This window comes from Thalassospira sp. UBA848 (assembly GCF_002295455.1).
Lineage (GTDB): Bacteria > Pseudomonadota > Alphaproteobacteria > Rhodospirillales > Thalassospiraceae > Thalassospira.
In genome coordinates this window covers 18,505-76,175 of the sequence record NZ_DBGS01000138.1, presented here as the reverse complement: position 1 = coordinate 76,175, position 57,671 = coordinate 18,505, and the positions used below count along the sequence as shown (strand labels likewise).

Below are 57,671 nucleotides of genomic sequence, written 5' to 3'. Positions count from 1 at the left end.
CTGGACATGGAGCAAGGTGGCGAGATCGCTGCGAACCTCGAACGGCTCTATACGCACTGCATGATCCGCTTGATGGATGTGGATCGCAAAAACGATCCCAATGCCGCAGCAGAGGTTATTAAACTTCTCACACCACTTCGAGATTCTTGGGCTGAGCTTTCTGAAAAAAGCGAAGGCGAATTGCGTCAGGCAGTGATGACGGCCCAAAAGGATCGTCCTGCCCTTCCCAATGAAGCGACACAATCATCTGCAAGTGCAAAGGATGAAGCTGAAAAACCGGCACCGGCAAAATCCGGGCTGTCAATTTCGGCCTAGGCCAAGACGCCTTACTTATTCGACTGACAGAATTAGGCCTCCGGCATCGCCGGGGGCCTTTTTTGCATTTCCCCTGTTTCCTTCCTGCCAGAATGCCACTGGATCAATTTTTCCCTGCTACACACCTGTTTCTGACCGAGGCAAAATATGCCTCCAGAACCGAGGCGCCCTAACGTACTGAAAATATGTAGAAAACGTTAATCTCAAAACTGGCCCGTCACTTGCAACTGTTCTGACACTGCTTCCATAAGGACCAAGGTCATGAACAGCTCTGCGATTACAAACAGCGTGATGCCAACAGTCTCCGTACCCGGCACAAACCCGAGCGAACGCAAGGGGTCCGGCTTTAGTGACATCATGGCATCGGTCACAGACAACTGGTCTGAGCAAAGCCATCAGGTCAAATACGATGCGGCAAAATCTGCCCAGAACGATATCGACGACCATCGCGCTGAAATGAGTGCGCGCAGATCCGCGCGTGAAGATCAGGATCTTGACGATGCGCCAACCGCCGATCGTCGAGAAGACGATCCGGTCCGTGCTTCGCGTGAAGATCATGAAGACCACGCCAGAATTGACGACCCCAAATCCGATGAACCGCATGACTCCGACGCGGATCGTGTTGACGACGACGCATCTGATGATATGCGAAGCGCGGACAACGCTGATCGCGGCAATGACGAAGGTGACGCTTCGGATCAAGGCGATACCCCTTCGTCCGATGAAACCAAGTCGGCCACCTCCGAAGAGGAAGCCGGAACCAATGCGGATAAAACCGACAACGCAGCCGTCACCCCTGGCATGGTTGATCCAAACCAGCCTGCACAGGCAGCTCCACTCCCTGGCTCGCCCGAGGCACTTGAGTTAGCCAAGGCAAAGGCAGCTGATGTGAAGACGAATGCCGCGAGCGGTGTAACATCTGGCCAGAACCCGGCACAGGCTGGTGGTCAGAATGTTGCTGCCAATGGCACCACTACAGCAGACAAGACAACTGACGGGCTATTGAACTCAACAGCCCTGTCGCAGCCCGCAGCAGCAGGATCGGCCAAGATTGCCCTTAATGGCGCAGATACCGGCACCGGTGATGAACTAACATCTGACAAATTCCTGTCGCGTGTCGTTGATGCGATGAGCGGCGAGGGAAAAGGTAAAAGCGATGCCAACGGCACCGTAAATGCCACGACCTCTGCTCAAACCAACAATGGCGGTCAACAGGCCGCGACAACCAACCCGGCACAAACTGCCCAGGCAGCACAGCAGGCAATGGCAGCAGCGGCAAATGCCCAGAACCCGCAAAACAGTGCAACCGCACAGCAGAATGCAGTGACAAACGGTGCGGTCACCGCGACCGGCGGCACTGAAGCCACCGCCACGGCAAATGGACAGCCCGGCAGCACAAATACCCTGCATCAGACCAACACCGGCGGCCAAACCGCACAAACCGCGCGTCAGGCTCCGTCACAGCAGGTACAGCAACAGGTTGCCGTTTCAATCCGAAACGCTGCCAGCGAGGGCGTTGACAAGATCTCGGTCCAACTTCGCCCCGAGCATCTGGGCCGCGTGGATGTCAAAATGGAAATCGGTCAGGACGGCCGCATCCAGGGCGTCATTCAAGCCGACACACGCGAGACCCTCGACATGTTGCGTCAAGACTCCCGTGCTCTTCAACAAGCATTGAAAGACGCGGGACTGAACGCAGACAGTCAAAGCTTCACCTTCGAGCACAGAAATGAAGGTGGCCAGAGTCAGGACGGCAACGGCCAATCTCGTATGACCGCCGATCAGGGCAGCAGCCCCGATGATGGCGATGTCATGAGTGGAACCGAACTCGCCGAACATGTCGCCATTGGCTATGGGATCAATCCCAACGGCCTTGTCGATATCCGGATCTAGGAAAGGTAGAGGGACAATCCCATGACCATTTCATCCCTGACAAATGTTGGTCTGGCGCAGTCAAACAACAATGCCGCGTCAAGTAGCTCTGCCAATCAGCTGGCCCAGAACTTTGATACGTTTCTGACCCTTCTGACGACACAGCTCAAAAACCAGGACCCGACCTCGCCCATGGAAAGTGACAAGTTCACCGACCAGCTGAGCCAGTTCGCCCAGGTTGAGCAAGGCATTCAGAGCAACAAGAACCTCGAAGACCTGCTCGCCATGCAGGGCCAGCAACGCCAGCTTTCTGCACTGTCCTATGTCGGTGCCGAGATCGAAGCAGTTGGTGACACCAACTGGCGCGAAGAGGGCGAAGAGCTCACTTACAAATACAACGTTTCACCGGAAGTTCCGCGTCTGCAGTTGCAGATTCAGGATCAGAGCGGTGCGACCATCTACTCTGAAGAACTTACCGATGTTTCCGGCCTTCAGACCTTTACCTGGGATGGCAAGAACAACAACGGGGTCGAACAGGATCCTGGTGCCTATACCCTCGTGGTCAGCCCGATGGCAGCCAACGGAGACAGCTTCCTTGATGAAGACGGTGATCCGGCATCTGTGGCAATCGGTATCGTCGGCACAGTTGACAGTGTCGATATTGATGACAGCGACATTTACCTCCGCATGGGCGATGTCTCTGTACCGTTCTCGACCCTGACCAACGTGAAGTTGGGCGCGAACAGCACAGACACCACCAACGATAACACAGATACCGGAGATAATTCCGGGACTGAAGAGCAGGAAGAAGCCGCCTAGGGCATTCATCCGGATTTGATTAACAGCCTGTCGAAACAGGAGAAGAAAAATGAGCCTTTTTGGTGCAATGATTTCCGGTGTTTCCGGCCTGAATGCGCAGTCTCAGAACCTGGGCGTCATCTCGGACAACATCTCGAACCTTAATACAATCGGTTACAAGGGAACCATTGGTCGTTTCTCGACCCTGGTGACCGAAGCCGCAACCGACACCCGCTATACACCGGGTGGCGTACGCTTCCATCCGACCGCCCTGATCAGCAAGCAGGGCTTGCTGCAGGCAACCTCGTCGACCACGGCAGCGGCAATTTCCGGCGATGGCTTCTTCATCGTTCGCGGCACCGCATCGCCGGGAACCAATGACGAGCTGTTCTTCACTCGCGCTGGCGACTTCAAGCCGGATGATGACGGCTATCTAAAGAACACTGCCGGCTACTATGTGCAGGGTTGGGCAACCGACCGTGACGGTGGCCTGCTTGATGGGGATGGCAACGCCACGACATCAAACAGCTCGGCTGTGACCGACCTTCAGGTTCTTGATATCAACTCGATCCTGACGGCGGCCGCATCAACGACCAACATCGAATTTGGTGCGAACCTGAACTCCGACGAAACGGCAGTTACCGGCGGCACGGCCACATCGACGACCACCGGCATCGACTATGATACGACCGACCTGACAACGCTTGCCGGCATCAACAACGGTGACCAGTTCTCGATCACCCATGATGGCACGACCACCAACATCACGATTAACACTGGTGATACGCTCGAAGACCTGGCTGCTGCGATCAGTGCAGTAACTGGCATTGACGCAACCACCACCACAACGGGCACCAACGATACCCTGACCTTGACTGGTGCGTTTGCCGATCAGGATGTCGTTATTGCCAACGTCACGGGCACACCATTGAGTGCGACGGGCATCAACTTTGCCGGCGTTCCGGGAACCCTGTCAGCGACTTACACTGCAGGTGATCTTGCGACCGGCACTGTTGCCGAAGACAACACCATGCCGGTAACCATTTATGACTCCCTTGGTTCGGCGCATACCGTCAACCTGCAGGTTGTCAAACTCGGTCAGAACCGGTGGGGATTTGAACTTACCGGCAACACAACGACCGGTGAGCTTGACCCGACCGACCACCCGAATGGCCTGATCCAGGCTGGTACGATCACCTTTGATGGTTCCGGCAACCTTCAGAGCTTTAATGGTGTGCAAGCAACAATCGGTGCGGTAAACGTCGGGTCAACTGGTAGCTTGGTTGACACTGACATCTCTGCAGAGTGGAGCAATGGTTCCGATACCAGCGAATTCACCCTTGATTTCGGTACCATCGGGCTCGGTAACGGTATCACTCAGTTCGCGGCTGGTTCCGATGCTAACGGTAACCTTGTCGAATACACCACCCACTTCATCAACCAGAATGGTGCGCAGGCAGGCACCATGGTGAACTATGCGTTCACCGAAGATGGCTTCCTGCAAGTCGAGTTTGCAAACGGTGTGAAACGCCCGGTTTACAAACTGGCCATCGCAACCTTCGAGGCGCCTGATGAAATGGAAAACCACACAGGTAACGTTTACCGCCAGACGCGTGAGTCGGGCGATTATCTGCTCCGTGAGCCGGGCCTGAATGGTGCCGGTAACGTTGTGGCTTCGGCACTGGAAGGCTCGAACGTCGATCTCGGTGAGGAATTCACCAACATGATCGTCACCCAGCGTGCTTACTCGGCGAACACCAAAACCATCACCACGACCGATGAAATGCTCGATGAGCTGATTCGGATCAAACGGTAATTGACATCTGTTTCAGGGCGTTAGCCCGCCTTGAAACACATAGCACCAAAACAGACTCGCCCGGCCACTGTGCCGGGCTTCTTTTTACCCGACTGACTCACTACATTAAGGGCAGAGAAAAGCGGATATTAAATATCCAAATGATTCAAATCACTGGTGAATTTGAATCCATCAACTGGGCAAAAATTGCCGGTTGTTAACCTGTTCTTCAGCATGGAGAACTATTCGTTGTTGATGCTGGTCGCATTCCGCATGGATCGATCCGCACAGGGACAGTGGTAAATTTTCGTTTCGGAGCAGTCGAACGTGGGCGGCTTGTTGCAAACACTAAAAAGTCTTGGACCAACGCGCCTGATGGCTATCAGCGGCGTGGGCGTGTTGCTGCTTGTCTTCTTTGCATTCTTGATCATGCGCGTTTCCGCCCCGAACATGGAACTGCTCTATCGCGATCTGGACCCGGGCGATGCCAGCCAGATTGTCAATCGCCTGGAAGATCAACAAGTCCAGTACCAGCTGCTGAATAACGGCACTGAAATCCTTGTCCCGGCCGACCAGGTCAACCGCATGCGCCTGAGCATGGCGGAAAGCGGCCTGCCGACTGGTGGTTCTGTCGGTTACGAAGTATTCGATAATTCCGATGGTTTCGGCGCGACGAGTTTTGAGCAGAACATTAACCACGTCCGCGCCCTTGAAGGCGAACTGGCCAGAACGATTGCCGCGATCCAGTCGATCCAGCAGGCACGTGTTCATCTGGTTCTGCCCAAACGCCAAATGTTCTCGCGCGAAACGCAGGACGCCAGTGCCTCGATTGCCGTAAAAATGGCAGGCGGTGAACTGAAACCCGAACAAGTCGTTGCAATTCAGCACCTTGTCGCTGCCGCTGTGCCACAACTTGACCCCGGCAAGGTATCGATCATTGATGAACGTGGACGTTTGCTTGCCCGCGGTGACGGCGAACAGCAGTCTTCGACCTTCCTGACGCAGACCGCTGACGAAATGCGCATTCGCACGGAAAGCCGCCTGCGCAATACCATCGAAGATTTGCTGTCGCGTTCCCTTGGCTATGGCGAGGTTCGCGCCGAAGTCTCGGTCGAAATGGACTTCAACAAGGTTACAACGGCTGACGAGCGCTTTAACCCTGACGAGCGCGTGATCCGTTCAAGCCAGACGATCGAAGAAAATGCCACCAATTCCGAGACCGAGGGCACCGATCCGGTAACGCTGCAAAACAACCTGCCAGATGCAAACTTTGACGCTGCCAACGGAGCTGGGACCCAAAGTCAGGAAAACCGCACTGAAGAAACCGTCAACTACGAGATTTCCAAAACCACCACCACACAGGTCAAGGAAATCGGCGAAATTTCGCGTGTGACGGTGGCGGTACTCGTTGATGGCACCTACACCACCGACGAAAATGGCGAGCGCCTGTATCAGGAACGCTCCCCGGAAGACCTCGAGAAGATCGCAGCTCTTGTTCGTAGCGCCATCGGCTATGACCCCCAGCGCAGCGATCAGGTCGAAGTCATCAACATGCAGTTCGCCGATACCGACGATCTGTTCCCGGATGAAGAAATCGAGACATTCCTTGGCCTCGACAAGGCTGAAATCTTCCGCATCGCCGAGATGCTGGTCTTGGCAATCGTCGCCATCCTTGTCATCCTGCTGGTGGTCCGCCCGCTGCTGACCCGTGCGTTCGAAACCCTGCCCAGTGCGGCCGACATGGCACAGCGGCAGCTTCTTGCCGAGGACATGAGCGCAGAGGGCACACCGGCCCTTGAAGGTCCGGCGCCTGTTCCGATGGCACCTGGTGGTGCCGACGACGGCGAGGAACTGATCAACCTGTCGCAGGTTGAAGGCCGCGTGAAAGCATCCTCGGTCAAGAAAATCGGCGAGATCGTGGAGAAACACCCGGAAGAAGCTCTCTCGATTATTCGCAACTGGCTGTATCAGGAAAGCTGATGCTCCTGACAGTGATCGGCTCACTGACAGCCGCAGGGCTTCCTCCCTTTTGTTGCACAAGGCGTTTTAGCAGTTCGATATGACGGCCATTGAAAAGTTCACATTCTCATTAAGCTTCGACGATGCCGACAACGTAATCCGTTCGGCAGGCGGCGAGGATGAGCATTACGAACTGGGCAAGAAAAAGAAGAAAAAGAAAGAAGACGAAGCCCCGCCACCCCCGCCCCCGGTCTATACCGAGGAACAGGGTACCCAAATGGTGGCAGATGCTGAAAAGCGCGGTCACGAACAGGGTTTTGCCGAGGGTCACAAACAGGGATTTGACGAAGCACACCAGCAAATCATGGCCTCGCTTGAAAAGGCCGTTGGCGACGTGGAATCTGAAATTGCCGAAAAGCTGGCCCAGATTGACGAGCAGCAAAAGCGCGCCAATGCCAAGATCAACGAAGATGCCATTCACGTTGCCCTTGGTGTCATTCGCAAGCTGGCCCCTGCCTGGTCGAAGCAGTATCAGTTGACCGAGATCGAAGACATTGTCCGGCAATGTCTGGCCAATCTGTTTGATGTCCCCAAAGTCATGATCAAGGTTCATCCTGAACTTGAAAAAGATGTCGGGGCGGCGACAGAACGCATTGCCGTTTCGCGTGGTTTTTCCGGCAAGATCGTCGTTGTTGGGGAACCCGATGTCGCGATGGGCGATTGTCAGGTTTCGTGGGGCGACGGGACAGCAGTGCGCGACAGTTCACGTATCTGGTCCGAGATCAACGAGATCATCGACAATGCCCTGGCCCTGCATGCCAGTGACCATGGTCTGACAGAAAGCGATATGGGCGATCCCGAAGTTCAGGAAAGCCGTATTCCAAAAGACGATCCGGCATCTTCCACACTGGCAGATGAAGGGGCAGATGCAGGCACCGTACCCACCGACCCAACGGAGATTCCAAACAAGTCGGACATGGACCGGGAGGCGACGCCAAATTCCCCGCAGCCGACAGAAGCCCCCAAGCCTGCCAGCCACCAGACATCTGGTTCAGAGCCACCGGAAAGCTTGCGCAGTCCAGATGCCAATCCCGCTGAACCGGCCCAAGGCAGTCCGACAGAAGCGGTGAAACACGTCACACCGGACATGTCATCCCCTGCCGGACCAGCCGCACACAGGGCTGCACCCCAAGAAGGCGATGGCACCGACGCGCGGAATATGCAAACATCGCAAGACGATACGATGGCAAATCCGGCACCCGCGGGTGACACGGCGCAAAGACCGGAAACAATCACCGAAGGTCAGGCCGATGACAAGCCTGACACACAAAATAACCATACGACGGCAACCGCGCAAAATCCTGCGAAGCCCGTCAATGCTGGCCCCGAAAACGGACAGCCGCGCACGCAGGAAAACCCGACGACCACAGCCGGCGAGACGGCTGCTGTGAAGCAACCGACCAAAGACGCAGGAGACGAAAATGGCTGATGATGACGATCTCGAACTCTCGGAACTCGATGACGATCAAATTGAACTTGAGGGCGAAGGAACCGAACTTCTCGCCGCGGCCGAAGCTGGCAGCGAGCAGATGAAGACTTCCAAGGATCTTGAAGCCGTGTACGATATTCCCGTTCAGGTTTCAGCAGTCCTCGGAAAAGCAACCATGCAGGTCAGTCAATTGCTGAAACTTGGTCGTGGTGCTGTCGTAGAGCTTGACCGCAAAGTTGGTGAAGCTATTGATATCTATGTGAACAACCGTCTCGTCGCGCGTGGCGAGGTCGTGGTGGTGGAAGACCGGCTTGGTGTTACCATGACGGAAATCATCAAATCCGAGAAAAGCTAACGTAAGAGAGGATATCCGACTATGGCCGAAGGGGGGACTAAAACGTCGTTTGACATTGCGACAGTCGGGGGACTGGCCATTGGCTTTTCGTTGGTGATTGCAGCAATCATCTTTGGTGGATCGCCGGGTGCCTTTATCGATATCCCCTCTGTCCTGATTGTTATCGGCGGTACAGCAGCTATTACGGCTGTTAGCTTTGCGTTGGGCGAGTTTCTTGGATCGGGCAAGATCCTTATGCGCACGATTTTCCATAAATCGCGCAATCCCGCGGATGCGGCCCTTCAGATCCTCCAGCTGGCCGAAATTGCCCGTAAGGGTGGCGTGCTGTCACTGCAGGGACATCTCGATAGCCTGCAAAGCGAGGAATACCTCTGGAAAGGTTTGTCGCTGGTCGTTGACGGCACCCCGCCCGAGGAAGTCGAAGCCATCATGCGCAAAGACATGAATGCGACCATCGGCCGCCACCAAAAAGGTGCGAACATTATGAAAAAGGCCGGTGACGTTGCACCGGCGATGGGCCTGATCGGGACGCTGATCGGTCTGGTGCAGATGCTTGGCAACCTTGACGACCCGTCCTCGATTGGTCCGTCGATGGCTGTTGCGCTTTTGACGACCTTCTATGGCGCGGTTCTGGCCAACATGGTCTTTATGCCACTTGCGGGTAAACTTGAACGTAATTCCAACGACGAAGAGCTTTTGAATTCGGTCTATATGGTTGGTGCGGTTTCCATTGGCCGGCAGGAAAACCCCCGCCGTCTGGAAATGCTGATCAACTCGATCCTGCCGCCGTCAAAACGCGTCAGCTACTTCGATTGATCGAATGTGTGAATACCGACCCTTTCGCCCCCGACACACCGGGTGCAAAGGGTCCCCAAACTGATCGGAAAGAGATGAGACGATGCAGGTACTGATCGTTGGTGGACTGGGCGGACAGATAGGCGCAGCCAGCAAGATCGCAATGGCGCGCGGCGCTTCGGTCCAGTTGGCCGAAAGCGTGACGACCGCGCTTAACATCCTGCGAACGGGCAACCGGATTGATCTGGTCATGGCTGACATCACGCTTGATGTCGCCGCCCTGATTGACGCCATGGGTGCCGAGCGCATCACCGTGCCGGTCGTGGCTTGCGGCATCGGTAATGATGTCAATGGTGCGGTTAACGCCATCAAAGCGGGTGCACAGGAATTCATTCCCCTGCCGCCCGAAGCGGATCTGATTGCCGCGATCTTCGAAGCAGTGACCGAGGAAAGCCACGCCCTGATCCATCGCGATGCCCGCATGGCGGAAACACTGCGACTGGCAAATCAGGTCGCCAATAGCTCGGCTTCTATCCTGATCACGGGTGAAAGCGGTACCGGTAAGGAAATCATTTCGCGTTACGTGCACCGCAAGTCCAATCGCGCGGACAAGCCGTTTGTCGCCGTGAACTGCGCGGCAATCCCCGATAATCTTCTTGAATCCGAACTGTTCGGCCACGAAAAAGGTGCCTTCACCGGGGCACAGGCGCGCCGCATCGGTAAATTTGAAGAAGCCAATGGCGGCACCCTTTTGCTTGATGAAATCAGCGAAATGGATGTCCGTCTTCAGGCCAAGCTCCTACGTGCCATTCAGGAAAAGGAAATTGACCGGCTGGGCGGTAAAAGCCCCGTGAAGGTCGATGTCCGCATTCTGGCGACCTCGAACCGAAATCTTGAGGCCGAAGTCAATGCCGGCAACTTCCGCGAGGATTTGTATTTCCGCCTGAATGTCGTCAACCTTGACATCCCATCCCTGCGCGAACGTCCCGATGATATTCCGGTACTGGCCGAGTTCTTTGTCAAAAAGTATTCCGAGGCCAATGATGTTCCGATCCGACCGATCAGCCCGCTGGCGATCCAGCGTCTGCTATCCCATCACTGGCGGGGTAATGTGCGCGAGCTGGAAAACACCATGCACCGCGCCGTGCTGATTGCTGGTCCCGACGAGATCGGGCCAGAGGCCATCATGCTTTCGGGATCAGGCAGTAGCGAACCGGCCCCTGCCGCGCCTGCACCACAGGCCCCTTCACCCGCCCCGACGGCACCTGCCGCACCGGCACGGGCAAGCTCGGCCTATGCAAACGCCAATGCAGCCTATGGCGCCGCATCATCCGCTTACCAACCCAACGCACCAACATCACCGCCTGCACCCTCTGCCCCAGCAGAAAATGCACCTGCTTCGGATCAAGACACCGGCAGTTCTGAAACCACATCAGATGAAGGTGCAGGGAACGGGTCCGTCACGTCGGCCCTGGTTGGGCGCACGGTGGCCGATGTCGAACGTGATCTGATTATTGATACGCTCAAGCATTGCTTTGGGAACCGAACCCACGCGGCCAACATTCTTGGCATTTCCATTCGGACCCTGCGCAACAAGTTGCGCCAGTATAGCGACGAAGGACTTGCTGTACCGGCCCCGGGTGACGGTCACGACTGAACATGAAATCTCGGCGCGCTGTCCCCATCTTCAAGGCAGGTAAAGGCGCAACGAACATCGAGCAAGCAACAGGATAACAAGCAAAGAAAATGGCCGAAGGTCAAGACATCACACCGACTGGTTCCGGCGGCTCTGAGGGCCCCGGCGGCGGTGCGCCGGGCGGGTTAAATCTCGGCGCCTTGCAGTCGCGTGTCGCTTCGGCCATGAAACGTGGCGATATCGCCATGGCACTGGGCTTTATCATGATCCTTGTGGTCATGATGTTCCCGATGCCGCCGTGGCTGCTTGATTTCATGCTGGCCCTTTCGATCAGCTTCTCTGTGCTGATCCTGATGACATCGCTGTTCATCCAGAAACCGCTTGAATTCAACTCTTTCCCGACGATCTTGCTGGTGGCGACGTCACTCAGGCTTGCGCTGAACATTGCGACAACCCGCCTGATACTTGGCTATGGGCACGAAGGCACGCATGCCGCCGGCGCGGTCATTGAGGCGTTTGGCAGCTTCCTGATTTCGGGCAATTTCGTCATCGGGATTATTGTCTTTGCCATCCTTGTGATCATCAACTTTGTCGTCATCACCAAGGGTTCCGGCCGTATCGCCGAGGTCGCGGCACGCTTTACCCTTGATGCGATGCCCGGCAAACAGATGGCGATTGACGCCGACCTGTCATCGGGTCTGATCAATGAAGAACAGGCCAAGGCCCGCCGTAAGGAACTCGAAGATGAAAGTTCCTTCTTCGGGTCGATGGATGGTGCATCCAAGTTTGTTCGTGGCGATGCTGTTGCCGGCATTCTGATTACGTTTATCAACGTGATCGGTGGCATCATCATCGGCACCGCCCAGATGGGCCTTTCCCTTGCCGAGGCAACCGAGACCTACACGATCCTGACCGTTGGCGACGGTCTGGTTTCACAGATCCCTGCCCTGATCGTTTCGACCGCTGCGGGTCTTCTGGTCACCAAGGGGGGCCTTGACGGCGCAACCGAAAAGGCCGTTTTCGGACAGGTCAGTAACTATCCGGCCGCCCTTGGCGTTGCTGCTGCCCTGATGGGTGGCATGTCGCTTTTGCCGGGCATTCCGATGCTGTGGTTCCTGATGATCGCGGCTGGACTGGGTTATTTGGCCTATTACATGGGCAACCGCCAGAAGGCCGCCGTCGCGCAGGAACAGATGAAGGAATCCCAGGCCGCAGCAGAAGCCGCAGGCCCGCCGCCCGAAGAACCCATCGCCAACGCGTTGCGCATGGATTATGTGCGCCTTGAACTGGGCTATGGGCTGCTTTCACTCATCAGTACGGAACGTGGCCAGAAACTGACCGACCAGATCAAGGCACTGCGCCGCCAGCTTGCAGGCGACATGGGCTTTGTCATGCCGTCGGTGCGTATTCAGGACAACATGCAGTTGCCAGCCAATACATACGTTCTGCGCGTCAAGGAGATCGAGGCAGGGCGTGGGGACCTTCGCCCGAACATGTTGCTGGTAATGGACCCGCGCGGCGAGGAAATCACCCTGTCTGGCGAAAAAACCATGGAGCCGACCTTTAACCTGCCGGCCATGTGGATCGAACAGGGCATGAAGGAAGAGGCGATGTTCCGTGGCTATACGGTGGTGGATCCGCAAACCGTAATCACGACGCACATCACCGAAGTGATCAAGGATCACATGCCAGAACTGCTGTCCTACGCCGAAACGCAGAAGCTGCTGGATGAACTTGATGAAGACCAGAAAAAGCTGGTCGAGGATATCGTCCCCGGTCAGGTTTCGGTTGGCGGTGTTCAGCGCGTGCTTCAGAACCTTCTGACGGAGCGTGTATCCATCCGCGATCTGCCCACAATCCTTGAAGGCATCGCAGAATCCACGGCATTTACCCGTAACCCGACCTTCATGACCGAACATGTGCGTTCACGTCTTGCGCGCCAACTGTCGGATGTGAATACCAATCAGGACGGAGTCATTCCGCTTGTGACCATGTCCCCGCAATGGGAACAGGTCTTTGCCGAAAGCCTTGTCGGTTCGGGCGAGGAAAAACAGCTTTCCATTCCGCCAAGCCAATTGCAGGAATTCATCAACAAGGTCCGCACCACTTTCGAGCGCCTTGGCATGATGGGGGAAAGCCCGGTCCTTTTGACCAGCCCTGGCATTCGCCCCTATGTGCGATCCATCGTCGAGCGCTTCCGCCCGAGCACGGTGGTGATGTCGCAAAACGAAATCCACCCCAAGGCACAGCTTAAAACGCTGGGGCAGGTCTGATGCATGAGGTTTCCTTCACCGCCCTGATTGCGGACAAAGCCAGGCAGGGGGACCGGAATGCGTCTTAAGACCTTCACCGCCCCCACCATGACCGAGGCGATGGCGCTCGTTAAAGAGCATATGGGCACTGATGCCATCATCGTTTCGACACAGGATATCCCGGGCAGTGGCGTGCGCCTGACAGCCGCCCTTGATCGCGATCCCGACTTTGACGATGACGGCGGACCGGCCCCCGCGCTTCAGGAACAGCTTGATACGGTCGAGGCCGCGCTGACGCGGCACAATTTGCCGGAACGGTTGCGCATTCGCCTGTGTGACCTGATGGCACGCGAAACAGCCGCCGCATCCGAGCAACAATTGCTGGCAGGTGCGCTTGATGAAATTTTTGATTTCTCGCCACTGCCCGAAAAGAACACGCCGCGTGCCTTGGCCTTTGTCGGACCACCCGGATCGGGCAAAACACTGGCGGTTGCCAAAACTGCTGCCCGTGCGGTGATGAAGAAACGCAAAGTCGCTGTTCTTTCAACCGATTACAAACGTGCCGGCGGAATTGCCCAGCTTGAAGCCTTCACCAGAATTCTCAAGATCGACCTGCTGCAGGCCAAATCACCAGATGAGCTCAAGGCGCGCTTTGGCGAAATTCGCGATGCGGACGTCATCCTGATCGATACGGCAAGCTGCAACCCCTACCTTGAAAGCGAAATTGGCACGCTTTGTGAATTCATGAAAGCGGTACCGAGTGAACCGGTACTGGTGAACCCCGCGGGAATTGATGCCTATGAGTCCGCTGATATAGCCAATGCCTTTGCCGATGGCGGCGCAACACGCGTGATGATCTCGCGACTTGATGTTGCTGCACGCCTTGGCGGTGCGCTATATGGAGCGGATTCAGGAAATCTTTCCCTTTGCAATGTCAGTATGACAGCCCAGGTTGCGGACGGCCTGACCGCCCTTAGTCCCCTTGCCTTGGCAAAACTTCTGATACCGTCCCATCGCGCTGACACCGCGAAACCGAGCTTCTCCGAGGTCGTGAAATGACTACCAAGTCTGATGCTTCACCCAAATCTGCCCCGCGGGCCAGAGGCCGCAATGTTCTTGCTGTCGCGTCTGGTAAAGGCGGCGTGGGCAAGACCTGGTTTTCCATCACCCTGACCCATGCCCTGGTGCTGGAAGGCCACAAGACCCTGTTGTTTGACGGTGACCTTGGTCTGGCGAATATCGACATCCAGCTTGGGCTGATGCCGAAATATGATCTGGGTGGCGTGATTTCCGGTCGGATCCGCCTTAAGGATGCGGTCACCCATTTCCCGGATGGCGATTTCGATATTATTGCCGGGCGCAGTGGATCGGGCAGCCTTGCCAACCTGCCTGCCACCCGTTTGCAGGCGCTTTCAGACGATTTGCTCCAAACCGGCAAGGAATATGATAAAGTATTGATCGACCTTGGCGCAGGTGTTGATCAGGGCGTGCGTCAGATGACGGGGCTTGCCAACACGGTGATCGTGATTACCAATGGTGATCCGACGTCTTTGACCGATGCCTATGCCTTTATCAAAGTCACCCATATGGCCCGACCGAAAACCGATATCCGGGTCGTGGTCAATATGGCCAGAGACAAGAAAGAAGGTCAGGCGATCTATAACAAGCTTCTCAAGGCCTGCGAGGGCTTTTTGAAAATATCGCCGCCATTGCTTGGTGTTGTGCGCGCAGATTCCAAAGTATCGGAATGCATCCGCAATCAAACGCCGCTTTTGACCCGTCATCCGAATTGCGATGCAGCCCACGACATAGAGGCAATCGCCCGAACCCTTCTCGAGGAGTAGGTTTGTCATGACGCTCCCGCCACAAGCAATATCGCCCGGCCCGGCCGTCGGTGGACATGCTTCGGCGGGAAGCTCGGCCGGGCAAGCCAATCAGGGGGCCGTTCCAGCCCAAATCAATGCGACCGTCACGGGTGCGACCTCCCAACAGGTTGCTGCGGCACTTGCCAAGCTTCCTGTCGAAACCCTGATGCAGGCCTCGGTTCAGTCACAATCAGGTACGCAGCTTACCCTTGCCACGGCCCTTGGTGCCGTCACGGTCAAGGTACCTACGCCTCTGCCGGGTAATCTTGGCGATCTTCTGTGGACCCGCATTCCGACAACCAACCCGGGCGGCGGACAACCCTCATCCGGGGGCAATCCGGCAGAAGGCATGCGTCTGCAACTTTTGCCCCAAACGCTGACACCGGGGGGCTCCGGGGTCACCGGCGGGCTTGCCAGTGGAAACATTGCCGGAAGCACGCTGACACCCGGACAGACATTTAGCGCAGTTACCACATCCATCCTCAACATGCCCAATGGCACTCAATTACCCGCCGGAAGCCAGACAAAGGTGATCTTCCTTGGTCAAGGTACGGTAACAGCGCAACAAGCCGCCAATGTCATGGCATCAGCAACCAATTCAGGTACCGCTGGCATGGCGACGGGTGCGTCGGGCGGGGCTGCTGCCGGGATGGCACCCACCATTGCCGCGCAAACAGCAGGTGGACAGGCAACAGCAGGTACGTTGATGCTGACAGGGACGGTCCTGCCAGCCAATAGCGCCGAGGCACGCATGCTGCCGCAGGGCTTTACTGCTCTTCGTACCTCGGCCGGGATTGTCGGCATCAAACTGCCGGTCCATGCACCAACCGGCGCGACATTGTCCTTCAACGTGGATCCTTCTGGCGCGGCGAAACCGTCCGTCTCCGCCCCCATGACAGAGGCGCAACTGATCGCGCGGGGCCAAACTGCGGCCCTGACCCATGATTGGGACAGCCTGCACGAGGCGGTCAGTGTGCTTCAACAACATGATCCGGGTGCCGCACTTAGTTTGCTAAACAACATACCGCAGGCTGGGCCGAAACTGACAACGACCATGATGTTCTTCTTTGCGGCCATGACAGGACAGGGCGGAAATTTGCGCAGCTGGATCGGCGACCGTGCGGCAAACAGCCTGGCCTCGCTGGCTGATGCAGATGGCGGCGGACTTAAACGACTTGAAGGTGACTTTGGTCAGCTACGTGCCATGGCGACCGAAGACAGGCCTGATGGCTGGCGCGTCATGGCAATGCCGTTCAATATGGGCGACAAGATCGAACAGCTTCAAATGGGTTGGCGTCATGGCAACCATGAGAACGACCCGGACAAGCCCGATGATCAGGGAACACGTTTTCTGCTTGATCTGTCGTTCAGTGTGGTGGGCCACACCCAGCTTGATGGACTGGTGAAAGGTGACGAAAGCAAATTTGATCTGATTGTGCGCACCGAAAACCCGCTGCAATCCCATAACCGCGATGACATTCGCGGCATCTTCCGCGAGGCCCTGCAAATTGCCGGGTATAAAGGACATATTCAGTTTCAGGACGGATCGCGATTTGTTGAAATCGCCCCGGTGCCCGATGATGACGGACCGAATTCCCACCACGGAATAGAGGCTTAAGTTCCTGGCATTTTGAAATGAATGCTTTTCCTGTCCGGGGCGCGGTCGTATCCTTGATCCATCATTTATGACAACGGTTGGAAGAAATGCTTGAGATTTATCAGCGCCGTAATCTGATCCTGACCGAACCGAACCCCGGTCCACGCATTGATTACGTCGTTACCTTGCAAAGCAACCTGACCGGTGACAAGGATGTTTTCCCGGCACGTCTGACGCTTCGTTATGTGCCGGACCGATTGATCCTGAAGACCAACAGTCTGGCGGAATACTACGCCGAAATCGCCAATATCGATTTCGAGAATTTCGAAGCTGCTGCCGTTCTGTTGATGGATGATTTCAACAACGAACTGGTCCCGCGCTGGATCAGCCTTCGCCTGCACAAACAGACCGCTGACAATGATCAGGTCTTCCACCACGAAACAGCCCTTGAAGACCGCCAGCCGAAATGGGGCAACCCGCGCCTTCTGGATCGTCTGGAACGTTACTGATCACCCACGTTTCTTAGCGGAACGGATTACCATGTACCCATTGCGTCAGCGAATAGCGTAAACCCGCCGTGGTCGGGGCCACGCGGTGCAGCACAAAGCTGGGAAAGAAGATCGCGGTGCCCCGTTCCATCGGCGCATCAACGAAATGTCCCGCCGGGTTAAGCTGCAACTGCCCGCCTTCATACTGATCAGGTTCGGAAAGCTGTATGACCATGGTCAGTTTGCGGCGTCTGGCCACGTCGGACGCGCCAACATCACTGTGCCAGTCATAATGTCCGCGCAGATCACCGGCATAGCATGCGATCTGGGCGTCCTCGGCAAACTCGGTCAGGGAAAAGTCAAAGACATTGCGGTTTACATCCGCAACAAGATCTATGATCCGGCGGCAAACAGCGGGTTCCTGTTCTTCATTGAACCAGGTGATCTTGGAACGGCGGATGTGGGTTGCCGTTTGTCCCTGCACAAGGCCACCTTCGTCCATCTCATGGGCAAAACCATTGATCAGACGGTCACAGGTGGCCGGATCCAGCGCATCCGGGACAATTGCAAACATTTCTTCCGGGAACATTTACGACACTCTCCATGCCGCAAGGGCCCGGTATTGAATGCCCCGGCCCCAAGACAATTCTTTGCGGTAAGTTGCTATAAGACCAATCAAAGGGTGATTCCAGCAAATTCGGTACATGCCATCATTGCATCTTTGGCGAAGGGTCAATCGATCTTGATCACCCGCCCACCTGCTGCTTCGCCATCTTCTGGATCATGGGTGACCATCAGGGTTGGCAAGCTGTTCTTGCGGCAGAGATCAAACACAAACGATCTGATCTGTGACCTTAGACCGCTATCAAGTTTGGAAAATGGCTCATCCAGCAGCAAGGCACACGGTTCAGACAGCAGAACCCGCATCAAGGCCACACGCGCGCGTTGCCCGCCTGAAAGTGTTGCCGGATCGCGATCATAAAACCCGTCCATCTCTGCACTGGAAAGCGCGGCCTCAACCCGTGCACGGCGGTTTTCCCGGCCCTTGATATGTGATGGCAGCGCAAAAGCCAGATTGCCACCAACCGAAAGATGCGGGAACAACAGATCATCCTGAAACAGAATACCAACATGACGTTCCTGCGGGGTCAACCCCGCAAGAGGTGTGCCATCCAGAACCACCTCGCCGGTGACATCAAATGTATCTGGCAAGGTGCCGCAGATATGTCCAAGCAAACTGGATTTACCCGATCCACTTGGCCCCATAAGGGTCACGATTTCACCAGGCGCAATCGTCAGATCGACGGCCACCAGTTCACGCCCATCAAGACGCACGCGGACATCGCGTAACTCCAGACCATTTTTAAGCGTTTCAGGCATTCATCATCCCTTGTTCTGCGCCCCCATGCCGCGCCGGTTGCGGAACAAAACCGCTGGTATCAGCAAGGCAAGGGCAAAGCCAACAAATGGCAGGACCATTTGCAACAAGCCATAAATGCCGATCATTCGGCGATCCCCGCCAGATGCCAGTGCAACCGCTTCTGTCGTGACCGTGGCAAACCGCCCTGCCCCGATCAACAATGTTGGCAAGTATTGCCCCACTGTCACCGCAAGGCCGACTGCGGCGGCGGTTAGAACTGCACGTGTCAAAAGCGGCAAACGCACCTGCCAGAATGCCCGTGCTGGCGACGCCCCAAGACAAAGGGCGGTTTGCCCATAGCGCGGATCAAGGGCACGGAATGGCTCTGACAGGGACAGAAACACATAGGGCGCAACAAATACCAAATGCCCCAGCACAACCGACAGCAATGTGCGTTCAAGACCAAGCAGCGTAAAGAAGACCTGCAATCCGAACATAAAACTGATCTGTGGCACCAGAAGCGGCAGGTAAATCAACAGCATGGCACGGCGTCCGGCGGCCTTGCCCGTGCGGACCTCGTTCTCAAGGCAGCCCAGAACCAGCGTGACCGCAACCAAAACTGCCGGAATGCCGATCAAAAGTGTCGTTGTCAGGCTGCTACCAATTGCATCCAACTCGCGCGCCCAAAGACGCAAACTGAACCCGCGCGGCAACAGATCGGGAAATGCCCAGAACCCGGCAACACTCCAGACCAGAAGCACCACAAGACCCAGCACCACCGCACCGGCTGCCACCAGCGCCATAAGTGCAGATGCCCCCCTGACGGCGCTGTCTTTCCTGAAACGATGCCCGTCCTCTGCCCATTGATGCCCCATGGCCCCGATGATCCGTTCGCCCGCAATCCAGACCACCATTGCCGCGATCACGATCAAAAGCTGCAAGACAGCAGCACTGGATGCCATGAAACGTAGGCCAAGATCCGGATCAGACAACCATCCCAGAATTCGAACGGCCAGCGGGGCCGGCGTCGTCGGTGCCAGAATGATCGCCACATCGACAACCGATGTCGAATAGGCGAGCACGGCCAGAACCGGCAGGCGTATTTGCGGATAGACGCGCGGCAAGGTTGCCTTGAACCACCCGGCGGTTTTTCCATATCCAAGGGTTGCTGTGACCTGTGCCGTGCGGTCGGTATCAGCTTGCGGCAGGGCCGAAAGCGTCATCAAAAACAAGAACGGGATTTCCTTGGCCACCAGCCCGGCAATCAGCGCCATTCCCCAAGGGTCATGGATAATCGCAATATCGGGCGGGCGGTCCCATCCGGCAAATTGTGCCACCAGTCTTACGATCCAGCCCGATGGTGCTATCAGGAATGCCAGCCCAAAGGCCGCCGTCGCATGCGGAACGGACAGGATCGGCGACAAGACCCGTTGCATGGCGCGAAATATGCGCGTGCCCTGCCAGGCTGCACAAAAAAGCATGACAATCGCAACTGAGATCGCGGTCGCAATCAAGCCATTCACGAATGACAGCCGGATGGATGCGCCAAGACCGGGCTGCGCAAACAGCGCCTGCCACGGATCAAGGGATGGCGTCGTACCGCCAAGAGCAGGCAATATCCCGAATGCAGGCAAAACTGTGCCAATCAGCCCGGCAGAAACCGGGCCGATCATCAGAACGATTGTCAGGATCGGAACAAAACGCAGCATGCGTTATTATTGCACAACGCCGTAACGTTTTTGCCATTCGGTTTCGACCAGCGACATCCAGCTTGGATGCGGTTCCGGCAGAACCGTACCGCGTTCGGACGGGGCAAGCGATGCAATGCCAAGATCAAGATTGGCAAAGGCTTCCTGCATGTCTTTGGGCAGTTTATCCATCGCCAGAACCGTATCCGCGCCCCAATATTGCGGGTCCTGCTTGCGAAGCTGGGCTTCGGGTGACATCAGGAAATCGGCCAGTACAACTGCGCCTGCCTTGGCAGATGCGTTATAGGGAATGGCGACAAAGTTGGTGTTGCCAAGCGTGCCATTCTCAAACACATAGGACCGGACGGTATCAGGAAGCTCGAACGCTTCAATTGCCGAGGACACTTCGCCGGAACTGAATGAAAACGCGATATCGACTTCGTTATCCGCCAGAAGCGTACGCATCGATGCCCCATTCTGCGGGTAGGCCTGACCATCGCGCCACAACAGCGGCTGCAAGTCTTCAAGATAGCCCCAAAGCGGTGCCAACGTTGCCTGCGCATCGGTTTCGTCAGCTGGCTGCTGCAGAACACTCGGGTCTTCAACCAGTTCAGTCAGGATCTGTTTAAGGAACGTCGATCCCATATAGTTCGGCGGCTGCGGGTAGGTAAATCGGCCCGGATGTTTGACCAGCCATTCCAGAAGTTCCTGGGCTGATTTCGGCACCTCATCAAGCTTGGCCGTATCGTAATAGAAACTGACCTGAGCCATGCCCCACGGTGCTTCAAGCCCGTCGGTCGGCACGGTGAAATCGTTGACCACTGTCGGTTTGCCTTCGACATCGACATAGGCGAAATTCGGTGTCTGTTCTACCCATGGCCCGAACAAAAGGTCATTGCGCTTCATCGCCGCAAAGTTTTCACCGTTAATCCAGATCATATCAACCGCCCCGCCATCATCGACACCGGCGGTCTTTTCCGACAAAACGCGGGTAACGGCATCGGCGGTATCGGTCAGTTTGACCTGAACCACTTCAACGCCATAGCGTTCGCGCACCTGTTCACCGGCCCAGGCGATGTAATCATTAATGCGTGGCTCCCCGCCCCAAGCATGCCAATAAACGGTCTGGCCACGGGCCTGATCAAGAACAGATTGCCAGTTGCCCACATCCGGGGCCGGGTCGGCAAAAGCCGGGGTCGACAATGATGTCGCAGCAATGCCGGTTGCCAACGCCAAAGCAGAAACGAAAGTGCGCATTCTTGACCGCATCTCGGACAATCCTTTTACCTGATGACCCGCAGCCTCGACGGAAATGAGCGCGGGCTGCTTATTTGATTTTGCTATCCTCACTTTTTCAACAGACCGCACATAAAATCAATTCACGCTTGCGTTAGAGCCTGATCAAATTCACTTTGTCTGCAATCAGTTGACCACCTTCGGGACCTTAAAGGACACTTGCGATGTTTGAATGGATGAGTGATCCCAACATGTGGATCGGGCTTGCCACCCTCACGGCGCTCGAAATTGTTTTGGGGATCGACAACATCGTTTTTCTGTCGGTGATCGTCTCCAAACTTCCGCAGGACCAACAGGCCCCGGCGCGGCGCATCGGTCTTTTGGCCGCAATGGGTATGCGCCTTGCTCTTCTGGCCGGGATCGCATGGGTAATGCAATTGACCGCGCCGATGTTTTCCGCCTTCGGACAGGAAATCAGTGGACGCGACCTGATCCTGATTGTTGGCGGGCTTTTCCTGATCGCCAAGGCATCGAAGGAAATCCATCACACGATTGACGAACCCGAAGAACACGGACCAGGCAAGATCATGTCGAGCTTTGCCATGACCATCCTTCAGATCATGTTACTTGATATCATTTTCTCGCTTGATAGCGTCATAACAGCTGTCGGGCTGGTTGATCACATATCGATCATGGTGATTGCGGTGATTGTGTCTGTTCTGGTGATGCTGGCAGCAGCCAAAACCATTGGCGACTTTGTCGAACAAAATCCCTCTGTCAAAATGCTGGCATTGTCGTTTCTGATCTTGGTCGGGTTTGTCTTGTTGCTTGACGGCGTCGAAATTCATGTACCGAAAGGCTACATCTATTTTGCAATGGCATTCAGCCTGTCGGTCGAGACGCTTAACCTGATGAACCGCAAACGCAAATTAAGGCGCCGCGCACAAGAGAACTAAGTCATGAAAAAAGTTTCGCCTCCTCAATGCCTGCAAAATGCGTTTGCCGAACGCAACCTTGGTGACGTTGAGGTATTTCAGTTCCCCGAAGGCACCCGCACGGCGTCCGATGCGGCAAACGCCATTGGCTGTGACATCAGCGACATTGGAAAATCGCTGGTCTTCATGACCGAGTTATCGCGCCCGGTTCTGATTGTTATGAACGGTGCCGATCAGGTAGACCTGAACAAGGTGAGCAGCTTGTTGGGCTTGTCGATCCGCAAGGCAGATGCCAGCGAAGTCAGGGAGCATACAGGCTATGCCATCGGCGGCGTTCCGCCATTTGGTCATGCCAACCCGGTCGAAACACTGATTGATGAAAAGCTTCTTGGCAAGCAAACCGTCTGGTTTGCTGCAGGCACGCCCAGCACGGTATTTTCAATGACACCTGATGAACTGCGCAATGCGACGGGGATCGAAACCGGGATCGCGATCTCGGCGTAACGGGTAAAACGTTAAATCAGTCCGTCATCGCGCGTCGCTGAACGCATCCCGATTTCATCAAGCTCGTCCTGTTCTTTCTTGTCTTCTTCCGCGCGCTCGGCCTCAACGCGATTGCGTTCGGCAATTTCGGCAGTCTTGAGTTCCTTGAAGGCATCTGCGACTTCATCGCGGAAGACATCGATCTTCTCTTCTTGCTCGGCAATCATCTTGGCAATTGCTTCGCGTTCGGCGATAACCGCATTGGCAAAGCCGCCATAGGCAAAGCCAGCAAGTTCGGGGTTTTCCGCCGCAACCTTCTGCTCAGCGATGACCGCTTGCTCAAGGGCTTCTTTCTCGGCTTCAAGATTGCCCAGAACACCAAGCATTTCACCGAGCTCACGCTGCTTTTCATCAAGCGCCCATTTGCGCATTCGAACCAGTGTCTTGAAATCCTTGGCCATGGGTCAGCCCCTAGCGTCCGCAATCATTCCGATGCCCCGCCCGGCGCGTCATTGCCGTCCTGCCGCAAAGCCCGCTTGGCTTCGTTCAGGTCCTTGCCGTTCTCATGTTTCGAACGACTGTGCACCTTCGGGCCACGATTGATCTTGGGCCCGGTTGAAGGCGGCGGGGCCGGTCGTGCGGCTGGCATTTCTGCAGCTGCTGCCGGTTGTTGCGGGCTGGCCGCAGCGGGTTGCTGCGCAGCCTGTTCCGTTTGCGCTGCCGGCTGGCCGTTTGCCGGGGTTTGTTCTTCAGGTTGTTCCGCCAGAAGGTCAAGGCGGCGGGCAAGTTCGACATAGCCTTCATTAAGGCGGGTACATTCGGTTTTGCGCTGCTTGAGAAATTCCTCGATCAGCGGAAAATAATCAATAGCCTCGTCAACCTTGGGGTCCGTTCCCTTGCGATAGGCACCAAGCCGGATCAGTTCCGCCATATCCTCGTAAGTGGCCAAAAGCTGGCGGGCGCGGGAAACGATCTGGTTTTCTTGCTCGTTATTACAGCCGGGCATGGTACGCGACACACTGCGGAGAATATTGATCGCGGGATAACGTCCCTGTTCCGCAATCGCACGGTCCAGCACCACGTGGCCATCCAGAATACCACGCACCGCATCAGAAATCGGTTCGTTATGGTCATCGCCATCGACCAGAACCGTGAACAACCCGGTGATGGACCCCTGCCCCGGCCCACCTGGCCCGGCCCGTTCCAGTAGGCGCGGCAATTCGGCAAACACGGTAGGCGTATAGCCCTTTGAAGCCGGCGGTTCGCCAACAGACAGACTGATTTCACGTTGCGCCATGGCAAAGCGTGTCACGGAATCCATCATGCACAGCACATCACGCCCCACATCACGGAAATATTCCGAAAGCGCCATCGTCATATAGGCAGCCTGACGACGCATCAGGGGCGGCTCGTCCGAGGTTGCTACGACAACCACTGACCGGCGCAGGCCTTCTTCGCCCAGATCATCCTCGATGAATTCGCGCGCTTCGCGGCCACGCTCGCCGATCAAGCCGACCACGGAGACATCTGATGTCGTATGGCGCGTCATCATTGACAGCAAACTGGATTTACCAACGCCCGACCCGGCAAAGATGCCCATACGTTGCCCGCGGCAACAGGTCAGAAACGTATTCATTGCCCGAATGCCAAGATCGATCTTGCCGGCGACACGCTGCCTGGAATGGGCAGATGGCGGCATATTGCGGATCGGATAAGGCCGATTGCCCTCGGACAGCGGACCCTTGCCATCAACCGGTTCCCCGAACGCGTTGACCACACGTCCAAGCCAGCTTTCATCAGGATAGACCTGTGGCTGGGTATCGCCAAGTTCCACTTCGCACCCGATGCCGATCCCGTCAAGAATGCCAAACGGCATCAGCAATGCACGTTCATTGCGAAAACCGACGACTTCGCAAATCACCGCTTTGCCGTCGCGCCGCTTTACCTTGCATCGGTCGCCAACTGACAGCGCGCCTTCCACCCCTCCGATCTCGACCAGCAGGCCCAAAACAGCCGTGACACGTCCAACGACGCGATAGTCAGGAATGCGGCGAAGTTCTGCGACAATGTTGCGGCCAATCTGAAACACGGGCGGTTCTTTTCAGCGAAATCAGTGGAAACAATTATTCTAACACGGAAATCTGGTTCGCCACACGATCATGGGGGTGGCAAATTGCACCGCGTCGTACCAAATATATTGTCATAACCGGTATTAAAAAGCCGTGTAGACGGAAAAACCGAATTTTTTTCGTTGCATAAGGCTTTTGCGATTAACCCCGCAAACCGTTGGGAAAACTCGCATTCCGACCCCGAGTCGCCACGTTGAATGAAAAAAAGTTAACAAGTTGCGACTCGCCTGCTTGCCACGAGTCGCAAAGCAACGTATCGTTAACGGAATGGGGAAAAAATTTCCTAATACGCGACAATCGTTGGGGCGCTTGTCGACTAACCGGATCAACACGGAATTATTGCGGAACACGGTAACGGAGCAGAAACATGCGGGTGCTGCTTGTTGAGGATGACAATACCTATGCTGACAGCATTGAGTTGATGCTGAAGTCTGAAGGCATGGTAATTGACACCACCGACCTTGGGGAAGACGGTCTCGAGATCGGCAAGCTTTATGATTATGACATCATTCTTCTGGACCTTATGCTGCCAGACATAGACGGCTACGAGGTCCTGAGACGTTTGCGCGACGCACGCGTCGAAACACCGGTCCTGATCCTGTCGGGTCTGACCGAAACCGAAGACAAGGTCAAAGGCCTTGGCTTTGGCGCTGATGACTATCTGACCAAGCCTTTCGAAAAGACCGAGCTTCTGGCACGCGTACAGGCAATTGTTCGCCGCTCGCGCGGTCATGCCCAGTCGATGATTTCGACCGGCAAGCTGAACGTTAACCTGGATGCACGCACCGTCGATGTCGATGGCAAACCACTGCATCTGACCGGCAAGGAATATGGCATTCTTGAATTGCTGTCGCTGCGCAAGGGCACGACACTGACCAAGGAAATGTTCCTCAACCACCTTTATGGCGGGATGGACGAGCCGGAACTCAAGATCATTGACGTCTTTGTCTGCAAACTGCGCAAGAAAATCCAGTCTGCGACCAAGGGCGACAACTATATCCATACGGTTTGGGGCCGGGGCTATGTCCTGCGCGATCCCGACACCAACAGCGCTGCGGCCTGATATCAGGGATTTTGGTTTCAGGCCTGCCTGACGCCGCTCCTGCAGTGCCCGCTATATCAAAAAAAACGCCCCGGACTGCACCGGGGCGTTTTTTTGTTGTCCGGATCACGGCAGATAGACAAGCGGATCAATCAGGCCGCTGACCTGTAACCAGTCAATTAGCTCAAAGACCGGGATCACCATCAGAAAGACAAGACCGTCGCGCAATGTCCGCACAAGAAGCTTGGGGCGGACTTCCAGCACGTCTGCATCCTTCCACGCGCCCAAACGCGGACCAAACCGTGGCACACGTGCCTTGTAATCCTCAAACGGGGTGCCAAACAATTCGCCAAGGGCATGTTCTTCTTTCAGGATTACCGGCAAAAAGATCACCAACGCCCCCGCCCCGAACAATAACGCGATCAGGAAACTTCCGGTTTGCGCGCCGATGCCCGCTGCGCCAATAAAACTGAACATATAAAGCGGGTTGCGACTGATCGAATATGGTCCGACATCCGTCAATTGGCTGGCTTTGCGCCCCCCGATATAAAGCGTGCACCAGGCCCGCCCGAATATCGCAATCAGGATCAGGGCAATTCCGCCGATCTCGACCACTTCGTGGGTGAACATCTCTACCTGTGCCAGGGACTGCATCAGGGGCAACATCATCAACACAACCAATGTAACGGCCGCGATGACAAGTTTGCGCCGCCGCTGCACACGACCAAGGTTATAGCGCTGGGCAGATTGGGGGCGTGATGGATTTGGGGTCATTGGCTTTCCCGACTTTCCGTTCAACAGAACAGTCGGCAAAGAACCAACTGTCAGCTACTTCTTGTCGTCCGGTTTCCCAAAGCGGGACCGATCAAAGGTCGAGGACGGCCGCGTGGTTCCACTGGAACCGGTGGAATTGCTGCTGCCTGCCCCTGGCCGTTGGGGTGCTCCACCCGCACCGGTCCCGGTGCCAAGTGGCCGACGATAGGTCGAACCCGCAGTGCCCGTCGTACCAGTGGTCCCTGTTGAGCCCGGACGCGTGGTCGAACCTGTAGCAGTCGAACCTGACGGTCTGCTGAACGTGCTTCCTGTATTTCCCGTGCCACTCGCCGGGCGGGTCGTTGTCGCCGGACGTGTTGTCGCGGTGCCAGTCGTTCCGGCTGCCGGACGGGCTGTTGTGCCTGTTGCTGCACCTGCACCAGTTTGCATGTGTTTTGGCTTCGGAAAGGCCAGACCACCTGGCGCGGCAGCACCCGCTGCGCCAGCGGAAGCAGCCCCGGCCTGCGCCTTTTCCAGTGCTGCCAGATCAACATCCGGCGCCCCCGGACGGTTCAGCTGATAGATTCCGCGTTGGCGGGCAAGCGGTTTGAACTTGTCGGAGATACCCAGAACCGTCTCCGCCCCGCCAAGGAACAGGAAACCGTCATCAGGCATCAGGGCTGAAATACGGGCCAGGACATCACTTTTGGTCGGTTGATCGAAATAGATCAACACGTTGCGGCAATACACGACGTCAAACTGTCCAAGTGGGCGGAAATCTTCCAGAAGGTTGAATTCCTTGTACTGGACCTTGGACCGGATATCGGCCGAGATTTGCCACTGGTCTTCCTTCTTCTGGAAATACTTGACCAGCAAACCGATCGGAAGGCCCCTTTGGACTTCGAACTGGGAATAAAGACCTGCGCGCGCCTTCGTCAGAATTTCGCGCGAAATATCAGTCCCGACGATATCGATCCGCCAGCCGGCAAGCTGCGACTTGAATTCATCAAGGATCATCGCCAGCGAATAGGGTTCCTGCCCGGACGATGCCGCCGCACACCAGATGCGCAGGTGTTTCTTCGACGCACGCGCCTTGATCATGTGTGGCAAAACAACGTGGCGGAACTGATCAAACGGTTTGGTATCGCGGAAGAAGAAGCTTTCGTTGGTCGTCATGGCATCAACGACTTCTTCGACCAGATTACGGTCGCCACCACGAAGCAGGCCTATAAGCTCGGTAAGGTCTTTCAGACCCCGCTTGCGCGCAATCGGCATCAGCCGGCTTTCGAGCAGATAAGTCTTATCCTGACTCAGAACGAGCCCGGACTTGGACTTAATCAGTCTGCTTATAAACTCGAAGTCTTCCGGCTTCATCATTGTGGGTTAACGACCCCCCGCAAATTTTTTGATATAGGCCGCAATTCCACCCACCGGCAGAACCGCAGAACAGATACCGGCATGTGCTGCCGCACCCGGCATTCCCCATACAACACTGCTTTGCTCGTCCTGGGCGACGACCATACCCCCTGCATTGACCACGTCACGACCGCCAAGCATACCATCCTGCCCCATTCCGGTAAGAATTGCAGTCAGTATATTTCCTCCGTAACTTGCGACCAGACTGCGCAACATCGGATCAACCGACGGGCGACAAAAGTTTTCTGGCGGGTTCTGGTTCAACATCAGATGACGTCCACCACCACGTCCTTCTACGGTCATGTGGTAATCACCGGGCGCAAGGTAAACCTGTCCGCCAACAATTGGCATCTTGTTCTGCGCTTCCTGACATTTCAGGCCCGTCAGTCTGGTAATATGTTCTGCAAGGATCGTGGTAAAGGTTGCAGGCATGTGCTGGGTGATGAAAATCGGCTGTCGTACGCCATTAAGGCCACGCAGAACCTCAAACAACGCCTGAGGCCCGCCTGTCGAACTGCCGATGGCAATCGCTTCGACATTGATGCGCTTTTCGGGCAGCAACGAAATACCACCACGTGCTGATGGGCGCTTTGCCGGGGCAGGTGCACTTCCCGAGCGCGCCTGAGGTGCACGGGCAGCTTTCTGTGGTGCGGGTGCTGCCTGCCGCTTGGGCGGGGGTGCGGTTCTTGCCGCCGGAGCCTTGGTCGCAGGACGTGCTGCCGTTTTCGGCGCGCTCTTTGGCTGACCACCTGCAGCAATCGCCGCATCACGAATAAGCCTTCCGGGATCGCGCGATGGCGCTGCCGGCCGCCCGGCAGCAGCCCCCGTTGCCGGGGTTTTTGCGGCTGACGTATCTGGCTGGGATGCTGGCGCAGCACTTGGTGCGGGTTGCTGCGGTTGGGGTGTCTGGCGCATTTGCGCAGGTTGATGGCGCTGTTGCTGCATTGGCCGTGGGCGCAACTCTGCCGTAAATCGTTTACGCTGAATACGGCCCTGTTTTTGCAGTTGCTGATGCTCGACCGACATTTCAGCGCGAAACGCATGCGCCTTGCCTTCAGAAGCCGCATCATCGGAAGCGCCCCCGTCCGGTTCCGGGGATGCCGGTTTGGCTTCGGGCTCGGCTTCCTCGGCACGTTGGGCCGCCTCGGCAGCAGCGGCTTCATCGACCTCAAGCATCTTGCGACGCTGTTCAGCCCAGGCCTTTACCTTGTCGAGAAGCTCTTCACGGAAGCCTTCACCAACATTCAGGTCTTTCGACGAACTTGGTTTGGGAATGTAATCCACAGCACCAAGCGTCATTGCCTGAAAGCTGATATCGGCATTTCGCTTGGTCAGGGTGGAGGCCATGATCACGCGAACTGTTGGATCGATTTCCAGCAGTTTCGGCAAGGCCGTCAAACCGTCCATGACCGGCATTTCAATGTCCAGAACAACGACTTCAATGCCGCCGCGTTCCATGACTGCCAGTGCTTCTTCGCCATTATTGACCGATCCGACGACGTCTATTTCTGCGTCTTCGGCCATCATACGTGTCACAAGTCCGCGCACGATGGCGGAATCATCCACGATCAATACTTTGTATGGCGAATGGGTAGGCGTCTCTTCCACGTAGTAGCGTCCCCGCGTGATTAAGGAGATCCGTTATTGAAGGCGTGCAGGTTCGCGCTGATCCGTCGGCCTAGATCAGGCCGACCTGCTCAAACTTGGCCTGAATGATCTCGCTATCGAACGGCTTCATGATGTATTCGTTCGCGCCAGCAGTAATGGCTTCCTGAATGTGCTCAAGATCGTTTTCGGTCGTACAGAACACAACTACAGGATCATCACCCCCCGGGGATGCGCGAAGTTCACGCAGGAATTCAATACCGCTTTTGACTGGCATATTCCAGTCAAGCAGAACCGCGTCGGGCATGGACTCAAGGCACCGGTCAAGCGCCTCCTGACCATCCACTGCCTCCACAACCGCGAACCCGATCTCTTCGAGGATGCGGCGTGCTACCATTCGGATGACTTTCGAATCATCGACGACGAGACAACTCTTCATCGACTTCCTTCTCGTTTATTTAGGTCGTTAAGCCACAATGGCAGGAACCGGGCACATTGCGTGCCCGGCATGGAAATTCAGTTTAACCGGCTTGCTTGATGGACGATGTAAAATCAAGCAGCCGCGTTACATCAAGAATTACCAGAAGCTTCTTGTCCAGACGGAAAATGCCGTCTGAAAACTCGCGCCAACGCGGATCGAGCGTTGCCGGGTTCTGCTCGAACGCCTTTTTCGGAACGCTCAGAACTTCTCCCACCTGATCAACCATCAGGCTGTAAAGCTCGCCACCCTCATCGACAACGATGCTCATACCCGGCTCGTCATCTTCCTTGTCGCGCAAACCAAGGCGTTTGCGGACATCAATTGCTGTCACAATACGCCCGCGCAGGTTCAGGGAACCTGCCACTTCGGGCGGGGACAGCGGGATACGGGTGATGCGTTGCGGACCCAGAACATCCTGAACCGTCAGGACCGGGATACCGAAAAGCTGCTTGCCAATATTCGCGGTCACGAAATCCTGGCTGTCACCACCAAGTTCAAGGGCTCCGCCTTTTTCCTGGCTCGGGACGAGTGCGTTTTTATCGCTCATAGGACTTTATCTCCCGCTTACATGCTGCTCAGTGTCTGGATCAGGGTCGAGACAAGCGCATCGCGATCAAATTTGGCCACATAGTCGCTGAAACCGACCTGACGACCGCGTTCGAAATCTTCCTCGCTGGTGTGCGACGACAGGGCAATAATCGGAATGTCGCCCCATTCTGCATCATCCTGCAACGCCTCGGCGAATTCGAAGCCGTTCATGCCCGGCATTTCGATGTCGCTGATGATCGCGTCGAACTGATTGCCACGGTTCTTGAGTTCCATGGCCTGTTCGGCGGTTTCAACGGCCGTGACATTGAAGCCGGCAACCGACAGCATCGGGGTCAGCAGGTTGCGGAAGAACGGGCTGTCATCAATCAACAGAACACGTTTTTTCTCGCCACCGCTATCCTCGGTGCCGAACCAGTCACTGAAGGCCAGCTCAAGATAGTAACCGGCATCAATAAGGTCGGTTGCCTTGCCGTCAATCACGGCAGAGCCAACCAGACCATCCTGATCCGCAGTCAATTCAACATTCAGGACATCGTCGACGATATCGACGATCTCGTCGACAACCAGACCCATGGTGCGTTCACGATCCTGGAACACAAGTGTCGGTTGACGGCCTTCTGACTTCATCTGGTAGTTACCATCGATAAAGACAAGAGGCATCAGCTTGCCGCGGTACTGGACCAGCGGACGGCCATTCGAATGCTCGATATTCTCGACATCGATCTCTTCAAGGCGGGCAACCAGTGCCAGCGGAACCGCGCGCACTTCATTACCACCGGCACGGAAGACCAGCATAGAGGTGGTTTCGCGATCCGATGCATCCTGCTTGGCCTTGCCTTCGACACCCTGCGAACCACCAACGGTGATTTCACCGGTGCGGGTTGCAATGCCGTTCGGATCAAGGATCATGATCACGCTACCATCGCCAAGGATCGTATTACCGGAGAACAGCGACAGATCGCGCAGGATCGGCGCCACCGGTTTGACAACGATTTCCTCGGTATCGAACACGCGGTCGACAATGATACCAAACGAATAGGTTCCGACCTGTGCGACAACGATGAAGGCTTCTTCATCCAACGAATCATCGGTGGCATCGCTGGTATCAAGACCAAGAATACGCTTCAGCGTCACCAGCGGCAGCAAACGGTTGCGCAGGCGCAGGACCGGCGTGTCGTGAATGCGTTCGATGGAATGCTCGGAATTGTTGGACGCGCGGACAAGCTCCAGAACGCTGATCTGCGGAATGGCAAAGCGTTCGCCTCCACTTTCAACGATCAGCGCCGAAACAATCGCAAGCGTCAGCGGGATCTTGATGATAAAGGTCGAACCACGGCCTTCGACCGATTTCAGTTCGACCGTACCGCCGATCTTTTCGATGTTGGTACGCACAACGTCCATACCCACACCACGACCAGAAACCGAGGTCACTTTTTCCGCGGTCGAGAAACCGGCTTTGAAAATGAACTGCTGGATTTGCTGATCAGCCATCCCTTCAAGTTCGCTTTCGGTGGTCAGGCCGTTGGAAATTGCCTTCGCCTTGATGCGCTCAAGGTTCAGACCACGACCGTCATCGGAAATCTCGATGATGATGTGACCGCCTTCGTGATACGCATTCAGGGTAACCGTACCGGTTTCCGGCTTGCCGGCCTCGCGGCGGCCCGGAATATCTTCCAGACCATGGTCGGCAGAGTTACGCACCATATGCGTCAACGGATCCTTGATCAGTTCAAGAACCTGACGATCAAGTTCGGTATCGGCACCGATCATCTGCAGATCGATTTTCTTGTTCATTTCAAGGGCAAGGTCGCGAACAATACGCGGCAGCTTCGCCCAGGCATTGCCGATCGGCTGCATACGGGTCTTCATCACACCTTCCTGAAGGTCGGTGGTGATGTGCGACAGGCGCTGCAGCGGCACGGTGAATTCACTGTCATCCTTGCCGCGAACCATCTGCAAAAGCTGGTTACGGGTCAGGACAAGCTCGGAAACCAGGGTCATCAGGTTTTCAAGCAGCTCGACATTCACACGAATGGTCTGGGCTGCAACCGAGCTTTCCTTGGTCTCGCCGCGCGGGGCTTCGGCCTTGGCCTTTTCGGCAGGCTTTTTCGCGGGCGCAACTTCCTGGGATTTTGCGGCTGCAGGCGGTGCTGTCGGTTTTGCCGGGGCTTCCGGTTCCGGTTCAGCAGCAGCCGGTTCGTCAGGGATTTCGAAGTCCGGATCGTATTCTGCGGCGTCAAAGGCAGCCTGCAGCTTTTCGTCGTCCGTCATTTCGACTTCTTCAGCGGCCGCTTCCTCTGTGGCCGGGGCGGCATCTGCGGCAGGCGCAGCACCCGGAATTTCGCCGGTATCTGCAAAGTGGTTCAAACGTGCGATCAGTTCGGCGTCGTTGCCATCAGGCTCGGCTTCGTTCTGCTCAAGCTCGCCCAGCAGATACTTAATCGTGTCAATCGACTCAAGGACGAGCGTCACGGCATCTGCGGTAACGACCAGTTCGCCGTCACGGATTTTACCGAGCACGTTCTCGCCAGCATGGGCAACAGCTTCAAGGCGCGGCAAACCAAGGAAGCCGCACGTGCCTTTAATGGTGTGAACCAAGCGGAAAATATTGGACAAGATGTCCGGATCATTCGGGTTCTGTTCCAGCTTCACCAGCTCAACGTCAAGCGTCGAGAGGCTTTCCGAAGTCTCGGTCAGAAATTCACTTAAAAGATCGTCCATATACCCCCTCCAAATCTCCAACAATCAGGTGCTTGCCGGAACTGGAACTCCCATTAATACGCAAACAGACAGAAACGTAATATACATCGGTATGTTACGTAGAAGCTATTACACGCCATTACCAGACCTGCAGGTCAATTTTTTATCCATAGATCAATGCAATATTTCCGTCCTGTTGCAAGACCGAAAGCACTCCACCCCCAAGTTTCGCCAGTTTCCGCAAGAAAAATGCCTGAACATTGCGCGGATCAAGTGCATCTGCAGTGACTTCCTTTTCCAGTACGTTCATGATTTCAGGGCGCAAAGCGGCGCGCTTCCCCTCACCCAGAACTGTGACTTTGCCGGAGTCGCGCGTAACCGAGAGGGTTCCGCCGAACGGCAAAGCTTCGCGGGCGAGCATAACCATATTCAATACGATTCGCCCATGCGCTGGATCAATTGGAAGATCGGGCCAGTCCAGAGTTACTTTGCCCTCGGCCGCATAAGTCTGGCATGCCGCCTCGCGCATCGCCTTGGTATCGGCGCTGCTGCCTGCACGTCCGAATGCCAAACGGAAAAGCTGCAGACGACGTGCCGCCTCCAGACCGCTTTTTCGCATCAGAGCAAGCGCCTCGTCATCACCAACACCGTCTTCACCCATCAGTTCGGCTCCGGCATTGACCGCCCCGACAGGGCCGACAAGGTCGTGACAGATCCGCGAACTGATCAATTCGATCAGGGTCAGTTCAAGGGTGGCGTCCTCTACCATAGCGCGGGCTCTCCAAGGTATTTGCAAATCTCAACGGCACCATGTTCCCAAAACACAATACCCAGTCCGAAAGGGTGGCCGCTGACCGACACGATCAAGCTGATGGCAGGCCGACGCACCCATCCCGAACGGCACAAGATTGCCCCTGATATATTAAGAGCTTATTTAGCACGCTTTAAAATCAGGCTTTTACGACCCGGCAAATTTTACCCACACTGCAAAACGCTGCACGGAATCCGACCGCGCAGTGGCAGCGGCAAATTGTGCATTTGCCACAAACGACCTATATTGCAGAGAGCAACACAGGATATAGAGCAACCAATGGACTTCTTGCTGACGCCCGGTGCCATCGTGCGCCATCCCAACCAACCCGACTGGGGTTTGGGCCGCATTCAGGCCGTAGACGGGGACAGAATCGCGGTCAATTTCGAAGAAGCAGGCCGACAAATCATCCGCCCGAGACATGTCGTGCTCGAAATCGTCGAAGCCGCCGGGGGCTTTGAATAGGTTAGGCATGCGGGCCCCGCCCTGAATGGCAGTGCTTGGCACAAGGATTGCTCGAATTGATTTATTAACCAAAGAAGATGGACTCTATCGGAACGCGATAGATGAACCTGATGCGAGCACAACAGTCTTAGAAGGTCTGGAAACCGATGATTGCAGCCAACAAACCACCCCGTGACAGCTTCAAGCAACGCCACCATGTCGCGGCGTTTACCGTGCTGGAACAATTTGCCCAAGGGCTTGTACACCAAGCCCGCAACAATGGCGGTTCGATCACAGAGGATCAGATCATCAAGGCGATTGACAGCCTGCGCGACAAGGAAGATCTGTTTGATACCGCCTGGGCCGTACTGGAAGCCGATATTGAAATGATCAAGGCCCGCGAACATGCTGCTGTTCGCCACGACCCGTTCGGGCGCTTGATGGTATCGCGGTTTGATCACCTTCTTGAAGGCAATGAAGCGGGCGATACGGAACATGGCGCGCTATCACGCACCATCCTGCAGCCCTTCTTCAAGGTGATTCGCATGATGGTCGGCATGGATATGCTTCAGGAAATCGACCGCGAAATTCACGAAATCATCGAAGCCCACGCCGATGAAGACGATGAATTGCGCAATCCTGCCGAATACTGGGATCACCTCGCCAAGGCCCCGGAAGTCAGGTCGCGCATCAATCTGGTATTTGCCCGCATGGCGCTTCATTTCAGCAACTATGAACACCGCAAAAAATGGTTGATCCAGTTGGTCAATGACAACATGACCGTGGGCGAACAACGTTGGGAATTCACTGAAGCGCATTGCATTCGCCTGCTTGATGCACTGTTTGCAGACGTGCGCAAAACACTTGCAGTGCCCGAACATTCCGCAGAACTGGTCGCCCGGTTGGGCAGCGAGAATGTCACGACCTTGCGCCACGTCGTCAAATGCATTGACGCCGATGTCGCACGTCTTTCGGCCTGAAAACGTCGTACTTTGACCGACATCAAGGCAGTTCAACGGAAACCGGGGCTATTTTGACACCGATCACCTGACAGAAAGGTGATCGGGCAAGTCCGAAACAGACTGGTCAGACCCCGGACTTCTGTGCGACAGTTCGCGCAGAACAGATGCAAACACTTCTGTAATTCCAAGGACACTGTCCCAAGGCACCGCCATGACCAAGCCACTGATCGACAAATATGGCAGACATGTCTCTTACCTGCGCGTTTCGGTAACCGATCGCTGCGATTTCCGATGCACCTATTGCATGGCGGAAAACATGACATTCCTGCCAAAATCCGATGTTCTATCGCTGGAAGAACTCGATCAGCTTTGCACAGCTTTCATTACGCGCGGCGTGCGCAAATTGCGCCTGACAGGTGGCGAGCCGCTGGTGCGCCGGGGCATCATGGATCTGATTGCCAATCTGTCGCGCCATCTTAAAACCGGCACGCTTGATGAACTGACCATGACCACCAATGGCAGCCAGTTGACCACCTATGCCGATGATCTGGCCCGCCTTGGTGTCAAACGTCTGAACATCTCGCTTGATAGTCTGGATTCCCAGAAATTCACCGAAATCACCCGGCGTGGCCGCCTTGAACAGGTACTTGCCGGGCTTGAGGCCGCCAAACAGGCCGGTATTTCGATCAAGATCAACACCGTCGCGCTGCGCAATTTCAACGAAGACGAAATGTCACGCCTTGTCGCCTGGTGCGGCAAGGAGGGCTTTGACCTTTGCCTGATCGAAACCATGCCGCTTGGCGACATTGACGGGGACCGCACCGACCAATACCTGCCACTGACTGCCGTGCGTGAACGGCTCGAACAGGAATACACCCTGATCCCGTCCGAATATGTCACCCCCGGCCCGGCCCGCTATACCACCGTGGCTGAAACCGGCGGACGGCTCGGCTTTATCACGCCGCTGACCCATAATTTCTGCGAAGGTTGCAACCGCGTGCGCGTGACCTGCACCGGCACGCTTTACATGTGCCTTGGTCAGGAAGATCACGTTGATCTGCGCGCGGCCCTGCGCACCGGCGACCCACGCGCGCTTGATCAGATGCTTGATGCCGCCATGGACCTCAAACCCAAGGGCCATGATTTCGTGATTGACCGCAAAGGCCAGAAACCGTCGGTCGGTCGGCACATGAGCATGACCGGGGGCTAAGTTCCGAACTCCATTTAACGAAACGACCAACCACAGGTTTCCGCAAGTGGCTCAAGTGCCGCCATCATACCGGTTGTATCGAATATGGCGGTTACAGGGCTTTCTCCATATGGCGTAGTTTGGACTATAAATTTGTTATCTCTCGCCATTTTCTGTAAAAGATCGCTAGCCCAGTCGGGCGCGAATGTCGCATCTTTACTAGTAGACACTCCCCACTTCTGCACCTCGGCATCTTCACCACCTATCCTGACGGTGACATATTTCCAGTTCTCGTAAACGCTGGAGCTGTCATCACCAACATAGTCTTCCCAACCTATGTAGGCTTCTGTTTTATCGGATTGGCATCTGGCAACGAAGAATACTTCCTCCCCGCGACTACCTACACCGGAATCGGCGTCTAAGATCGCGGTTACAGTCATGGAATCATCAATTGGATTCACTTTCTTCGATACACGCCATTTCCCTAGCCCAGTCGGCGCTGTTTTTTGTTCCTGCGGTCCATCTAACCCGAAACGCTTCGCAAGTTTGTCATAACAATCCAGACGATCTAGTTCGCCCTTTATCACAGCACATTTCGCAAGAGATTTATCTATCCCATCAGATGCTTTGACGGTGTTGGCCAATAACATTGCACCAGTCACCAAAACTCCAAATGACATCAATTTCTTGAACTTTGTCATCGCGGCATCCCCCAAGTAGTTACTTTGCGCAAGAATCATAAGCTCCAAAGCCAAATGCAGGTACGCTACTTTTGGGATAGAGTTATCTTCGCAAGGGTAGGAACATAGCTTTTTGTCACGCCAATTAGATGGCTTAGGCAACTGTGACAATCACTGCTGCCAAATCCGGGCACGGGAACCTGTGTGTCAGGCTCCTGCAAAGCAGCCCGCAGCACACACTCATTCCCTCCCGGCACCGCCAGCACCGAAACAACCCGTCCGGCCCCGTTTGAGGTCAGTTCATCGACATGCCAGTGGGGTTTCTTGGTCGCCTTGCAGTGGCGTTTGACCCTTGCAGCAATGCCGCCGGGACCGTTGGCAGAGCCGCAATAGAGGTATGTTCCTTTGGCAAGGGTGATCCCGTTGAACCGTTTGTTTTGAAGCGTCAGGTCATCTTCGAGTTCGATCACCAGAACGTAAGCTCCGGCAACTTTGGGAAGCTGCCGGAGGGTTTGGTCATTGATCTCTGGGATAAACGTGCTCACGCGTCCGGGGATTCTCGCAGCAACAGATCAATCGAAAGTCCGGGTCCGGCCATGCCGTTGGTCAGAACCGGTTCGCAATGTTCGTTGATCCGCGATGCAATGCGCTGGCGAAAACCGCTAAAGCGTTTTGATTCCACCACATCGACCGGTTCATCAAGATGCACCTCAACCCGAAACACACCCGGTGTCGGGGTCGCCGTGACACTCCGGATCAGGCCGGTGACGGCATGACCAAGGTAAGATCCGGCAAACCGTTTGCCTATACCCAAATCGGACACGTTGGTCGGGATATTGCGCCGTGCCATGGCAACGGCGGTGTTCCAGTCACGAAAACCATGGCTTTGCGCCAGCAGTTCCAGCGAACCGGTATGCGAGATCGAGACATCACGTGCGGCCAAGGCTTTGCGCAGGCGTTTTGCCTGTGCCTTGAATTGCTCGGCCGCGTCGGTTTCAATGTCGGCACGGCTGATATTGAGCGTATTGGAAGTCATTTATCGTCTCCACGCAGGAGGCCGGGGGTCCGCATTGCCGGGCCGCATCCTGAACGGGAAACGGATCCGAAAAATTCATTCAACGCACTTTACCAAAGGCATAAACCTTGCGGACGGCAGGTGTGCGCAACCAGAACAATGCCTGTTAGCTCAATAACGGCCAAAACACAAGGCCCATGCGTCGTCTGTCATTACCGGATAACGGGCGTTTCACAAAAATTGACAGCCCCCTTAACAACGACATATACCAGTGAAAACAAGTCATATCGGCGGTCCCGAATATTGCGCCGATCAACCATGAGGAAGATGCGCCATGGCCATGGAAGCCTATGAAATCGAAAGCATGATCAAGGAAGCCCTGCCCGATGCACAGGTCCGCATCGAGGATTTGCGCGGTGATGGCGATCATTATGCGGCAATTGTCGTATCCGAACAGTTCCGCGGCAAAACCCGTGTGGTTCAGCACCAGATGGTTTATTCCGCACTGAAGGGTAAAATGGGCGGCGATTTGCACGCGCTGGCTCTTCAAACCTCTGCGCCGGACTGATCACAGTCCCCCAAAAGGCATTGCGTCACCTCGCCACCACGAACCCGCCTTGCCAGACAAGACTTTTTCGAGGGCCGACTTAATCTCGGCCCCGACTTGCTTTCAGATGATACTGAACTGGTCCAAGACGTAGCGGCCGGTCACAGCCCCATTAACTGACCATCGCTTTACGTTAGGTCCTGCCCCATGTCTTCACAGGAAAAACCGGCATTGATCGGTCCCGGCCCCCTCGCCGGGCTTGGTGCCTTTATCTTCTGGGGCTTCTTTGGCCTTTATTTCAAGCAGGTCGCCTTTGCCACCCCGCTTGAAATCCTGTCACACCGGATTGTCTGGTCTGCCATCCTGACCTTGCTGCTGGTCTTTGCGCTGGGACGGCGCAACAAGCTGTGGGAACTGATTTCGTCGGCCCGCACCATCGGGCTTCTGTTCCTTTCAAGCCTGTTGGTTGCCGGCAACTGGTTGCTTTATATCTGGGCGGTCAATAGCGCGCACGCCCTTGAAGCCAGCCTTGGCTATTACATCATGCCGTTGATCATGCTGATCCTCGGTCGGATTTTTTTTGCCGAAAAACTTAACCGCATACAGATCCTTTCCGTTTTGATCTGTACGGCCGGGGTTCTGAACCTTCTGGTTTTTTATGGCGATATGCCCTGGGTTGCCGTCGGACTTTCGACCTTGTTTGGCTTTTACGGTGTGATTCGCAAATTCGTCCCGGCCGACCCGATCGCCGGTCTTTTTGTTGAATGTATTCTTCTGACCCCGTTTGCGTTGGGGTATCTTGGCTGGCTGACCTATCAGGGTGATATGACCTTCGGGCATATCGGACGGGTCGAGGATGCGCTTCTGATCGGGCTTGGGGTTTGCACGACAGCCCCGCTGGTGTTGTTTGCCTTTGCGGCACGCAACATGAAATTCTCAGCCCTTGGATTGATGCAATATCTTAATCCGACCATACAGTTCTTTGTCGCGGTTCTGATTTTCGGCGAGATATTTACCGAGGCCCACATGATCACCTATGCGCTGGTGTGGTTCGGCCTGGGCATTTTCACCTGGGATAACCTGCGCACCGCGCGGCAAAATCGTGCCAAGAGTTGACAGAACCGCAGGTTCCAGCCATATCTTCGCCCATAAAAGTTTTACCCGAATTTGCGGCCCCAACCATGCCGCCCAAAGCCAAGGACAATCATTATGACCGACAACCCGGTTTTCGAGCGCATCCAGAAAGACGTCGATGACAATGACGTCGTCCTGTTCATGAAAGGGACCGCAATGTTCCCGCAGTGCGGCTTCTCTGCTGCTGTTGTGCAGGTACTGGCCGAACTTGGCGTTCCGTTCAAGGACGTGAACGTGCTGGTCGATCCGGCCATCCGTCAGGGCATCAAGGATTTCTCGAACTGGCCGACCATTCCGCAGCTTTACGTCAAGGGCGAGTTCCTTGGTGGTTGCGATATCGTGCGCGAAATGGCTGCCAGCGGCGAACTGTCCCAGCACCTTAAAGACAAGGGCGTTGCTGCCGCTTAACGCGCACGCAATTCCCACCATGCAAACGCGCTGTGCGGGTCACCCGCCAGCGCGTTTTTTGTTTCTGCCAGATGAAACGCCACCCCCATAGCGATCATTTCCCGGACGCAGCAAAACTATTTCTTGATGGTTTCTTTGGACTTCCCCATCTTTAATGCACGCTATCGATTGCGCCAAAGGGGAAGTCACCGGCATGAAACCATCAATCAAAACAATGGCATGTTTTGCCATTTGGCTTTTTGCGCTGTTTGTCATTGCGCCCGCAATGCCTGCTCAGGCGCAGATGGCGGCTGTTGCCACGATGGGAAGCGACGACACCACAACGACGGAAGCCGCCACGTCAGGCGAGGATAATGTCGTTGCAGAGACCTTCAGCTATTATGGCTTCCTTGAAGAAGGAATGGACCGAACACAGGCGCGTATTGCCCAAACACTTGCCGGCTTTGATGCTTTCCCGGGTGAATTCGTTGCAACCCTTGATCTGCTTTCAAGCGATTTTGGCAAAAGCGGTTTGATGCGGATCTTGCTGTTTACCGTTATCTTCGTGGGTGTCGGCATCCTTGCAGAGCTGATCTATCGCAGACTGTCGGCCCCGATGTGTGCCTATCTTGAATCGCGCACACCACAGACCTTTACCGAACGCCTCAAACATATTGCCGGGCTCAGCGTATTGTCGCTGCTCTCGTTGTTTGTCTTTGCCATCGGATCGCTTGGCACCTTCATGATGTTCGATTGGCCGGAAATCATGAAGGCGGCCGTTATGTCGCTTTTGATGGCGTTCTTCGCGCTTCGTTTCCTGATCATCGTGCTGCAATTCCTGTTTGCGCCCAAGGCCGAAGGCCTTCGTATGATCAATGTCGATCCGGTTGCAGCCAGGGCCCTCACCACGAACCTGACCTGGGCTGCTGGAATTTCTCTGTTTGCCTTTGCACTTGCGGGCGTCTTTCGGGCCGCCCCGACCATGGTTGCCGGTGATATTATCCTGTTTGACGCTGCGGTGGTGATTTCCGTCCTCGCCTTTTGTTTTGCGACTGTCTCGCTGGGTCGGTTCTTTGCCAGCCATGTCTCAAGCACGGACGTAGAGAAAATGGCCCTGCCAACATCCATGGCCCGCCTGTGGCCGGTGATTGTCTGTAGCTGGTTCATCCTTGTTGGCGGCGTGGCGGTCATTGGTGCCGAACGCATCCTCAAGGCGCTTCTGGCCATTGGTATTGCCTGCCTGTTTGATGTCGTATTCCGCAACATTATCGAAAGCCAGCATCGCAAGAAATTGCAGGTGGCCGAGCAGGAAGCCACCGAACATAATGCACGTTTAGAAGCCATCGCCCTTGAAAATCACGAGGAGTTCGAACCCGTCAAACCCAAGACACCGGTCTTTACCAAGGTCCTCAAACGCGGTGTGCGGCTTCTGGCACTGGTGTTTGTTCTGGCAAGCATGTGGCGCATCTGGGGCTTTGACCGCCTTGCACAGGCCGATGATGCCGGTATCGTCGCGCGGATTATTGATAGCTCGACCGAAATCATCATGATCCTGCTGATCGCAGACCTGATCTGGTCGCTGATCAAGACCTTCCTTGATGAACGCATGAATGCCTCCAACCAGGGCAATGCCGGGGACGAAGGCGGTGGATCGGGCCTGTCACGGGTCGAAACCCTTTTGCCATTGCTTAAGAACTTTGCCCTGACCGTGATTGTCATCATGGTGGCAATGGTCACCTTGTCGTCGCTCGGCGTTGATATCGGTCCGCTGATCGCCGGTGCCGGTGTTGTCGGTCTGGCGCTTGGCTTTGGCAGTCAGGCGCTTGTGCGCGACGTGGTGGCGGGGGTGTTCTTCCTGCTCGATGATGCGTTTCGGCTGGGGGAATATATCGAAGTCGAAAATCTGCGCGGTCGGGTCGAAAACATCTCTATCCGTTCCATGCAGTTGCGCCATCACCGCGGCCCGCTTCAGACCGTCCCATTTGGCGAAATCAAATCCATCGTCAACCACAGCCGCGACTGGGTGATTGTGAAGCTTGAATTCCGCGTGCCATTTGAGACGGACGTCAACAAGATCAAGAAGCTGGTCAAAAAACTGGCCGCAGAGCTTCTGGAAGATCCGCTGATCGGGGACAGCTTCATCGAACCGCTGAAATCCCAGGGCGTGCGCCGCATGGAAGAATTCAACATGGTGATCGGACTTAAATACACCTCGAAACCCGGTGAACAGTTCATGATCCGCAAAACCGTCTATCAGCGGGTTCTCGCCATGTTCAAGGAAAACGGCATCCAGATGGCGTCCCGCGACGTCAAGGTCGCCGTGCCCGCCGACGCCACACCGGAACAAAAACAGGAAGCTATGGCTGCTGCCGCCCAACAGGCGTCCGAGCAGATCAACAAACCACCTGCCTGATACCGGCATTTTGCAATATGCAGACAAACAAAAAACGCCCGCTGTTTCCAGCGGGCGTCTTCGTATCGGTTCGTCGCGAAATCCGTAAGGATCAACGCGAGTAGAATTCGATGACCAGGTTCGGCTGCATCTGAACCGGGTACGGAATTTCTGCGAATTTCGGTACGCGAACGAAGGTGCCTTTGAAGGCCTTCGCGTCAACGTCCATGTATTCCGGAACGTCACGTTCGTTCAGGTTGGCAGCTTCCATCACCATCGGGATTTCGCGCGAAGCAGGTTTCACTTCGACAACGTCACCTTCTTTAACAAGGTAGGACGGGATGGTTACTTTCTTGCCGTTGACAAGAATGTGGCCGTGGTTAACGAACTGACGTGCAGCGAACACGGTCGGAACGAATTTCATGCGGTAGATAACCGCATCAAGGCGCTGCTCAAGAATACCAACCAGATGCTCGGAGGTATCGCCCGGACGACGGGACGCTTCTTTGTAGTAGCGCAGGAACTGTTTTTCAGAGATCGAGCCGTAGTAGCCTTTGAGCTGCTGTTTCGCAAACAGCTGGGTACCATAGTCGGTCGGCTTCTTACGGCGGGTAGCACCATGCATGCCCGGTGCATATTCGCGCTTGTTCAGCGGCGATTTTGCACGGCCCCAAAGGTTCACACCAAGGCGGCGGTCAATCTTATGCTTTGCAGCAATACGTTTCGACATTTTGTAACTCTCTTTTTTAAGATCACTTATTGTCCCGATAGTTTCCAGCCGCCAGAACCAGCATTTGGCCCGGACATGCGGAACGGGGACGAAACCACATGTTTCGACCCACTTTCTCGGAAGTGAGGCGCAATATAGAGATGATTGTTCAAGAGTCAAACATTAATCGCGCCCGCCATACGGTATGGAAGCCCTGCATTTCTGCCGACTTTGGCCGCGACGGCGCGTAATGAAACCGGCACCTGCCAACCAACTGAAAAATCAGTCCTTTGGTTTATGCTTGCCGCCCCGCATGGCAACGATCATACCGCGCAGCGTCTGCACTTCCTGATGGGTCAGGTTGGCACGGTTAAAGATGTTGCGAATATTGCGCGCCATGCCGGGGCGTTTTTCCGCCACGCGAAAGAACCCCGATTCATCAAGTTCGCTCTCAAGATGGGCGAAAAGGCGTTCCATATCATTCTTGGTCGCCGGGAACGTATCGGCCATCATCAACTGATAGTCCGGCACATCAACGCCCGCCTGCCACCATTCATACCCGATCAACAAAACCGCCTGGGCCAGGTTAAGCGACGTGAAACCGGGATTAAGCGGCACGGTCACAACCGCATCCCCCATCGCGATATGTTCGTTGCGAACGCCCGTGCGTTCCGGGCCGAACATCACGCCGACCTTCTCACCGCGCCCGATCACAGCACGCATTTCCGGTGCCAGCCCCTTGGGCGTAAAGACCGGCTTGATCGCGTCGCGCGTTCGGGCGGTGGTAACGTAGACACGGTTCAGATCGGCCAGCGCATCTTCTTCGCGCTCAAACACCTTGGTGTTGTCGATGACGATATCGGCACCCGATGCATTGGCAGTTGCCCGTTCATTCGGCCAGCCATCGCGCGGACGCACCAGACGCAAATCCACCAGACCACAATTAAGCATCGCGCGCGCGGCCTTGCCGATATTATCGCCAAGCTGCGGTTCGATCAGAATGATCACGGGTGGATTGGCAATCCCGCCTGTTTCAGGCTTGGCACTGCCGATGGGCTCGCTCATCGCGCTATTCTCCGGTCGTCAGATGAAGGTATGGTCGGGCATCCTCCGTCCATATTGGCGCTTACTTAGCAAAAGCCAACCGTTCGCGCCAGCCTCCAGATTTAAGTCTCCTTATCCGTCACGAAAACAGCCGGACCTTGATATGGCCCGGCTGCATCTATTTGGCTGATATCCGATCACAGCATCAGGCGTGCTGGCTGCGTACCCCGGACTTGAACAGCTTATAGGTAATGGAATCCCGAAGCGCGTTATAGGACGCCTCGATAATGTTGGTTGAAACCCCAACCGTTGCCCAGTAATTGCCCTCTGCGTCACGGCTTTCGATCATGACGCGGGTCACCGCACGCGTGCCATCGCCGCGGGTTATAATGCGGACCTTGTAATCGATCAGTTCAATCTGTTCGACCGCTTCGCGGTATTCCGGCACCGTCAAAAGGACTTTACGAAGGGCAGCATCAAGGGCGTTAACCGGGCCGTTACCTTCGGCAACCGACATGAACTGATCATCGCCGACCACGACCTTGACGGTGGCCTCACTCATGGTGATGACCTGCTCGTCCTGTTCATCGACCCAGCGGCGTTCATCAATCACGCGGAACGACGTCACGCGGAAATAACGATCGAGCTCGCCCATCGCCTTGCGTGCGAGCAACTCAAAGCTGGCCTCTGCCCCGTCATAGGCATAGCCATCAAATTCGCGTTGTTTGACGGTTTCAACCAGCTTGCCGATCGCTTCTGATTTCGGATCAACATCGACCCCGATCTCGCGGAAACGCGCAAGGATATTGGACCGCCCCGCCTGATCGGACACCAGAATATGGCGCTGGTTGCCGACCAGATGCGGTTCGACATGCTCGTAACAGGTCGGGTTCTTTTCGACTGCGGAAACATGCAAACCGCCCTTATGGGCAAAGGCGCTGTCGCCAACATAGGCCGCCTGACGCAATGGCTCGCGGTTAAGGCGCTCGTCAAGGATGTGCGAAATCCGGCGAAGGCTGCTCAGCTGGTCGTGGGAAATGCCAACATCATATCCCATCTTGAGCATCAGGGTCGGAATGATCGAAATCAGGTTGGCATTGCCACACCGCTCGCCAAGGCCATTTAACGTACCTTGTACCTGACGTGCACCGGCACGCACCGCGGCCAAGGAGTTCGCAACCGCGTTTTCCGTATCATTGTGGCAATGAATGCCGACATGGGTTCCGGGGATCTGGCTGCAAACATCGGTAACAATGTCAAAAATCTCGTCAGGCAGTGTGCCGCCATTGGTGTCACACAAGACAACCCAGCGTGCCCCGGCCTCATAGGCCGACGTGATCGCAGACAACGCATAGTCGCGGTTGGCCTTGTAACCATCAAAGAAATGCTCGGCATCGAACATCACTTCGGAAACCTTGGATTTCAGATGCGCTATTGAGTCCGAGATCATCGCAAGGTTTTCATCAAGCTCGATCCCAAGCGCCTCGGTCACCTGAAAATCCCAGCTTTTGCCGACCATGCAAACAATCGGCGCATTCTGCGCCAGGCTGGTCAGCCCCGGATCGTTTGACGCCGAACGGCCAGCGCGTCGGGTCATGCCAAAGGCTGTCAGTTTGGAATTTTTCAGTTTGGGCGGATTGGCAAAGAATGCATCATCCGTCGGGTTCGCCCCTGGCCAACCGCCTTCAATATAGTCAATCGACAGTTCGTCCAGTGCCTTGGCAATCGCGGTTTTGTCCGCGGCCGAAAAATCCACGCCCTGGGTCTGCTGCCCATCGCGCAAGGTACTGTCATAGAGATAGACGCGCTTGTCTGACATTTTCATTCCAACTGATCGATAGTCTCTCTGTGACGGCCGTTCGTTTTGCCGCCACTGTTCTGTCCGCAAGCCTCATGGTCCCATGTGTTTTGCGGGTCTGGCAAATTGCCGCAAAACAGTCATCAGCGCAACAGCATTACGCGAATTGCCGCCTTTGGGACAATTTCCACTCTATTTCAACAAATTACTCACCTTTAGGATAGCGAACCTGTCCCCTTGAATGATTGTAACCCCCACCAGTCGGTGCTTATCTTTAGTTGCATATCATAGGCGGCGTGATCGAAGGCCTGCCCACCATCAACATCAATAGCGATCGCGCGATGTCCGAGGACAACAAAAATGGTAAAAAACGCCTCCACCAGCGTTGACATCATGATGCTAGCCGGCCTGACTTGGGAACGTACCGGTCGGAACTGTTGGACCGCGTCGGATCGCTTTGCCCGCTACACCATTTTCCGCGATATTGATGAACGCTGGTATGGCGATTGGGAACGTGACGGGGAATTGACCCGCGCGGACTGGTCTTGCCCGATCCTTGAAACCTTTGCCGAATACATGGTCGACAATGCCCGTCGGCAGTATAATTGATCATCTGATCGACGATCTGAACGCGAAAATCAGCAAAAACTGATGAAATGACTTTCCAGGACGGCCCGACCAGCCTTTTCCTTGCGTTTGACGCCATGTCGATTATGTGTTGGGGTAGCGATAACGTTACATAACCCAAGGCAATCCTAATCCAATGACCAAAGCCATTCCCATGCAGATCGACATTGTTTCGGACGTGGTCTGCCCGTGGTGCATCATCGGTTATAAAAACCTCGAAGATGCCATCAGCCGTCTTGACGGTGAAATTGACGTCACACTGCGCTGGCATCCGTTTGAACTAAACCGTGATATGCCGCCAGAAGGTCAGGACCTTTCCGAACATATCAGCGAAAAGTACGGCCTGACGGCAGATCAAAGTGCAGACAACCGCGCCCGCATCACCATGATGGGTGAAAATGTCGGCTTCCCGATTCATTTCGGATCTGATTCCCGCATCTATAACACCTTTGACGCCCACCGTTTGCTGTACTGGGCGGGCAAGGAAGGCGAATACGGACAACAGACCGCGCTTAAACTCAATCTTTTTGCCGCCTACTTCCAGGGCGGAGACAACACCGCCGACCATGGTGTTTTGAAACGCGCAGTCGAGGAAGTTGGCCTTTCGTCGGAACGCGCCGCCGAAATCCTTGCCAGCGACGAATTCGCCAAGGAAGTCCGCGCCGAGGAAGACGAGTTTGGTGATGCCGGTATCAGTTCTGTCCCAACCTACGTGGTGAACGGCAAATTCGCCATTTCCGGCGGCCACCCGCCAGAGGTATTCGAACAGGCTCTGTCGGAAATCGCGCGTCAGGGTGATGAAATCCTTGCCGAAGCACAAAACGACGCCTGATTTTGGCGCCAAACAGACAAACGATCAAAGCCCGGTCCATTGGATCGGGCTTTTTCGTTGAACTCGACAGACATCCATTCCCGATCCAGGGTCCAAACTCATTCAAATGATCGCTCCGGCAATTGATATGAAAGAAAAAACAAGGAAAAGCCCACAGATTGGGGGGATCCCCAATCAAGGGATTTGACGCAGAGGCTTTCTTTCATATCAGTTGTCCTTTGGATCTCCCGGATTTGCACGGGCTACGTTGTCGCAAAATCTTGAAAGATGTGCATCTTCCTGCAATTTTGCTTCGCATATCCGCACAAATCCGGGAGACCGGAACGGTCATTTGAATGAGTTTGGACCCTCGGCTACTCCTGCCACCACCAAAGGAAACGCCCCATGATCAGTTTTGCCGAAATCGGGCAATATCTGCCCGGAATATTGCTGTCTTATGCCGCCTTGCTGGTCGGTCTCATCAGCCCCGGCCCCGCCCTTTTGGGTTTGATGGGCGTCTCCCTTGATCAGGGCCGCCGTGCCGGACAACATTTTGCCCTTGGCATCGGAACCGGTTCCTTTTCCATCGGCCTTCTGACCCTGACCGGTTTGTCGGCTGTTTTGGCGACATATGCCGATGCCATGACGGCCATCCGGATTTTTGGCGGGCTTTATTTGCTGTGGATGTCTTACCGCGCGTTTCGCACGGCTTTTCGCAAAGCTCCAAGCGCACAAACATCCGCCGCAGCCATTGACGCTGCTCAAATCTCTGGTCGTGGATATTACTTCCGTGGCTTGGGTCTGCACCTTACAAACCCGAAGGCTATCCTGACCTGGATCGCCATCATTTCCATCGGCTTTCAGGAAGGCGCCCCGCTTTGGGTCGGGGCTGCAATTGTCATTGGCTGCGGCCTGATTTCCACGAGCACACACCTGCTTTACGCAACGGCGTTCTCCACTGCCCCGGCCATTTCGATTTATCGTCGGGCGGCAAGCTGGATCAATGGATTGCTTGGCGTGTTCTTCGCGGCTGTCGGGATCAGATTGCTGTTTAACCGCTAGGGCAACCACCCAAGGCTTAAACCTTGGGCGGTTCATCCTTTGCAGTATCGGCTTTTTCTTTTGCTTCAGTTTCAGCTGCAGCCTCGGCCTCTGCTTCTTCTGCAGCGGCTTCTTCTGCGGCGGCCTCCGCCTCGGCTTCTGCCTGTTCTGCTGCCCAGACACCGGCGGTTTCAACCGCCATGGGCGATGCCGTCGGCAGGACGCTGACATAGCTTTCCGTTTCTTCGACCGGCAGCGCCTCACGGCGCGTCATGCGATAAAGCGCATAAACCGAAATCACAGCAAATGTCATGGCAAGCACCAGCCAAAAAGTCCTTGGACCAAGATGCTCCATCGACCAACCGGCCAGAAGCGGCCCCAGGATCGCGCCGACCCCGAATGTCAGCACCAGACCGCCTGACGCTGCCGGCATATCTTCAAGCGGCAGGAAGTCGTTGGTGTAGGCCAGAAACAGCGCATAAAGCGGTGTCGTCATGCCACCGGCTACAAAGGCTGCGCACAGCATGAAGACAAGATTATCTCCTGATACCCAGCCCAGAATACAGGCTGCCATCGCCACCATGGACGCCCCAAAGATCAGCTTGCGTCGATCCATACGGTCCGACAGCCAGCCAATCGGGTATTGAAATAGCAACGCACCGGCAAACAGCATCGCAACAAAAGTCGCGATTTGGCCGGCCGTCATGTCAATCTGGGTGCCGAAAACCGCCGCCATACCGGTTTGGATTGCATAAACGCACCCCAGAAGGAAGATACCCACCGTACTCAGGGGTGATCCGGAGAAAAGCTCTTTAAGCCCCATCGGTCGGGCTGCTTCGGTCATTGGAACCGAGGTTGCCGAAAGCAGGATCGGTGCAAAGGAAATCGAAACCAGAATCGATGCCACAATAAACAGGGCGGAATTTGCTGCATCCCCAAACGTCAAGAGACCCTGCGCACCGATAATGCCCAGCGTCTGGGCAATCATATAGGCTGACAGAACCTTGCCACGTGTTTCGTTGGTCGACGAATCATTCAGCCAGCTTTCCGCGGTGACGTAAATCCCCGACATGCAAAACCCCAGAAGCACACGCAACAGGGTCCATGCCCAGGGTTCTGCAATCAGCGGCAATGCAATCAAACCGGCAGAGGTAAAGCTACCCAACGCGGCAAAGACACGCACATGACCAACGCGTTTGATCATTCTTGGTGTAATACGTGCGCCCGCAAGGAACCCGGCGAAGTAACCCGATGTCACAATTGCAAGCTCGGCCGAGGAAAACCCCTCAATCCCGCCACGCAGGCCAATCAGGGTAAAATGCATGCCATTGCCCAGCATAATCAGGACAACGCCAATAAGAAGTGCCCAGACACTGGTTAAAACCTGGATCATGGCTCGCCCTTTCACGCTTGGGGATTACCGAAAAGTCATTTCTGAATTTGCTTACCGCGCATTGGTCTGATGCAGGGTGATCCAGACAAACGACTTGTTTCAGCAAAAGTTACGAAACCACCGATTGACGGTGGTTTCCAGACTTTTTTCTGCGTGAAGTGATTTTTTTACTTCAGGAGGCCGGGTCTTTGATTTCTGCCTCTGTCAGGCGCTTGGTGGTGACACCGTTTTTAAGGTCCAGCCAACCGCAGAAAACGGTGACCCAGACCGCCGCCAGCATCACGAAAGCCACTTGTTGATCCATCACCCAAAGCGTGCCCGCCGATATCACGCACCACAGCAACGGTACAGGCAACAACGCCCAGCGCCACGTTCCGCGCGACAAAAGCACAAAGCCCAATGTGCCAAGTGCTGTCGGATCAGCCGCACTACCAAACAGTTCGGCCTGCAACAGATCGCGCCCCTCAATCAGGCCAACAAACGGAAAGGCAATTAGCGCACAGGCGACCAACGTCAGACCAACATAGCTTGAAAAGTCACCCCGCCAACCAAATCGAAGCGGCAAAGGACGTGCGGCAAAGATGGCAAACAAAACGACTTGCAGGGCAAAGCCCGGCAACAGATACGGAATGGCCCAGTTGATCGGCCTGTAATACTGCCACAGGAACCCATAACCGCACCATGCCCAGACCAGTGCCAGCAAAACCAAAATAACCCGGTTGCCACGAAATCCATGCCGAAGTGCCAGACCCGATGCAATCACCCCGGCAACCAGCGCACTGACAACCACCAGCCACCAGGTCGTATTCATAATTTCAAACAGCCGGTAATACACCCGCGGCGAAAACAACAGCAAATCTGCCAGTCCGTAATCCCACCATTCACTCATGCCGTTTGCCCCACACTTGCCTTGCTCAAACCAGAACGCCGATCACGGCCGCGATTTGTTCACGCATCTTTTCATCTGGCAGCGCCCCGGTTGCAGCTGCCATGTTTTCCATCGCATGGGCCGGTTTGGTGGTGGCCGGAATCGGACAGGTCACCGCTGGATGGGAGATAAGGTATTTCAGGATCAGTTGTGCCCAGCTTTTGACTTCAAGTTCGCGGGCGAACTCGGGCAAGGGTTCGCCTTCCAGTCGTTCGGGCAGGCTCCCACCGCGAAACGGGCGATTAATGATCACGGCAATGCCACGATCATAGGCCAGCGGTAACAGGTAGTCCTCGACCTTGCGATCTACCGGGTTATAGGTCACCTGCACGAAATCAAGGCGCTCGTTCTTCATCACGGCAATCAGATCTTCGGTACGCCGACCGTGCGACGTCGTGACACCCACATAACGCAACTGCCCCGCATCCTTCATGCGAAACAGAAGCGGCAAGTTCTCGTTAATGCCAAGCAGGTTGTGGACCTGCAAAAGGTCAAACTTCTGCACTTTCCAGCGTTCGGATGTTTCTGTGATTTGGCTGGCGCCATCACCCGATGTCCAAACCTTGTCGGTCGAAAACACCTTGTTGTGTGCACCCAGTGCATCAAGCCCATATCCGATAACGTCCTGCGCAGAACCATACATCGGGGAACTGTCGATCATACGCCCGCCGGACCTGAAGAAGGCGGACATCACATCTGCACACTGTTTACGTAATTCAATGTCATTGCCGACGTTAAACGTAATCCAGCTGCCCAGCCCGACCGCGGGAATTGTCTCGCCCGTCGAGGGGATCGTTTTCTGGATCACCTCGGGCTGGTCAGTTGCCGCATCCGATTGCGCGAATGCGTGCCTGTTTGTCCCCAAACCGAACACACCAAGGCCCCCAAGGGCGGCAACCGCCCCGGTCGATTTCAGGAACTTCCGACGATCAAAATCTGACATGGTTCGCTCTATCCTTGTGGTTGGCCACCATACTCAAACAGAAATCTGGCAAAAATCTGCCCAGCTAATTTCGGCAATGCAATTTGCTGACCACTCCATATCCCGACATCTCGAAACGCATGACCGATTAATGCTTGACCTGGAGTGCACTCTATCACCTAGCTTCACACGGGACTGCATACCCCTTTCAAACGATGGCGGCCGTCATGATGATTGGTGAAGTGGCTGAAAAGACGGGCTTTAGTGTTCATACGCTTCGATATTACGAAAAGATCGGTTTGTTGCCGGAAGCCTTGCGTGATGCCGGTGGGCGACGCGTGTATGGCCCGGACGTTCTGGTCTGGCTGGAATTTGTCGAACGCCTGAAACAAATCGGCATGCCGATCCGTGATCGGGTGCGATATGCCGAACTGCGCGCACTTGGCGACGGTACGATTTCCGAACGTCGGGAATTGCTTCGGACCTATCGCGACGATCTGGCCAAACGTGTCGTCAGTCTAAGCGAAACACTGGATGTGCTTGATGCCAAAATCGCCACTTACGATACGGCCGCCAAATGTAACGGAGCATCCCGATGAACAGTTCTGCCCACAACGCCACAGACAATACCAGCGCCCTTGAAAAAGGCCGCGATATCGTTGCGCGCCTTAACCCACCGCTCGAAGGGCAGCTTGCCGAAAAGTACGATGACCTTGTGCCGGATTTTGCCGAAAGCCTGATTGAATGGGCTTATGGACGCCATTACGCCCGGCCCGGTCTTGATCTTAAAACCCGTCAACTCTGCACGATTTCGGCTCTGACGGTTCTTGGTGGCCAGACATCCCCACAGCTTAAAATCAATATTCATCACACCCTGTCTGCGGGTGCAGCGCGCAGCGAAGTCGTCGAAGCCATCTGGCAAATGGCTGTCTATGGCGGGCTGCCTGCTGCGATAAATGGCCTTAATGCCGCACGCGAAGTGTTTGATGAACTGGATGCACGGCAGGATTAAGCCCCTGTGAGGTCAAGCAAAGAAAAAGGGCCGCAGTTTGAAGCTGCGGCCCTTCCTGATTTTGCGAAAAATCGCGCTTACACACGCTTCCAGCTTGTGCCTTCCTTGAAATCTTCAAGGAGGATGCCGCGCGCCAGAAGGTCATCTCGGATTTTGTCCGCCGTTGCGAAATCCTTGTTCTTCTTGGCGTCCGCACGCTGGGCGATCAGCCCTTCGATCTCGGCGGCCTCGTCTTCATCGGCTGATCCGGTGAACCAGGCTTCGGGGTCACCTTCAAGAATGCCCAGAAGCTTGGCCGCGGCAAGGATTTCACCCTTTGCCTCAGAGCGTTCAAACTTCTTTTCCGCCTTGTTGAACTTGGTCACAAGGTTATGGAATTCCGAAATCGCCAGCGGCGTATTGAGGTCATCACACAGCGCATCAAGTACCGCACGCGGTACCGGCATCGCTTCGGGCGTGACATCTGCACTTTGGCGCAAGGCTGTATAGAACCGATCAAGTGCCTCTTTGGCCTGACGCAGGTTTTCTTCGGTCCAGTTGATCGGCTGATGGTAATGGGTTCCCATCATCGCCAGACGGATCGCCTCACCCGGCCATTTTTCAAGCAGCTCATGCACGGTGACAAAGTTGCCCAATGATTTGGACATCTTTTCGCCTTCGACCATCAGATGGCCGTTATGCATCCAGTATTTGGCGTAGCTCGAACCCTTATTCGCGCAGCAGCTCTGCGCCAGTTCGTTTTCATGGTGCGGGAACACCAGATCCGAGCCACCGCCATGGATGTCAAAGTTTTCACCCAGATAACGCGTCGACATAGCCGAGCATTCAATATGCCAGCCCGGACGACCACGGCCCCACGGGCTATCCCAACCCGGAATATCATCACTGGACGGTTTCCACAGGACGAAATCTGCCGGATCCTTTTTATAGGGGGCGACTTCCACCCGCGCACCGGCGATCATTTCCTTGCGATCACGACGCGACAGCTTGCCATAATCATCAAACGCCTCGACCGAAAACAGCACATGGCCCTCGGCGGCATAGGCAAAGCCCTGCTCGATCAGGCTTTCGCACATGGCGATCATTTCCGCGATATGTTCGGTCGCACGCGGTTCGATATCGGGCTTGGCGGCATTAAGCGCGCCCATATCTTCCAGATAGGCCTGATGGGTGCGTTTGGTGATTTCGGAAATCGGCTCGCCGCTTTCCTTGGCACGCGCGTTGATCTTGTCATCCACGTCCGTGACATTCCGCACATAGGTCACCTTGGGATAGATATGGCGCAGCACGCGCACCAGCGTATCAAACACCACCACAGGGCGCGCATTGCCGACATGGGCATAGTCATACACCGTCGGCCCGCAGACATAGAGGCGCACGTGATCAGGGTCAATCGGCTCGAACACCTGCTTTTCACGTGTGAGCGTATCAAAAATACGAAGGGTTTTGGTCATTTCAAACGTCCGTTTGGCTGTGTTATCGGGTCAAATGCGTGCATTTTCCGGCGATCAAAGCAGATGCTTAGACCGCCTTCCCACACAACCGGTCACGTGCCTTTTCAGACCCGATCAGAACCAGCATCGTCGACATTTCCGGACCATGTTCGCGCGCCGTCAGCGCCTTGCGCAGCGGCATGAAAAGCTGCTTGCCCTTGCGCCCGGTTTCTTCCTTAAGTGCTGTGGTCCAGGTTTTCCAGCTGGTGCCGTCAAGCTCGCCTTCCGGCAGCATATCGGCGGCCTTTTTCAGGAACTCGGCATCCTCGGCATCAATTTCCGGAATGACGTTTTTGTGGATCACATCCCACCATTCCAGTGCCTCTGCCACGCGCCAGCAATTGCCGCGCACCGCATTCCAGAACATCTCGTCGGCATCTGCCATGCCTGCGGCTTCAAGCTTTGGCTTGGCAGCCTCAAACGACATGTCGTGAATGACTTTTTCATTGAGGCTTGCCAGTTCGGCCGGATCAAATTTCGGCGTGGAGCGGCCATAATGATCCAGATCGAATTTCTCGAGCACTTGGGAAAGGTTCGCCGGCTCAATCTTGTCGGATGCACCAAGGCCGGTCAGAAGACCAACAAGCGCCTCGACCTCAAACCCGTCATTACGCAACTCGCGCAGTGAAAGACTGCCCAGACGTTTTGAAAGCTGCGAACCACCCGGCCCCGCCAAAAGCGGCATATGGGCGAACTCAAGCGCGCCCGGCTTTCCACCAAGGGCAAGATACAGCAAGATCTGCGATACGGTGTTGGTCACATGGTCTTCGCCGCGAATGATGTGGGTAACCCCCATTTCAAGGTCATCGACCACCGAGCCCAGCATATAAAGCAACGAGCCATCTTCACGGATCAGGACCGGGTCAGACACATGTTCGGTATCGAACGAGCATACACCGCGTGTCAAATCGTCCCACTCAACCAAACCATCGGTCAGAAGGAAACGCCAATGCGGCTTGCGGCCTTCGGCCTCAAGGGCGGCAATTTCTTCATCGCTAAGGGTCAATGCCTTGCGGTCATAGATGAACGGCTGGTGACGCTGGCGGGCCGCCTTGCGTTTCCAGTTCAGCTCACCTTCCGTCTCGTAGCACGGATATAGCAGTTCACGCTTTTTCAGGTCGTCAATCGCTGCGTCATATTTGTCCAGACGCAAACTTTGACGTTCTTCCTGATCCCAGTCGATACCAAGCCATGCAAGGTCTTCACGGATCGCGTCGACATATTCGTCCTTTGAGCGCGCCGGATCGGTATCGTCAAAGCGCAGGATGAATTTCCCGCCTGATTTCCGGGCATAAAGCCAGTTCATCAGCGCCACACGGGCGTTACCGACGTGAAGAAGCCCGGTCGGGCTGGGGGCAAATCGCAGAACAGGTTTTGTCATTTCAAACTTTTCAATCACGTAACAAGGTTCGTGAAACCATTGGTAATCGGATAGCGACGGTCACGGCCAAAGGCGCGCGGGGTGATCTTGACCCCCGGGGGTGCCTGACGGCGTTTGTATTCCGCCCGATCCAGCAATCGCCAGACCCGGCGTACTGTTGCCTCATCGTGTCCGCTATCCACGATATCGCGAACAGACCGCTCACCTTCAATCATCTGATGCAGGATATCATCCAAAACATCATAAGGCGGCAGACTATCTTCGTCTTTCTGATCCGGGCGAAGCTCGGCCGATGGCGGCTTGGTAATAATCCGTTCCGGGATCACCATGCCATCCGGGCCCACAGCCCCGTCCGGTTTATGCTCATTGCGCCAGTGGCACAGATTGAACACGGTTGTTTTATAAAGGTCTTTCAGAACCGAATAGCCACCACACATATCGCCGTAAAGCGTGGCATAGCCGACCGACATTTCCGACTTGTTGCCGGTGGTCAGCACCATGTGACCAAACTTGTTTGAAAGCCCCATCAGGATAATCCCGCGCGAACGGGCCTGAATGTTTTCCTCGGTAATATCAACATCGCGGCCAGCAAATGCAGGTGCCAGCATTTCGTCGAATGCGTCCATGGCCGGGCCAATATTGATGCTTTCAATCCCGGTCTTGAGCATGCCTGCGCAAAGCTCTGCATCCTCAAGGCTCTCGGCCGAGGTATAAGGCGATGGCATCATCACCAGACGCACACGATCAGAACCCAGCGCATCCACCGCAACCGCGGCCGAAAGCGCACTGTCGATTCCGCCCGACATGCCGATGACGACACCGGGGAAGCCGTTCTTGTTCACATAATCGCGCAGGCCCAGTACCAGCGCCTGATAAATTGCATCCAGCCCGGTGGGATAGGCAACCTTTGGCGCGTCATCCGCGCAACGCCATTTACCGCTTTCTGCCTGTTGCCAGGTGGTCACCACCACATCCTCGGCAAAGGCCGGCAGGGCCACCGCAAGCGATCCATCGCCGTTCAGGCCAAATGATCCGCCATCAAAGACCAACTCGTCCTGACCACCGACTTCGTTGCAATAGATCATCGGAACATGGCTTTCACGCACGCGATCCTCGATCAACTTGCGGCGCAGGCCACTTTTATCGGCTTCAAAGGGTGAACCATTCGGCACAAGGAAGATTTCCGCCCCTGCATCGGCCAGATGGGCGACAACATGCGGCGTCCAGACATCTTCGCAGATCGGCACACCAAGCTTGATACCCTTGAATGAGATCGGGGTTGGCATCGGACCCGCGGCAAAGACGCGCTTTTCATCAAACACGCCATAATTGGGCAAATCATTCTTGGCGCGCACATC

54 protein-coding genes (1 of these 54 running past the window's edge) are annotated in these 57,671 nt (G+C 55.4%); 29 read left to right on the top strand and 25 right to left on the bottom strand.

Annotation, left to right across the window (positions count from 1 at the left end; translation table 11 throughout):
• The 14 genes from fliS to B2R48_RS19295 form a co-directional block, all read left to right on the top strand.
• Positions 1-315, top strand: the 3' portion of a protein-coding gene (gene fliS / locus B2R48_RS19360; RefSeq protein WP_297003580.1) for a flagellar export chaperone FliS. It extends 198 nt beyond the left edge of the window; 315 of the gene's 513 nt are visible here — the last part of the coding sequence; its start codon lies off the left edge, out of view; it ends in the stop codon at positions 313-315.
• Positions 316-576: 261 nt separating this feature from the next.
• On the top strand, positions 577-2,208 hold the full coding sequence (locus tag B2R48_RS19355; RefSeq protein WP_297003578.1) for a flagellar hook-length control protein FliK: 1,632 nt from the start codon (positions 577-579) through the stop codon (positions 2,206-2,208).
• A 21-nt stretch (positions 2,209-2,229) separates the two neighbouring features.
• Positions 2,230-3,006: a flagellar hook assembly protein FlgD gene (locus B2R48_RS19350; RefSeq protein ID WP_213475559.1), complete on the top strand. Its 777-nt coding sequence runs from the start codon at positions 2,230-2,232 to the stop codon at positions 3,004-3,006.
• Between the two features lie 49 nt (positions 3,007-3,055).
• Positions 3,056-4,801, top strand: a complete 1,746-nt coding sequence (locus B2R48_RS19345; RefSeq protein WP_297003577.1) for a flagellar hook protein FlgE — start codon at positions 3,056-3,058, stop codon at positions 4,799-4,801.
• A 354-nt stretch (positions 4,802-5,155) separates the two neighbouring features.
• Positions 5,156-6,760 (top strand): flagellar basal-body MS-ring/collar protein FliF, encoded by a 1,605-nt coding sequence (fliF, locus tag B2R48_RS19340; protein WP_249742272.1) that lies wholly within the window; start codon positions 5,156-5,158, stop codon positions 6,758-6,760.
• Positions 6,761-6,839: 79 nt separating this feature from the next.
• Positions 6,840-8,228, top strand: coding sequence for a FliH/SctL family protein (locus tag B2R48_RS19335; RefSeq protein WP_297003574.1), 1,389 nt, complete (start codon positions 6,840-6,842; stop codon positions 8,226-8,228).
• Complete coding sequence (gene fliN / locus B2R48_RS19330; RefSeq protein WP_062954089.1) at positions 8,221-8,583, top strand: flagellar motor switch protein FliN; 363 nt, start codon at positions 8,221-8,223, stop codon at positions 8,581-8,583. The genes B2R48_RS19335 and fliN overlap by 8 nt, the downstream gene beginning before the upstream one ends.
• A 21-nt stretch (positions 8,584-8,604) precedes the next feature.
• The gene (locus B2R48_RS19325) at positions 8,605-9,399 is read left to right on the top strand and encodes a motility protein A (RefSeq protein ID WP_062954090.1); all 795 of its coding nucleotides are present in this window, start codon (positions 8,605-8,607) and stop codon (positions 9,397-9,399) included.
• A gap of 82 nt (positions 9,400-9,481) precedes the next feature.
• Positions 9,482-11,035, top strand: a complete 1,554-nt coding sequence (locus B2R48_RS19320; RefSeq protein WP_297003571.1) for a sigma-54-dependent transcriptional regulator — start codon at positions 9,482-9,484, stop codon at positions 11,033-11,035.
• An 89-nt stretch (positions 11,036-11,124) separates the two neighbouring features.
• Positions 11,125-13,287, top strand: a complete 2,163-nt coding sequence (flhA, locus tag B2R48_RS19315; protein ID WP_213475554.1) for a flagellar biosynthesis protein FlhA — start codon at positions 11,125-11,127, stop codon at positions 13,285-13,287.
• Between the two features lie 57 nt (positions 13,288-13,344).
• Entirely contained in the window at positions 13,345-14,325 is a 981-nt protein-coding gene (locus B2R48_RS19310; RefSeq protein WP_062954092.1) for a GTP-binding protein, read from the top strand.
• Entirely contained in the window at positions 14,322-15,110 is a 789-nt protein-coding gene (locus B2R48_RS19305; RefSeq protein WP_213475553.1) for a MinD/ParA family protein, read from the top strand. The genes B2R48_RS19310 and B2R48_RS19305 overlap by 4 nt, the downstream gene beginning before the upstream one ends.
• 7 nt (positions 15,111-15,117) lie before the next feature.
• A complete protein-coding gene (locus B2R48_RS19300) occupies positions 15,118-16,749 on the top strand; it encodes a hypothetical protein (RefSeq protein WP_297003567.1) in 1,632 nt (543 codons plus the stop codon).
• An 86-nt stretch (positions 16,750-16,835) separates the two neighbouring features.
• Positions 16,836-17,237: a hypothetical protein gene (locus tag B2R48_RS19295; RefSeq protein ID WP_297003566.1), complete on the top strand. Its 402-nt coding sequence runs from the start codon at positions 16,836-16,838 to the stop codon at positions 17,235-17,237.
• A 13-nt stretch (positions 17,238-17,250) separates the two neighbouring features.
• On the opposite strand, the gene B2R48_RS19290 is transcribed toward B2R48_RS19295, so the two are convergent.
• The 4 genes from B2R48_RS19290 to B2R48_RS19275 all read right to left on the bottom strand — a co-directional run bounded on the left by B2R48_RS19290 (position 17,251) and on the right by B2R48_RS19275 (position 21,521).
• Positions 17,251-17,805 (bottom strand): prolyl hydroxylase family protein, encoded by a 555-nt coding sequence (locus B2R48_RS19290; RefSeq protein ID WP_297003564.1) that lies wholly within the window; start codon positions 17,803-17,805, stop codon positions 17,251-17,253.
• A gap of 143 nt (positions 17,806-17,948) precedes the next feature.
• Entirely contained in the window at positions 17,949-18,596 is a 648-nt protein-coding gene (locus B2R48_RS19285) for an ATP-binding cassette domain-containing protein (RefSeq protein WP_297003562.1), read from the bottom strand.
• A 3-nt stretch (positions 18,597-18,599) separates the two neighbouring features.
• Complete coding sequence (locus B2R48_RS19280) at positions 18,600-20,285, bottom strand: ABC transporter permease (protein ID WP_297003559.1); 1,686 nt, start codon at positions 20,283-20,285, stop codon at positions 18,600-18,602.
• A 6-nt stretch (positions 20,286-20,291) separates the two neighbouring features.
• A complete protein-coding gene (locus B2R48_RS19275) occupies positions 20,292-21,521 on the bottom strand; it encodes an ABC transporter substrate-binding protein (RefSeq protein ID WP_297003557.1) in 1,230 nt (409 codons plus the stop codon).
• A 203-nt stretch (positions 21,522-21,724) separates the two neighbouring features.
• Here B2R48_RS19275 and B2R48_RS19270 point away from each other — a divergent pair, with 203 nt between their 5' ends.
• Both B2R48_RS19270 and B2R48_RS19265 read left to right on the top strand, forming a co-directional pair.
• Positions 21,725-22,456: a TerC family protein gene (locus B2R48_RS19270; RefSeq protein ID WP_062954100.1), complete on the top strand. Its 732-nt coding sequence runs from the start codon at positions 21,725-21,727 to the stop codon at positions 22,454-22,456.
• A gap of 3 nt (positions 22,457-22,459) precedes the next feature.
• The gene (locus B2R48_RS19265; RefSeq protein WP_297003554.1) at positions 22,460-22,939 is read left to right on the top strand and encodes a YbaK/EbsC family protein; all 480 of its coding nucleotides are present in this window, start codon (positions 22,460-22,462) and stop codon (positions 22,937-22,939) included.
• 11 nt (positions 22,940-22,950) lie between these two features.
• Here the strand turns inward: B2R48_RS19265 and B2R48_RS19260 are convergent, their stop codons facing one another.
• Together B2R48_RS19260 and fliI are read right to left on the bottom strand one after the other, a co-directional pair.
• On the bottom strand, positions 22,951-23,379 hold the full coding sequence (locus tag B2R48_RS19260) for a flagellar FliJ family protein (protein WP_062954134.1): 429 nt from the start codon (positions 23,377-23,379) through the stop codon (positions 22,951-22,953).
• Between the two features lie 23 nt (positions 23,380-23,402).
• Positions 23,403-25,007, bottom strand: coding sequence for a flagellar protein export ATPase FliI (gene fliI, locus B2R48_RS19255; protein ID WP_297003552.1), 1,605 nt, complete (start codon positions 25,005-25,007; stop codon positions 23,403-23,405).
• Between the two features lie 407 nt (positions 25,008-25,414).
• Between fliI and ctrA the strand changes: the two genes are divergently transcribed.
• Positions 25,415-26,110, top strand: coding sequence for a response regulator transcription factor CtrA (gene ctrA, locus B2R48_RS19250; RefSeq protein ID WP_008891622.1), 696 nt, complete (start codon positions 25,415-25,417; stop codon positions 26,108-26,110).
• A gap of 105 nt (positions 26,111-26,215) precedes the next feature.
• Here ctrA and B2R48_RS19245 read toward each other — a convergent pair whose 3' ends face one another.
• The 7 genes from B2R48_RS19245 to B2R48_RS19210 all read right to left on the bottom strand — a co-directional run bounded on the left by B2R48_RS19245 (position 26,216) and on the right by B2R48_RS19210 (position 34,362).
• On the bottom strand, positions 26,216-26,863 hold the full coding sequence (locus B2R48_RS19245; RefSeq protein WP_297003550.1) for a methyltransferase family protein: 648 nt from the start codon (positions 26,861-26,863) through the stop codon (positions 26,216-26,218).
• A gap of 54 nt (positions 26,864-26,917) precedes the next feature.
• Positions 26,918-28,216, bottom strand: coding sequence for a protein-glutamate O-methyltransferase (locus tag B2R48_RS20335; protein ID WP_349676160.1), 1,299 nt, complete (start codon positions 28,214-28,216; stop codon positions 26,918-26,920).
• A gap of 9 nt (positions 28,217-28,225) precedes the next feature.
• Positions 28,226-29,866 carry a chemotaxis protein CheB gene (locus tag B2R48_RS20385; RefSeq protein WP_414716203.1) on the bottom strand — a complete coding sequence of 547 codons (1,641 nt, stop codon included), beginning with the start codon at positions 29,864-29,866 and terminating at the stop codon, positions 28,226-28,228.
• Positions 29,867-29,936: 70 nt separating this feature from the next.
• The gene (locus B2R48_RS19225) at positions 29,937-30,302 is read right to left on the bottom strand and encodes a response regulator (protein ID WP_062954158.1); all 366 of its coding nucleotides are present in this window, start codon (positions 30,300-30,302) and stop codon (positions 29,937-29,939) included.
• An 82-nt stretch (positions 30,303-30,384) separates the two neighbouring features.
• Entirely contained in the window at positions 30,385-30,891 is a 507-nt protein-coding gene (locus B2R48_RS19220) for a chemotaxis protein CheW (protein WP_062954161.1), read from the bottom strand.
• A 17-nt stretch (positions 30,892-30,908) separates the two neighbouring features.
• The gene (locus tag B2R48_RS19215; protein WP_297003546.1) at positions 30,909-33,614 is read right to left on the bottom strand and encodes a chemotaxis protein CheW; all 2,706 of its coding nucleotides are present in this window, start codon (positions 33,612-33,614) and stop codon (positions 30,909-30,911) included.
• 142 nt (positions 33,615-33,756) lie between these two features.
• Entirely contained in the window at positions 33,757-34,362 is a 606-nt protein-coding gene (locus B2R48_RS19210) for a histidine phosphotransferase family protein (RefSeq protein ID WP_062954171.1), read from the bottom strand.
• Between the two features lie 321 nt (positions 34,363-34,683).
• On the opposite strand from B2R48_RS19210, the gene B2R48_RS19205 reads away from it, so the two are divergent.
• From B2R48_RS19205 to moaA, 3 genes are all read left to right on the top strand, one after another.
• Positions 34,684-34,869: a DUF3553 domain-containing protein gene (locus B2R48_RS19205; RefSeq protein WP_062954202.1), complete on the top strand. Its 186-nt coding sequence runs from the start codon at positions 34,684-34,686 to the stop codon at positions 34,867-34,869.
• Positions 34,870-35,015: 146 nt separating this feature from the next.
• Positions 35,016-35,828 carry a hypothetical protein gene (locus B2R48_RS19200; RefSeq protein ID WP_297003541.1) on the top strand — a complete coding sequence of 271 codons (813 nt, stop codon included), beginning with the start codon at positions 35,016-35,018 and terminating at the stop codon, positions 35,826-35,828.
• A 193-nt stretch (positions 35,829-36,021) separates the two neighbouring features.
• Positions 36,022-37,020 carry a GTP 3',8-cyclase MoaA gene (moaA, locus tag B2R48_RS19195; protein ID WP_297003540.1) on the top strand — a complete coding sequence of 333 codons (999 nt, stop codon included), beginning with the start codon at positions 36,022-36,024 and terminating at the stop codon, positions 37,018-37,020.
• Positions 37,021-37,034: 14 nt separating this feature from the next.
• Here moaA and B2R48_RS19190 read toward each other — a convergent pair whose 3' ends face one another.
• The 3 genes from B2R48_RS19190 to B2R48_RS19180 all read right to left on the bottom strand — a co-directional run bounded on the left by B2R48_RS19190 (position 37,035) and on the right by B2R48_RS19180 (position 38,715).
• Complete coding sequence (locus B2R48_RS19190; RefSeq protein ID WP_297003538.1) at positions 37,035-37,700, bottom strand: type VI secretion system-associated protein TagO; 666 nt, start codon at positions 37,698-37,700, stop codon at positions 37,035-37,037.
• A 65-nt stretch (positions 37,701-37,765) separates the two neighbouring features.
• Positions 37,766-38,224: a GIY-YIG nuclease family protein gene (locus tag B2R48_RS19185; RefSeq protein WP_297003536.1), complete on the bottom strand. Its 459-nt coding sequence runs from the start codon at positions 38,222-38,224 to the stop codon at positions 37,766-37,768.
• Positions 38,221-38,715, bottom strand: a complete 495-nt coding sequence (locus B2R48_RS19180; protein WP_297003534.1) for a glyoxalase superfamily protein — start codon at positions 38,713-38,715, stop codon at positions 38,221-38,223. The genes B2R48_RS19185 and B2R48_RS19180 overlap by 4 nt, the downstream gene beginning before the upstream one ends.
• A gap of 313 nt (positions 38,716-39,028) precedes the next feature.
• On the opposite strand from B2R48_RS19180, the gene B2R48_RS19175 reads away from it, so the two are divergent.
• The 4 genes from B2R48_RS19175 (at position 39,029) to B2R48_RS19160 (ending at position 43,175) form a co-directional block, all read left to right on the top strand.
• On the top strand, positions 39,029-39,262 hold the full coding sequence (locus B2R48_RS19175) for a BolA family protein (protein ID WP_044827588.1): 234 nt from the start codon (positions 39,029-39,031) through the stop codon (positions 39,260-39,262).
• Positions 39,263-39,448: 186 nt separating this feature from the next.
• Complete coding sequence (rarD, locus tag B2R48_RS19170; RefSeq protein WP_062954286.1) at positions 39,449-40,357, top strand: EamA family transporter RarD; 909 nt, start codon at positions 39,449-39,451, stop codon at positions 40,355-40,357.
• A gap of 93 nt (positions 40,358-40,450) precedes the next feature.
• Positions 40,451-40,783, top strand: a complete 333-nt coding sequence (gene grxD / locus B2R48_RS19165; protein WP_062954293.1) for a Grx4 family monothiol glutaredoxin — start codon at positions 40,451-40,453, stop codon at positions 40,781-40,783.
• Positions 40,784-40,976: 193 nt separating this feature from the next.
• The gene (locus B2R48_RS19160) at positions 40,977-43,175 is read left to right on the top strand and encodes a mechanosensitive ion channel family protein (RefSeq protein WP_297003531.1); all 2,199 of its coding nucleotides are present in this window, start codon (positions 40,977-40,979) and stop codon (positions 43,173-43,175) included.
• A gap of 91 nt (positions 43,176-43,266) precedes the next feature.
• Here B2R48_RS19160 and rpsD read toward each other — a convergent pair whose 3' ends face one another.
• The 3 genes from rpsD to cimA form a co-directional block, all read right to left on the bottom strand.
• Positions 43,267-43,884: a 30S ribosomal protein S4 gene (gene rpsD / locus B2R48_RS19155; RefSeq protein WP_062954294.1), complete on the bottom strand. Its 618-nt coding sequence runs from the start codon at positions 43,882-43,884 to the stop codon at positions 43,267-43,269.
• A gap of 261 nt (positions 43,885-44,145) precedes the next feature.
• Positions 44,146-44,928: an RNA methyltransferase gene (locus tag B2R48_RS19150; RefSeq protein ID WP_213475534.1), complete on the bottom strand. Its 783-nt coding sequence runs from the start codon at positions 44,926-44,928 to the stop codon at positions 44,146-44,148.
• Positions 44,929-45,112: 184 nt separating this feature from the next.
• Entirely contained in the window at positions 45,113-46,726 is a 1,614-nt protein-coding gene (cimA, locus tag B2R48_RS19145; RefSeq protein WP_213475533.1) for a citramalate synthase, read from the bottom strand.
• Between the two features lie 339 nt (positions 46,727-47,065).
• Here cimA and B2R48_RS19140 point away from each other — a divergent pair, with 339 nt between their 5' ends.
• The 3 genes from B2R48_RS19140 (at position 47,066) to B2R48_RS19130 (ending at position 49,205) form a co-directional block, all read left to right on the top strand.
• Positions 47,066-47,314: a hypothetical protein gene (locus B2R48_RS19140; RefSeq protein WP_062954300.1), complete on the top strand. Its 249-nt coding sequence runs from the start codon at positions 47,066-47,068 to the stop codon at positions 47,312-47,314.
• Between the two features lie 154 nt (positions 47,315-47,468).
• Positions 47,469-48,164 (top strand): DsbA family oxidoreductase, encoded by a 696-nt coding sequence (locus B2R48_RS19135; protein WP_297003526.1) that lies wholly within the window; start codon positions 47,469-47,471, stop codon positions 48,162-48,164.
• A 384-nt stretch (positions 48,165-48,548) separates the two neighbouring features.
• Complete coding sequence (locus B2R48_RS19130; RefSeq protein WP_297003525.1) at positions 48,549-49,205, top strand: LysE family translocator; 657 nt, start codon at positions 48,549-48,551, stop codon at positions 49,203-49,205.
• A 16-nt stretch (positions 49,206-49,221) separates the two neighbouring features.
• Here the strand turns inward: B2R48_RS19130 and B2R48_RS19125 are convergent, their stop codons facing one another.
• From B2R48_RS19125 to B2R48_RS19115, 3 genes are all read right to left on the bottom strand, one after another.
• Positions 49,222-50,577 (bottom strand): MFS transporter, encoded by a 1,356-nt coding sequence (locus tag B2R48_RS19125; RefSeq protein WP_249742271.1) that lies wholly within the window; start codon positions 50,575-50,577, stop codon positions 49,222-49,224.
• 172 nt (positions 50,578-50,749) lie between these two features.
• Positions 50,750-51,466, bottom strand: a complete 717-nt coding sequence (locus tag B2R48_RS19120; RefSeq protein ID WP_297003521.1) for a hypothetical protein — start codon at positions 51,464-51,466, stop codon at positions 50,750-50,752.
• 25 nt (positions 51,467-51,491) lie between these two features.
• Positions 51,492-52,448, bottom strand: a complete 957-nt coding sequence (locus tag B2R48_RS19115; protein ID WP_297003519.1) for an aldo/keto reductase — start codon at positions 52,446-52,448, stop codon at positions 51,492-51,494.
• A gap of 206 nt (positions 52,449-52,654) precedes the next feature.
• Here B2R48_RS19115 and B2R48_RS19110 point away from each other — a divergent pair, with 206 nt between their 5' ends.
• The gene (locus tag B2R48_RS19110; protein ID WP_297003516.1) at positions 52,655-53,026 is read left to right on the top strand and encodes a MerR family transcriptional regulator; all 372 of its coding nucleotides are present in this window, start codon (positions 52,655-52,657) and stop codon (positions 53,024-53,026) included.
• A complete protein-coding gene (locus B2R48_RS19105) occupies positions 53,023-53,439 on the top strand; it encodes a carboxymuconolactone decarboxylase family protein (protein WP_297003512.1) in 417 nt (138 codons plus the stop codon). Before B2R48_RS19110 ends, B2R48_RS19105 begins: the two co-directional genes overlap by 4 nt.
• A gap of 77 nt (positions 53,440-53,516) precedes the next feature.
• Here the strand turns inward: B2R48_RS19105 and cysS are convergent, their stop codons facing one another.
• The 3 genes from cysS to B2R48_RS19090 form a co-directional block, all read right to left on the bottom strand.
• Entirely contained in the window at positions 53,517-54,893 is a 1,377-nt protein-coding gene (gene cysS, locus B2R48_RS19100) for a cysteine--tRNA ligase (protein ID WP_297003510.1), read from the bottom strand.
• Positions 54,894-54,960: 67 nt separating this feature from the next.
• The gene (gene gltX / locus B2R48_RS19095) at positions 54,961-56,313 is read right to left on the bottom strand and encodes a glutamate--tRNA ligase (RefSeq protein WP_297003509.1); all 1,353 of its coding nucleotides are present in this window, start codon (positions 56,311-56,313) and stop codon (positions 54,961-54,963) included.
• A 14-nt stretch (positions 56,314-56,327) separates the two neighbouring features.
• Positions 56,328-57,671 (bottom strand): NAD+ synthase (locus B2R48_RS19090; protein WP_297003507.1); only part of this gene is annotated, 1,344 nt, incomplete at its 5' end.

Coding starts and splice junctions, on each gene's coding strand:
- B2R48_RS19150 (WP_213475534.1), bottom strand. CDS start 44,928: ATGAGCGAGCCCATCGGCAGTGCCAAGCCTGAAACAGGCGGGATTGCC.
- B2R48_RS19225 (WP_062954158.1), bottom strand. CDS start 30,302: ATGAAGAGTTGTCTCGTCGTCGATGATTCGAAAGTCATCCGAATGGTA.
- gltX (WP_297003509.1), bottom strand. CDS start 56,313: ATGACAAAACCTGTTCTGCGATTTGCCCCCAGCCCGACCGGGCTTCTT.
- rarD (WP_062954286.1), top strand. CDS start 39,449: ATGTCTTCACAGGAAAAACCGGCATTGATCGGTCCCGGCCCCCTCGCC.
- B2R48_RS19260 (WP_062954134.1), bottom strand. CDS start 23,379: ATGGCCAAGGATTTCAAGACACTGGTTCGAATGCGCAAATGGGCGCTT.
- B2R48_RS19215 (WP_297003546.1), bottom strand. CDS start 33,614: ATGGACGATCTTTTAAGTGAATTTCTGACCGAGACTTCGGAAAGCCTC.
- B2R48_RS19200 (WP_297003541.1), top strand. CDS start 35,016: ATGATTGCAGCCAACAAACCACCCCGTGACAGCTTCAAGCAACGCCAC.
- fliN (WP_062954089.1), top strand. CDS start 8,221: ATGGCTGATGATGACGATCTCGAACTCTCGGAACTCGATGACGATCAA.
- B2R48_RS19270 (WP_062954100.1), top strand. CDS start 21,725: ATGTTTGAATGGATGAGTGATCCCAACATGTGGATCGGGCTTGCCACC.
- B2R48_RS19245 (WP_297003550.1), bottom strand. CDS start 26,863: ATGACCCCAAATCCATCACGCCCCCAATCTGCCCAGCGCTATAACCTT.
- B2R48_RS19175 (WP_044827588.1), top strand. CDS start 39,029: ATGGCCATGGAAGCCTATGAAATCGAAAGCATGATCAAGGAAGCCCTG.
- B2R48_RS19345 (WP_297003577.1), top strand. CDS start 3,056: ATGAGCCTTTTTGGTGCAATGATTTCCGGTGTTTCCGGCCTGAATGCG.
- B2R48_RS19180 (WP_297003534.1), bottom strand. CDS start 38,715: ATGACTTCCAATACGCTCAATATCAGCCGTGCCGACATTGAAACCGAC.
- B2R48_RS19300 (WP_297003567.1), top strand. CDS start 15,118: ATGACGCTCCCGCCACAAGCAATATCGCCCGGCCCGGCCGTCGGTGGA.
- moaA (WP_297003540.1), top strand. CDS start 36,022: ATGACCAAGCCACTGATCGACAAATATGGCAGACATGTCTCTTACCTG.
- flhA (WP_213475554.1), top strand. CDS start 11,125: ATGGCCGAAGGTCAAGACATCACACCGACTGGTTCCGGCGGCTCTGAG.
- ctrA (WP_008891622.1), top strand. CDS start 25,415: ATGCGGGTGCTGCTTGTTGAGGATGACAATACCTATGCTGACAGCATT.
- B2R48_RS19295 (WP_297003566.1), top strand. CDS start 16,836: ATGCTTGAGATTTATCAGCGCCGTAATCTGATCCTGACCGAACCGAAC.
- B2R48_RS19125 (WP_249742271.1), bottom strand. CDS start 50,577: ATGATCCAGGTTTTAACCAGTGTCTGGGCACTTCTTATTGGCGTTGTC.
- B2R48_RS19320 (WP_297003571.1), top strand. CDS start 9,482: ATGCAGGTACTGATCGTTGGTGGACTGGGCGGACAGATAGGCGCAGCC.
- B2R48_RS19290 (WP_297003564.1), bottom strand. CDS start 17,805: ATGTTCCCGGAAGAAATGTTTGCAATTGTCCCGGATGCGCTGGATCCG.
- B2R48_RS19105 (WP_297003512.1), top strand. CDS start 53,023: ATGAACAGTTCTGCCCACAACGCCACAGACAATACCAGCGCCCTTGAA.
- cimA (WP_213475533.1), bottom strand. CDS start 46,726: ATGTCAGACAAGCGCGTCTATCTCTATGACAGTACCTTGCGCGATGGG.
- fliF (WP_249742272.1), top strand. CDS start 5,156: ATGGCTATCAGCGGCGTGGGCGTGTTGCTGCTTGTCTTCTTTGCATTC.
- B2R48_RS19110 (WP_297003516.1), top strand. CDS start 52,655: ATGATGATTGGTGAAGTGGCTGAAAAGACGGGCTTTAGTGTTCATACG.
- B2R48_RS19335 (WP_297003574.1), top strand. CDS start 6,840: ATGACGGCCATTGAAAAGTTCACATTCTCATTAAGCTTCGACGATGCC.
- B2R48_RS19310 (WP_062954092.1), top strand. CDS start 13,345: ATGCGTCTTAAGACCTTCACCGCCCCCACCATGACCGAGGCGATGGCG.
- B2R48_RS19220 (WP_062954161.1), bottom strand. CDS start 30,891: ATGAGCGATAAAAACGCACTCGTCCCGAGCCAGGAAAAAGGCGGAGCC.
- B2R48_RS19135 (WP_297003526.1), top strand. CDS start 47,469: ATGACCAAAGCCATTCCCATGCAGATCGACATTGTTTCGGACGTGGTC.
- B2R48_RS19285 (WP_297003562.1), bottom strand. CDS start 18,596: ATGCCTGAAACGCTTAAAAATGGTCTGGAGTTACGCGATGTCCGCGTG.
- grxD (WP_062954293.1), top strand. CDS start 40,451: ATGACCGACAACCCGGTTTTCGAGCGCATCCAGAAAGACGTCGATGAC.
- B2R48_RS19115 (WP_297003519.1), bottom strand. CDS start 52,448: ATGTCAGATTTTGATCGTCGGAAGTTCCTGAAATCGACCGGGGCGGTT.
- B2R48_RS19265 (WP_297003554.1), top strand. CDS start 22,460: ATGAAAAAAGTTTCGCCTCCTCAATGCCTGCAAAATGCGTTTGCCGAA.
- B2R48_RS19355 (WP_297003578.1), top strand. CDS start 577: ATGAACAGCTCTGCGATTACAAACAGCGTGATGCCAACAGTCTCCGTA.
- cysS (WP_297003510.1), bottom strand. CDS start 54,893: ATGACCAAAACCCTTCGTATTTTTGATACGCTCACACGTGAAAAGCAG.
- B2R48_RS19205 (WP_062954202.1), top strand. CDS start 34,684: ATGGACTTCTTGCTGACGCCCGGTGCCATCGTGCGCCATCCCAACCAA.
- B2R48_RS19305 (WP_213475553.1), top strand. CDS start 14,322: ATGACTACCAAGTCTGATGCTTCACCCAAATCTGCCCCGCGGGCCAGA.
- B2R48_RS19160 (WP_297003531.1), top strand. CDS start 40,977: ATGAAACCATCAATCAAAACAATGGCATGTTTTGCCATTTGGCTTTTT.
- B2R48_RS20335 (WP_349676160.1), bottom strand. CDS start 28,216: ATGAAGCCGGAAGACTTCGAGTTTATAAGCAGACTGATTAAGTCCAAG.
- B2R48_RS19210 (WP_062954171.1), bottom strand. CDS start 34,362: ATGGTAGAGGACGCCACCCTTGAACTGACCCTGATCGAATTGATCAGT.
- B2R48_RS19120 (WP_297003521.1), bottom strand. CDS start 51,466: ATGAGTGAATGGTGGGATTACGGACTGGCAGATTTGCTGTTGTTTTCG.
- B2R48_RS19140 (WP_062954300.1), top strand. CDS start 47,066: ATGGTAAAAAACGCCTCCACCAGCGTTGACATCATGATGCTAGCCGGC.
- B2R48_RS19190 (WP_297003538.1), bottom strand. CDS start 37,700: ATGACAAAGTTCAAGAAATTGATGTCATTTGGAGTTTTGGTGACTGGT.
- rpsD (WP_062954294.1), bottom strand. CDS start 43,884: ATGTCGAAACGTATTGCTGCAAAGCATAAGATTGACCGCCGCCTTGGT.
- B2R48_RS19280 (WP_297003559.1), bottom strand. CDS start 20,285: ATGCTGCGTTTTGTTCCGATCCTGACAATCGTTCTGATGATCGGCCCG.
- B2R48_RS19275 (WP_297003557.1), bottom strand. CDS start 21,521: ATGCGCACTTTCGTTTCTGCTTTGGCGTTGGCAACCGGCATTGCTGCG.
- B2R48_RS19325 (WP_062954090.1), top strand. CDS start 8,605: ATGGCCGAAGGGGGGACTAAAACGTCGTTTGACATTGCGACAGTCGGG.
- B2R48_RS19130 (WP_297003525.1), top strand. CDS start 48,549: ATGATCAGTTTTGCCGAAATCGGGCAATATCTGCCCGGAATATTGCTG.
- B2R48_RS19350 (WP_213475559.1), top strand. CDS start 2,230: ATGACCATTTCATCCCTGACAAATGTTGGTCTGGCGCAGTCAAACAAC.